This is a genomic window from Kitasatospora sp. NPDC054768 (genome assembly GCF_053612025.1).
Map to the genome: position 1 here is coordinate 1 of NZ_JBSHBN010000069.1, position 43,774 is coordinate 43,774.

Annotated in this window: 25 protein-coding genes; 6 read left to right on the top strand and 19 right to left on the bottom strand. The window is 74.7% G+C overall.

Going from position 1 to position 43,774, the window contains the following annotated elements:
* From ACWGKU_RS21345 to ACWGKU_RS21360, 4 genes are all read left to right on the top strand, one after another.
* A partial coding sequence (locus tag ACWGKU_RS21345) for an AAA family ATPase (protein WP_452191516.1) occupies positions 1 to 751 on the top strand: 751 nt, incomplete at its 5' end.
* Positions 751 to 3,033, top strand: a complete 2,283-nt coding sequence (locus ACWGKU_RS21350) for a DUF5682 family protein (RefSeq protein WP_401047412.1) — start codon at positions 751 to 753, stop codon at positions 3,031 to 3,033. The genes ACWGKU_RS21345 and ACWGKU_RS21350, both read left to right, overlap by 1 nt.
* Positions 3,030 to 4,172: a VWA domain-containing protein gene (locus tag ACWGKU_RS21355; RefSeq protein ID WP_401047415.1), complete on the top strand. Its 1,143-nt coding sequence runs from the start codon at positions 3,030 to 3,032 to the stop codon at positions 4,170 to 4,172. The genes ACWGKU_RS21350 and ACWGKU_RS21355 overlap by 4 nt, the downstream gene beginning before the upstream one ends.
* On the top strand, positions 4,169 to 6,169 hold the full coding sequence (locus ACWGKU_RS21360; RefSeq protein WP_401047417.1) for a hypothetical protein: 2,001 nt from the start codon (positions 4,169 to 4,171) through the stop codon (positions 6,167 to 6,169). Before ACWGKU_RS21355 ends, ACWGKU_RS21360 begins: the two co-directional genes overlap by 4 nt.
* 147 nt (positions 6,170 to 6,316) lie before the next feature.
* On the opposite strand, the gene ACWGKU_RS21365 is transcribed toward ACWGKU_RS21360, so the two are convergent.
* From ACWGKU_RS21365 to ACWGKU_RS21430, 14 genes are all read right to left on the bottom strand, one after another.
* Positions 6,317 to 7,582: an ATP-binding protein gene (locus ACWGKU_RS21365; RefSeq protein ID WP_401047419.1), complete on the bottom strand. Its 1,266-nt coding sequence runs from the start codon at positions 7,580 to 7,582 to the stop codon at positions 6,317 to 6,319.
* Positions 7,583 to 8,074: 492 nt separating this feature from the next.
* The gene (locus ACWGKU_RS21370) at positions 8,075 to 9,196 is read right to left on the bottom strand and encodes an NADAR family protein (protein WP_401047422.1); all 1,122 of its coding nucleotides are present in this window, start codon (positions 9,194 to 9,196) and stop codon (positions 8,075 to 8,077) included.
* A 518-nt stretch (positions 9,197 to 9,714) separates the two neighbouring features.
* Positions 9,715 to 10,908, bottom strand: a complete 1,194-nt coding sequence (locus ACWGKU_RS21375; RefSeq protein WP_401053952.1) for a nucleotide disphospho-sugar-binding domain-containing protein — start codon at positions 10,906 to 10,908, stop codon at positions 9,715 to 9,717.
* A 53-nt stretch (positions 10,909 to 10,961) separates the two neighbouring features.
* A complete protein-coding gene (locus tag ACWGKU_RS21380) occupies positions 10,962 to 12,317 on the bottom strand; it encodes an ATP-grasp domain-containing protein (RefSeq protein WP_401053954.1) in 1,356 nt (451 codons plus the stop codon).
* 160 nt (positions 12,318 to 12,477) lie between these two features.
* Positions 12,478 to 14,628: a PEP/pyruvate-binding domain-containing protein gene (locus ACWGKU_RS21385; RefSeq protein WP_452179887.1), complete on the bottom strand. Its 2,151-nt coding sequence runs from the start codon at positions 14,626 to 14,628 to the stop codon at positions 12,478 to 12,480.
* Between the two features lie 406 nt (positions 14,629 to 15,034).
* Complete coding sequence (locus ACWGKU_RS21390) at positions 15,035 to 16,873, bottom strand: glycoside hydrolase family 15 protein (protein WP_401049728.1); 1,839 nt, start codon at positions 16,871 to 16,873, stop codon at positions 15,035 to 15,037.
* Between the two features lie 174 nt (positions 16,874 to 17,047).
* A complete protein-coding gene (locus ACWGKU_RS21395) occupies positions 17,048 to 20,314 on the bottom strand; it encodes a hypothetical protein (protein WP_401049729.1) in 3,267 nt (1,088 codons plus the stop codon).
* Between the two features lie 160 nt (positions 20,315 to 20,474).
* Positions 20,475 to 26,780: a beta-ketoacyl synthase N-terminal-like domain-containing protein gene (locus tag ACWGKU_RS21400; protein WP_452179888.1), complete on the bottom strand. Its 6,306-nt coding sequence runs from the start codon at positions 26,778 to 26,780 to the stop codon at positions 20,475 to 20,477.
* Positions 26,781 to 26,957: 177 nt separating this feature from the next.
* Positions 26,958 to 30,254 carry a tetratricopeptide repeat protein gene (locus ACWGKU_RS21405; protein WP_452191517.1) on the bottom strand — a complete coding sequence of 1,099 codons (3,297 nt, stop codon included), beginning with the start codon at positions 30,252 to 30,254 and terminating at the stop codon, positions 26,958 to 26,960.
* 27 nt (positions 30,255 to 30,281) lie between these two features.
* Positions 30,282 to 30,596, bottom strand: a complete 315-nt coding sequence (locus tag ACWGKU_RS21410) for a trypco2 family protein (RefSeq protein ID WP_401048788.1) — start codon at positions 30,594 to 30,596, stop codon at positions 30,282 to 30,284.
* A 267-nt stretch (positions 30,597 to 30,863) separates the two neighbouring features.
* Complete coding sequence (locus ACWGKU_RS21415; protein WP_452191518.1) at positions 30,864 to 31,496, bottom strand: hypothetical protein; 633 nt, start codon at positions 31,494 to 31,496, stop codon at positions 30,864 to 30,866.
* A gap of 192 nt (positions 31,497 to 31,688) precedes the next feature.
* A complete protein-coding gene (locus ACWGKU_RS21420; RefSeq protein ID WP_452180155.1) occupies positions 31,689 to 33,440 on the bottom strand; it encodes a SulP family inorganic anion transporter in 1,752 nt (583 codons plus the stop codon).
* A gap of 28 nt (positions 33,441 to 33,468) precedes the next feature.
* Positions 33,469 to 36,234: a cation-translocating P-type ATPase gene (locus ACWGKU_RS21425; RefSeq protein WP_452180154.1), complete on the bottom strand. Its 2,766-nt coding sequence runs from the start codon at positions 36,232 to 36,234 to the stop codon at positions 33,469 to 33,471.
* 86 nt (positions 36,235 to 36,320) lie between these two features.
* Entirely contained in the window at positions 36,321 to 37,238 is a 918-nt protein-coding gene (locus ACWGKU_RS21430; RefSeq protein WP_401050697.1) for a polyphosphate kinase 2 family protein, read from the bottom strand.
* Between the two features lie 305 nt (positions 37,239 to 37,543).
* On the opposite strand from ACWGKU_RS21430, the gene ACWGKU_RS21435 reads away from it, so the two are divergent.
* A complete protein-coding gene (locus ACWGKU_RS21435; protein WP_401050699.1) occupies positions 37,544 to 38,035 on the top strand; it encodes a DUF1269 domain-containing protein in 492 nt (163 codons plus the stop codon).
* Positions 38,036 to 38,145: 110 nt separating this feature from the next.
* Here the strand turns inward: ACWGKU_RS21435 and ACWGKU_RS21440 are convergent, their stop codons facing one another.
* From ACWGKU_RS21440 to ACWGKU_RS21460, 5 genes are all read right to left on the bottom strand, one after another.
* A complete protein-coding gene (locus ACWGKU_RS21440) occupies positions 38,146 to 38,895 on the bottom strand; it encodes a nicotinamide mononucleotide transporter family protein (protein ID WP_401056258.1) in 750 nt (249 codons plus the stop codon).
* A 244-nt stretch (positions 38,896 to 39,139) separates the two neighbouring features.
* Positions 39,140 to 39,565, bottom strand: coding sequence for a riboflavin kinase (locus ACWGKU_RS21445; RefSeq protein ID WP_359898440.1), 426 nt, complete (start codon positions 39,563 to 39,565; stop codon positions 39,140 to 39,142).
* Positions 39,558 to 40,133 (bottom strand): flavin reductase family protein, encoded by a 576-nt coding sequence (locus ACWGKU_RS21450; protein WP_359898439.1) that lies wholly within the window; start codon positions 40,131 to 40,133, stop codon positions 39,558 to 39,560. Before ACWGKU_RS21450 ends, ACWGKU_RS21445 begins: the two co-directional genes overlap by 8 nt.
* 31 nt (positions 40,134 to 40,164) lie before the next feature.
* Positions 40,165 to 41,511, bottom strand: coding sequence for an NtaA/DmoA family FMN-dependent monooxygenase (locus ACWGKU_RS21455; protein ID WP_359898438.1), 1,347 nt, complete (start codon positions 41,509 to 41,511; stop codon positions 40,165 to 40,167).
* A gap of 100 nt (positions 41,512 to 41,611) precedes the next feature.
* Positions 41,612 to 42,550, bottom strand: coding sequence for a ribokinase (locus ACWGKU_RS21460; RefSeq protein WP_452180153.1), 939 nt, complete (start codon positions 42,548 to 42,550; stop codon positions 41,612 to 41,614).
* A gap of 124 nt (positions 42,551 to 42,674) precedes the next feature.
* Here ACWGKU_RS21460 and ACWGKU_RS21465 point away from each other — a divergent pair, with 124 nt between their 5' ends.
* A complete protein-coding gene (locus ACWGKU_RS21465; protein WP_452180152.1) occupies positions 42,675 to 43,667 on the top strand; it encodes a LacI family DNA-binding transcriptional regulator in 993 nt (330 codons plus the stop codon).
* The last annotated feature ends 107 nt before the right edge of the window (positions 43,668 to 43,774 follow it).

Sequence of the window (43,774 nt, forward strand, 5' to 3'; positions counted from 1 at the left end):
CGGCGCGGCGACCACCGAGGACCAGATCAAGTACTCGTGGAACTACGCCCTGCTGGTATCCGAGGGCCCCTCCACCCGCTCGCTGGTGCCCGCGCCGATGCTGCGCGGCATGGCCGACGGCCGGCTGGTCCGGTTCGAGGAGATCACCCGCTGCCCGCTGGAGGTGCAGGACTCGCTGCTGTCCCTGCTCTCCGAGCGCGTGGTGGCGATCCCCGAACTGGACGGGCCGGAGGGGATGGTCTTCGCCAAGCAGGGCTTCAACGTGATCGCCACCGCCAACACCCGCGACCGCGGGGTGAACGAGATGAGCGCGGCGCTCAAGCGCCGGTTCAACTTCGAGACGGTCTTCCCGATCCCCGACCTGGACACCGAACTCGCCCTGGTGGAGGCCGAGTCCGCGCACCTGCTGCGCCGCTCCGGGGTGGCCGCCGCGCCCGACCGGGACCTGCTGGAGGTCCTCGTCACCACGTTCCGCGAGCTGCGGGCCGGTGAGGGCGGTGACCGCCTGTCCGCGGTGATGAGCACCGCGGAGGCGGTCTCGGTCGCCCACGCGGTCGGGCTGCGCGGCTGGTACCTGCGCGGCGAGGCCGGCAACGCGGCCGACCTGGTCGCCAGCCTGGCCGGCACCGCCGCCAAGGACAGTCCGGAGGACCTGGCCCGGCTGCGCCGCTACCTGGAGCAGCGGGTCCCGCGGCGGCGCGGCCCGCACTGGCACGCCGTGCACGAAGCCCGCCACCTGCTGGCCGGCTGATGCCCGCGGTCTTCCTCGGGGTCCGCCACCACTCCCCCGCCTGCGCCCGTCTGGTGGCGGACACCGTCCGACGGCTGCGGCCCGCGTACGTGCTCGTCGAAGGGCCGGCCGACCTCAACGGCCGCCTGGACGAGCTGGCCCTCGGCCACGAACTGCCGATCGCCGTGTTCAGCCACTACCGCGACGCCGAGCGCACCGCCACCACCTGGACGCCGCTGTGCGACTACTCGCCCGAGTGGGTGGCGCTGCGGGAGGGCCGGGCGGCCGGCGCGGAGGTGCTCTTCGTCGACCTGCCGTCCTGGCACCCGGCGTTCGAGCTGCGCGCCAACCGGTACGCCGACGCGGAGGCCCGGTACGCCGAGGCCACCGCCCGGCTGTGCTCGCGCTTCGGCACCGGCTCGGTGGACGCCCTGTGGGACGGCCTGTTCGAGGTGGCACCGGCGGACGGGCTCGCCGGGCGTCTGGACGCCTACTTCGACCTGGTCCGCGGGGACGCCGAGGCGGACGAGGGCGACCGGGCCCGCGAGGCGTACATGGCGGCCTGGATCCGCGCTGTCCTGGCCGAGGCGGGAACAGCGACCGTGCTGGTGGTCACCGGCGGCTTCCACACCCCCGCGCTCCGCACCCTCGCCGAGCGGCCCGCGGAGGTGCCCGGCCGGCCCGCGCTGCCGGCGCCGCGACCCGGCGCGGTGTCCGGCAGTTACCTGGTGCCCTACTCGTTCCGGCAGCTGGACGCCTTCGCCGGCTACCAGTCGGGCATGCCCTCGCCCGCCTACTACCAGCGGCTGTGGGAGGACGGCCCCGAGGCCGCCGCCGACCATCTGCGGCAGTCCGTGGTGTCGCGGCTGCGCGGGCGCCGCCACCCCGTCTCCACGGCCGACCTGGTCGCCGCCGCCGCGCTCACCGGCGGCCTGGCCGCGCTGCGCGGCCACCCGGTGCCGGCCCGTACCGACGTGCTCGACGGCCTGGCCGGCGCGCTGGTCAAGGACGACCTGACCCAGCCGCTGCCCTGGTCGGAGCGCACCCCGTTGGCGCCCGGCAGCCACCCGGTGGTGGTCGAGATGGTCGCCGCGTGCAGCGGCTCCCGCACCGGGCGGCTGCACCCCGGCACCCCGGCCCCGCCGCTGGTCCACGACACCGCCGCCCGGCTCGCCGCGATCGGGGCCACCGGCACCCGCCCGCTGACCTGCGAGCTCACCACCGAGGACGGTCTGACGGCCAGCCGGACCCTGCATCGGCTGCGCGTCCTCGGCGTGCCCGGCCGCCACCGCACCGCCGGACCCGCCCACGGCGCCGACCCGGTCACCACCGAACGCTGGGAAGCCGGGCCGGACACCGGCCGCGACGCCGCCCTGATCGAGGCGGGCGCGTACGGCGCCACCCTCGACGAGGCCGCCGCGACCGTCCTCGCCGAGCGGGCCCGTAGCACCGGGCCCACGGACACCGAACTCGCCGCCCTGCTCCTCGACACCGTGCTGTGCGGCGCCACCGCCCTCACCGACCGCCTCCTGACCGCGCTCACCGCCGTCCTCGCCCGCCACCCCGACCCGGGTGCCCTCGGCGCCGTCCTCGCCACCGCGCTCGGCCTGTGGCGGCACGACCGGGTGTACGGCACCGCCCGCAGCCCGCTGCTGGCCGCCGTCATCGACGGCGCGGTCGCCCGCGTCCTGTGGCTGGTCGAGGGCGCGCACGGCCGCTCCGGCACCGACCCGGCGCGCCTCGCGGCCCTCGCCGCCGTCCGCGACGCGCTGTGCCACGCCCCCGACCTGCTCACGGTCACCCCCGAGGACGCCGCCGCCCTCGCCCTCCGCATCGCCCGCGACCCGCACGCCCCCGCCGACCTGCGCGGCGGCGCCCACGGCCTCCACCTCGCCCTCACCCCCACGGCCGATCCCGACCTCGCCTCCGCCGCCCTGCACGCCGCGGGCGACCCCGGCGCGCTCGGCGACTGGCTGGCCGGCCTGTTCGCACTCGCCCGGGAGGAGGTCACCGCCGACGCGGGCGACGGCTCCCTGCTGGCCGCCGTGGACTCCGTCCTCGCCGAGCTCACCGACGCCGAGTTCCTCATCGCCCTCCCCGCCCTGCGCCAGGCCTTCGCCTGGTTCCCGCCGCGCGAGCGCGAGCGGATCGCCCGCCGTCTGATCGAGCGTCGCGGCCTGCGCGGCTCCGCCCGCGCCCTGCTCCGCACCACCGCCGACCCCGTGCACCTGGCCGCCGCCCGCGCCCTGGAGGAGAACGTGACCGCCCTGCTCGACCGCCACGGCCTGCGGAGTGCCCGGTGACCGCGCCCGAGCCGGCCCCCGCAACGGCACCCGACCCCGCCCTGGAGCGCTGGCGCCTGGTCCTCGGTTCCCCCGCCGAGCCCTGGACCGGCAGCCCGGGCGCCGACGGCGCCGCCCGCGACGCCGCCCTGGAGTGGCTGTACGGCCGCGACGAGGACCTCGACCGCCGCGGCATCCGCGCCGCCGGCGCGGAACCGTCCCGGGTCACCGCGGTCGACTGGCTGGACGACATCCACCGGCTCTTCCCGCGCGAGACGATCGAACGCCTGGAGCGCGACGCCGTCGAGCACTACGGCATCGACGAGATCGTCACCGACCCGACCGTCCTGGAACGGGTCGAGCCGAGCGCCGCCCTGCTGCGCGCCGTGCTCCGCACCAAGCACCTGATGAACGAGCAGCTGCTCGGCCAGGCCCGCCGCATCGTGGCCGCGGTGGTCCGGCAGCTGATGGAACGCCTCACCCCGGAGCTGCGCCAGGCGTTCACCGGCGCCCGGTCCGCCCGCCCGAGCCGCCGCCCGCTCGCCCGCGACTTCGACTTCCGCCGCACCGTCCGGGCCAATCTCGGCCGCTACCGTCCCGCCGAGCGGCGGATCCTGATCGAACGCCCGCACTTCCACTCCCGCACCCGCCGGCACCTGGAGCAGTGGCAGCTGATCCTGCTCGTCGACCAGTCCGGTTCCATGGTCGGCTCAGTGATCCACTCCGCGGTCACCGCGGCCTGCCTGTGGAGCCTTCCCGGCCTGAAGACCCATCTGGTCGCCTTCGACACCCAGGTGGTGGACCTCACCTCCGACGTCACCGACCCGGTGGAACTGCTGATGCGGGTCCAGCTCGGCGGCGGCACCGACATCGCCCGTGCCGTCGACTACGCGGCCGGTCTGGTGGAGAACCCGCGGCGCACCGTCCTCGCGGTGGTCAGCGACTTCTACGAGGGCGGCGACCGGTACCGGCTGCTGCGCACCGTCCGCTCGCTGACCGGGCAGGGCGCCACCGTGCTCGGACTCGCCGCACTGGACGAGGAGGCCGCCCCCGCGTACGACCGCGAGCTGGCCGGGCAGCTCGCGGACGCCGGCGCGCACGTGGGCGCGATGACGCCGGGGATGCTCGCCGAGTTCGTCGCCGAGCGGCTCGGCCGATGACCGCCGCGACGCGGGCCGATCTGCTCGCCCTGGACACCGACACGCTCGCCGCACTCGCCAATCGCGGCCTGGTGAAGCGCGCCGCCCGCGAAGTCGCCGCGGGCGACGGGCCGGTGCCCGACCTCGACCCGAACGGCACGCTTCGCGGCACCTGCCCGGACGGCAACTCCGTCGTCCTGCCGCCCGGCACCGGGCTGGACGGTGGCAGCTGCACCTGCGGCGCCCCGGGCGTGTGCCGCCACCGGATCGCCCTGGTCCTCGCCCACCAGTACGCCGCCGCCGACGCCCCCGCACCACCGGGTCCTCACCCCGGCCCCGCCACCCCCGCGCCCGCCCCCGCGTGGTCCCCCGGCGCGTTGGACGACGAGGCGCTGACCGCCGCCGTCGGCGCCCGCGCCGTGGCCGCCGCCCGCCGGACGCTGGAGCGCGGTTATGCCGCGCGGCTGCACCACGCGCGCCCGGACGATCCGCAGCCGGTCGCCGAACTGGCCGCCTGCACCGTCCGGTTCCCCGTCCCCGGCGAGCTGGGCTTCGCGGTGACCGACGCCGCGCAGGACCGCCGCGGCGAGATGATCGCCCTCGCGGTCTGGGCCTTCCGGGCCGCCGACGGCCGCCCGGCCGTCACGCTCGGCGGCCGTCCCGAGCCCGATGCGGGCATCCCGCCGGTCCTGGACGCCGCCCTCGGTCTCGCCCGCGAACTGCTGCTCGACGGCGCCGTGCACGCCGGGCCGGTCCTCACCGCCGACCTCCACCGGGTGCGCGAGGAACTCGCCGACCGTTCCCTGCACTGGCCGGCCGGCCTGGTCGCCGACCTGATCGGCCAGCTCGACGCGTACGCCGCCCGGTCCGCCGACCACCGGCCCGAGGAGCTGGCCCTGCTCCTGGCCGAGCTTCACGCCCGTCACCGCGCCGCCGCCCGCCCCGGCGCGTCCCGGTCGGAGGTCCTCGGTGTCCGGGAGACGGCCGAGACCCCGCTGCGCCGGATCCGCCTGACCGCGCTGGGCTGCCGGATCCGCGGCACCGCAACGACCCGGTCCGCCGAGGTCTACCTCGCCCACCCCGCCGCCGGCACCGTCCTGGTGCTCCGCCGCAGCTGGGACGTCCCGGCCGACGGCCGTCCGCCGACCGGGCACGCGCTGGCCGCCCGCCGGATCGCCGGCCACCGCCTCGACGCCCTCGCCGCCGGCAACGTGGTCAGCGAAAGCGCCGTCCGCAGCGCCGCCCGTGAACTCCGCCTCGGCCGCGGTCGGACCGCCGCCACCACCGTCACCCCGGTCGGCGGCTCCTGGACCGACCTGCCCGCCCCGCTGCTGCTCACCGACCTCGACGCCCACCTGCGCACCCTGGAGGGCCGGCCGCCGCGGCTGATCCGGCCCCGCATCGCCGCCGAGTCCCTGCACGTGGTGCGGCTCTCCGCCGTCGACGGGGTCCGGTACGACGCCGCCGAGCAGCGCCTGGAGGCCGCGGTCCGCGACGCCGCCGGCAACCCGGCCACCCTCGCCGCCACCTACGACCCGGCCTGCCCCGGCTCCCTCGACGCGCTCGCCGCGGCGCTCGGGTCCGGCGCCGTCACCCACGTCAGCGCCACCCTCCGACGGGCGGCGGGCCGCACCGTCCTGGAGCCCGCCGCACTCCTCGCGGGCGACACCGTCGTCGTCCCCGACCTCGCTCCCGGCACCGCGTCCACGGCCTTCGGCCCCGCCGCGCCACCGTCGGCCGACCCCGTCGCCGCCGACCTCGCCGAGGCGCTCGCCGCCCTCGCCGACACCGCCCACCGGGGCCTGCGCCACCCGGACGGCCCCACCCTCACCCGCCTGGACCGCACCGCCGCCCGGCTGAACCGCGGCGGCCTGGCCACCACCGCCGAGCTCCTGCGCGCCCTCGCCCACGCCCTGCGGGCGGGCGACCCGGACGCCGCCGCCCGCACCTGGTCGGACGCGGCCGTCCGGCTCGCCGTCACCGTCGAGGCACACCGGGAGACCACCGGCCGCCCCTGAGCACCTTCGCCGAGGGCGCCCCCGGGGTCCGCACCGGACTTCGCACTACCCCTGGGCCCTCCACAGCCTGCGAGTCGAATCGACCAGCCTCTCCCATGAGCGGAGAGGGCCGGCCACCGAAGGCCTGTGCGCTGTGCGGGCCCGGGGTCAGAGCCTGGCGTGGGTGCCGATGTCGGTGTGGAAGGCCTCGACCATGGCGGCCGTCACCGTCGGGCGGCTCGCGCCGATCGCGGCGAGGTGGTCCGCGGTGGTCGCCCCCGGTACGGCGTCGTCGCGCTCGAACGCGGTCTGCGCCGCCAGGCGTGCGGCGTGCTCGATGTCGGCGGGGGAGAAGTGCTCGCTCGCGGCCACCAGTGCGGGAACGTCCACGTCGAGGCGGTCGGTGCCGAGCGCGTAGCGCGACCAGATCGCGGCGCGGGCGTCCGGGTCGGGGGTGCCGATCGGGATGACGTAGTCGAACCGGCCGGTGCGCAGGAACGCCGGGTCGAGCGAGCGGACGGAGTTGGTCGCGCAGACCAGCAGTCGGCCGTCACGCCCGCGGAAACCGGGGATCAGCTTGAGCAGTTCGTTGGTCACGCCGTGCATCGTCCCCGTCCGGCCGGCCTCGCCGCGTACGGGGGCGATCTCCTCCACCTCGTCGATGAAGACCAGCACCCGCTCCAGCTCGCCGATCCGGGCGAAGGCGCTGCGCAGCGCGGCGGCGAGGTTGCCCTCGTCGGCGAGCCGGGAGGGCAGCAGTTCGACGAACGGCCAGCCCAGGCGGGAGGCGATGGCCCGGGCGAAGGTCGTCTTGCCGGTGCCGGGCGGCCCGAACAGGGTGATCGCGCGTGGCGGCCGGACCCCGTGCCGGGCCGCCCGCTCGGGCTCCGCGAGCGGCAGCACGACCCTGCGCTCGATCAGCTCCTTCTCGGCGGCCATTCCGGCCACCCGGTCCCACAGGTCGCCGCCCAGCACCCGCCCGCCGAGCTCGTCCAGCGTGCCGGCCGCGGAGCCCGCGGCGGGCTCGGTCTTCTCGAAGTACGCGGCGGCGGGCCGCCGTTCGTAGCCGGCGTTGTGCAGTCCCTCGCCGAGCAGTTCCTCCTCCGGCAGCACATAGGCGATCCGCCGCACGCGTGCCTCGACCAGCCGTCGCTCCAGTTCCCGCAGGAGCGCGCTGGCCAGGCCCCGCCCGCGCCAGGCCGGGGCGATCGCCACCCGCATCACCCACGCCCGCTCCCCCGCCACCTGCGCGAGCGCGGCACCGATCGGCGTACCGTCGTGCACCGCGACGACGGCGGGCTGGCGCGCGGTCAGCGCGGCGATGCACTCGGCGAGCGAGAACACGGACTCCTGCCCGAGCCCGGCGGTGCTGTCGATCAGGTGGACGACGGCAGCCAGGTCGTCCTCCCGATAGTCGTGGATCAGCCAGTTCACGTGCGTCGCTCCCTCGGGTCTCCGGTCGTGCGGGTCGCGGAGAACGTAGGCGCGCCGGGCCCGGCCCGTCGTGCGCCGCTCGGGACAACGCGGCGTGGACGAACCGTACGCGGCAGCGGGTTGCGCGCCGGGGCTCCGCGGCCCGTCGGTACTCGCACCCCGGCCGCTCGGGCCCGGGGACGCTCAGGATCCGCCGCTCCCCCGGCGGCACGCGACGCCCGACCCGGCCCCCTCCCCGTCCTACGCCGTGCGGCGCTCGACGCCGTCGAGCAGCAGGCCGAGCCCCAGCCGCGGACCCCGCGCCTTCCGGCGGCCTGACGATTCGTCAGACTTGCTTGAAGGGGCCTTGATTCAGCTCTTCGTGATCACCGGATCACGGACCGGGGAGGCCGTTTCCACCATCGGTGGAGGCGGCCTCTCCGGCCTCCCGGGCTCCCGGCCTCCCGGGCTCCCGGCCTCCCGGGCTCCCGGGGAGCCGCTCGCCCGCCCCGCTCACAGCCCCGGGATTCCGGCCCGCCGCACATGCAGTTCGGAACGGACGAGTTCGAGGAGCCGGCCCGTCCAGTTGCGGCCCCGGCCGGCGTTGTCGCCCCAGAAGTCCGAGGCCATGTCGTCGTAGATCACGGTGGCGTCGTCCGTCGCCAGCAGGATCTCGGCCAGCTCGGGATGCTGGTCGTACTTGGCGCGCAGCAGCCGCGTCATGACGGCGGTCCGGGCATGCTCCCAGCCCTCGCGACGAGGCGCCTCGGTCGCGAGCTTGCGCGCTGCGGCGGCGGTTTCCGCCGTCGCGATCGCGCTCCGGGCCTCGGGCTGGGCCGCCGACAGGGCCCAGTAGGCATGGGCGACGGAGGGGTAGGTCACGTCCGCCACGGTGATCGGGGCGGGGTAGTCGTTGCGCAGGCCGCGCTTGCCGGGGTCGGCCGGCGGCTCGTTCAGATGCCACTGGTAGAGCCGGACCGCCGGGGCGTGCGGGGCCGCCGGCCCGTCCGCCGGGACACGGGTGGGCCGCTCGGCCTGCCAGCGGGCCCGCTCCTCGAAGTACGCGAGGGCGCCGTCGTAGTCCTCCTGCGTGACCGTTCCGTCGAACGACAGGTAGGTCCGGCCGCCGGGTCCGGCCACCAGGATCCGCAGCGGCCGGTCCTTGCTGTCCATGTCGCCCAGGGCGTAGCGGCGCTGCGACTCCGGGACGGCCAGGAACGCGGCGCGGGCCGCGGCCCGGTTCTCCTCGGTCCGGTCGGCGAGGAAGGTGTCGACGGCGGCGAGGCAGCGGCCGGTCGAGTCGGGGCGCCCGTTCAACTGGTCGATGGTGTCGCGGATTTCGGCGACCAGCAGCTCGGGTGTCAGCCAGCTCTCCGGCTCGCCGAACTTCCAGTCCGCCAGGTCGTGCGCGGAGGCCTCCCCGCCCTCCGGGAGGGTGGTGGCCACCCAGCCGGTGCGCAGCTTCTCCTCGAACTCCTCGACCGTGACGAGTTCCCAGCAGTCGATGAGCCCGTCGGCGTAGATGAAGAGGTCGGTGAGGAAGTAGTGGCCGCCGTTGTGGATGAAGGCGTGCCGCCAGGTTCCGGGTATGCGGACGCCGTCCGCGGTGCGATGGGTGATCCGCTTGCCGATCATCCCGTGATTGTGTCGCGGTGGACGCCGAACGGCTCCCGGTTTTCCTCCGGGCCGGGTGGAGGCCGGGTCGGCGACCGCAGCCCCGCGCGGGCGACGCGGGTCGGCGTCGGGCTGGCGGGTCGGCGTCGGGCCGGGGCCGCGACGGCCGCGGGCCGGTCGTCGTCGCCGTGCCAGGTGGGCCGGCCGAGCAGGCGGGGGCGCTCGATGACCCAGGCGCGGGTGTCGGTGCCGATCTCGGCGGTGATCAGGTCCTCCAGCAGGGTGCTGTAGCGGGCGACCAGTTCGCGGTGGGCCGGGTCGGCGGCGAGGTTGCACGTCTCGGTGGGGTCCTCGGCGCGGTGAGTTCCCCCCTCCCTCCGGACGGGACCGACGGCGAGGAGGGGATCCCCGGGACGGCCCGACCGGCGAAGGAGCCCCGCCGGGGAATCCGGCGGGGCTCCTTCCTTTCCACGGTGGTCCCGTGCGGCCCAGTGGTCCTTTCCGGTCCCCGGGGGGGTGCGCGACGGCCGGCGGCTGCCTCAGCCCGCGGTGCCGACGAGGCCCGCGGTGCCGGTGAGACTTGCCGTGCCGGTGAGGCCCGCGGTTCCGGCGAGGCCGGTGAGGCGTTCCGCGACTGCCGGCGGGCTCGGCATGGCCGCGATCTCGGCGCTGACCTCTCGCGCGGCCCGGCTGAGCCCGGTGTCGGTGAGCAGCCGGGTGAGCAGGGCCGGGCCGATGTCCTCGGCGGCGGCGCGGAGGCCGGCGCCCCGGTCCCGTACCGCGTCCGCGTTGATGAAGCGGTCGGACCCGTCGGGGAGGACGAGCTGCGGGATGCCCGCGTCCAGTGCGCCGAGGGCGGTGCTGCTGCCGCCGTGGTGGATGGCGGCCGCGCAGGTCTCCAGCAGCGCCCGCCACGGGACCCAGCCGTAGGCGCGGACGTTGTCCGGCAGGGTGTCGAGCGTGCTGAGGTCGAGGTCCCCGGTCGCCAGCACGAACTCCGCGTCGATGTCGGCGGCCGCCTCGATCACCCGCTCGATCCTGGTCAGGCCGTCCGTCTTGGGCGGAACGGTGCCCAGCGTCACCGCCACGCGCGGGCGGTGGGCGGGCACGGCCAGGTCGGCGGGGAGGTCGCCTTCGCCGTTGTAGGCGACGGGCCGCATCGAGCAGCCGTACCGCTCGTCCCCGGCCATGCTCGGTGGCGCGAGGTCGATGACCTCCGCCGGCTCGGGCAGCCGGTCGATTCCGTGCCGGGCGAAGGTGTCCGCCATCTCCGCGAGCATCAGCGCGCGCAGCTTCGGGGTGCGGACGAACCCGAGGTCGTGCTGGACCGCGGGCACGCCGAGGCGGGTCGCCGCGAGCAGGGCCACCGGGAACTGGTAGTCGTACACCACCAGGTCCGGCCGCCACCGCGCGGCGAGCTCGACCACGTCGTCGGCCACCCGGTTGTTGACGAGGGCGGCCAGCGGGACGAACGCCTCGCGATCGGCCGAATTGCTCTCGACCACCCGCTGCATCAGGTCGGGCCGCTGGGTGCGGCCGGCCTCCCTGATCACCTTGCGCCAGTCGAGCCCCGGCGCGATGGGCAGGTACGGCAGACCGGCCCCGGCGACGTCTTCGCCACCGTCCATCGAGGCCATCGCGACCTCGTGGCCGAGCTCGTGCATCGCCCTGGCCAGCGGGACCAGCGGGAAGAGGTGGCCGATGCCGGGTACGCCGGCGAACAGTACACGCATGGAGGAACCTCGCTCGGAGGGATGGGAGTTGGGGATGAGGGAGGTGGCGGGGTTCAGGAGGCGGCCCGGTGCAGGGCGGCTTCCATGCCGTTCAGCACGGCGTTGCAGTCGCGCTGCAGGGTGGCGGCGTCGACGGCGCTCAGCAGGTAGACCCCGAGCCAGTTGCGCGACCCCGCGGACGGGTCGAAGGCGGGGACCGTCCGGCCCGCGGGCATCGCGAAGGCGGGTACGGCCTCGATGGTGCTGCCCGGGGAGAGCAGGCTCTGCCAGTCCACGGCCTGCGGGTTCCAGACCGGGCTGCTCCGCCAGGGCGCTCCCGACGCGTCGGCCGGGACGACGGCCAGCGACGCGGCGGCCCTGACCCCGTCGGTGAGCATGGCCGCCGGGTAGTCCACCCGCTCGCCGAGCAGCTGCCGGACCAGCATGCCGATCGGGTCGAGCCCGAAGACCTCGTGGACCTGCCTGGTCGTCAGCAGGCCGCCGAACCTGGCCGCGGTCTCGATGACCACCAGCTCGCCGTCCTTCATCAGCTTCAGCTCGGTGTGGGTGCCGCAGTTCTCCAGCCCGAGCGCGTCGACGGCCTGCCGCGACACCTCCTCGATCCGGCGTTGCAGCGGCACCGGCAGGACGGAGGGCGAGGTGCTGGCCACCTCGACGAAGGACGGCACGGTCGGCAGCTTGGCGGTCATGGCCAGCGGACGGTAGACGCCGTCCGCGACGATCCCCTCCACGCTCACGTAGTCGCCGTAGCCGGGCTCCTGGTACCAGCCCTCGGTGGAGCCCTGGGCGATCGTCTCGACCAGGCGGTCCCGGTCGGTGTCCTCGGCGTACAGCTCGTTCATGCCGACCTGGCTGCCCGCCCGCAGTCCGCTCTCGATCCCGGCCCATGCCGGGGCGGCCTCCTCGACCGAGTCCAGCACGATCTGGGCGACCGACCCGGCACCCCAGGCCGGCTTGAGCAGCAGCGGGGCTTCGAGTTCGGCCAGTGCGGAGGTCAGGTCCCCGAGGCTGTCGACCCGGCGGAACGCGGGTATCGGCACCCCGGCGGCGGCCCAGGCCTCCCGCATCAGCCGCTTGTCCCTGGCACGGACGATCCCCTCCCCCGGACCGGCCAGGTGGAGCCGGCTCGCGGCGTGCGCGACGGCCAGGACCGCGAACTCCGAGAGGGTCAGCAGCGCGTCGGCTCCGATGGCCTTCGCGTACTCCACGATCAGCTCGACCAGTTCGTCGCCGCGCGGCGCCTCGGGCACCAGCTCGATGCTGGTACAGCTGGGCCGCCACACGTCCTCCCCGGACGTGGGCAGCGGCGCGAGTGCGAGGACGTGCAGCTCGCCGCAGGCGGCGATCCGCGGGAAGGCGTACTCCAGCGGGGCGCCGCCCTTGACGTAGACGTACAGGATCTTGTTCAACGTACTTACTCCTGAAGGAAGTTCAATCGTTGGCGGGCGTGCCGGAGCCACGCCGCACCGGCCCGCGGCAGGTCGGCCCGCGGCGCGTCGGCTCATGACACGCCGGGCCGCGGCACGCCGGGCCTTGGCCGGTGCGGCGCGGTGCGGCGCTCCGGCAGCGTCAGCCGGCGGTGCGGAAGGGGCGCAGCTGCAGCAGGCTGACCCGGTCGCCCTCGATCGCCCACTCGATGTCGACCGGGGCCCCGTACGTCTCGTCGGGCGAGAAGTGCGACTGCAACAGCCTGCTGATCAGGGCCAGTCGGCGCACGAGGTCCTTGGTCGCGGCATCCAGGTCGGTGGCGGCGGTGCCCAGCGAGACCGTCCGGCTTCCGCCCTCCATGGTGTTGCACAGGTACTGGAGCGGGGCGCCCCGACCGGTCACCACGTCGGCCACCGAGCGCGGCGAGATGTTGAGGTAGACGTCGCGGAAGTCCTGCGGGCTGAGCGGGTTGCAGGTGACCAGGACGCCGCCGACGGTGGATCCGACCTGCTCCTGGACGACCACGCCCATCCGGCAGTGGTCCAGGGCGATGCCCGCCTGGCGCCGCAGCAGCACCGCGCGCGGCGAGAACAGCGAGGCCCAGACCTCCCGGACGGCGTCGAGGACCGCGCCCGTGCCGCTGACGTGCGCCACCGATTCGTAGAGTCCGGCGGCGGAGAAGCCGGACAGGTCCTCGGCGTTGGAAGAGCTGCGGACGACCTGGACGGTGGCGCCGTACAGGTGGCGGTCGATCGCCCGGTCGACCTCGGCGCGGATCGGGTCGGGCAGCGGGGTGCCGCGGATCAGCCGCTGCACGTCGAGGCAGAGTTCCTCGATCCGCGACGTCTCCGCGTGGAGCGACGTCCGGCGCGAAGTCCCCTCCCGGGGTGACGTCCCGCCCTGGCGCGAAGTCCCCTCCTGGGGTGAAGTTCCCTCCTGGAGAAGGGAGTCCAGCCGGTCGACGGCGTCCCGGAGCTCCGCCGAGGAGTCGAGGAAGCGCTGCTGGAGGGAGAACGGCAGCACGATCCCGCGCGGCACCTCGGCGTACTCCTTCACCAGGAGCTGCGCGGCGGCGTTCAGCTCGGCCCCGTCCGCGTCCTCCGGGAGGCCGAGTTGCCGGGCCAGGTAGCGCAGCAGGTCGGCCCGGGGCGGCCGGGGCACCTGGTAGAAGCCGAGCCAGCGGGGAGAGCCGTGCTGCAGCAGGTGGGTGAGTTCACCGAGGTTGGCGGCCTTGGTGCCGAACCGGACGTGGTCCCCCGCGCGCAGGTCGGACAGCGGGGTGATCGGCGTGGGCGTGAGGTCGGGCCGGTCGACGACGATGTGATCGGCCGGCGGAGTCGGCCGGACTCCCCCGTGGCCCTCGTGGCCCTCATGGCCCCCGTCGCCGTCGTGGTCCCCCGGCCGGGCGGCCTCCAGGAGGAGGTCCCCGCCCTCGGCCTCGACCCGGTAGCGCACCCACCGGCCGTCCAGCCCGTCGCGGTCGATCCGTTCGACGGCGCCGATGCCGACGGCGTTGGGGATCCGCCACCCGGCGGCCATCACGTTGATGTGGGAGAGCGGCGTGGTGTGCTCGGTGTGGATGATGCCGGACACCCGGGGGATGTCCTCCGGCACCCGGGGCATCACCACGATGTCGTGCCACTCCAGCGGTTCGGCCTCGGCCCGGTACTCCTCCTCCGAGCGGAACACCCGCAGCCGCCCGTGGGCCTCCCCGGGGTTCAGCGGCACGAACGAGGCCACGGAATAGAGCTCATGGGACAGGACGCGCGGAATCTCGTTCTCCGGAATTCCGGCGAGGTAGCCCTCCTGCTGGTGGCCGGCCGGCTTCAGGACCAGCCGCAGCGAAGGATCGACGTGCTCGCGCACCCGGTGATAGAAGAAGCGCAGCATGTCCTGGGACATGGTGTCGACGTCGACCGTTTCCAGGGACAGGAAATCCTCGGCCTCGTGGCCGCTTTCCGTGGACCGGCCGGCGCGGCCGGTATGGCGGGCGAGCGTGCCGAGATAGAAGCGGCGGTCGGGATTCCGGTAGACGTCGTCGTTGAACGAATCGAGCCTGCCGGCGAGTTCGTCGATCGACATGCCGAGGATCTCGCACGCGATGTAGCGGACATGGAGAGTGCCGTCGGCACTGTCGATGAAGTGAAGCACCGACTCGTCGCAGTCGAGCACGATCTTCACATAGGGATAGCCGCCGACCTGGCCGGCGAGCTCGGAGAACTCCTCAAGGGTGAGCTTTTCGTCTAAGAAGCGGGGCCGCGTGGTCGCGTCGTTGCGATCCGAACGGGTCATGCGCACAGAGTTCAGCCATTCGTCATCGTGTACACGATCCGTGCACACCTGTTGCAGAAGGGTCGGGTACGACCACGCCCACACTGCCATTCGGTATGAACGTTTGACGAATGATCATGCGACATCTGGCCATCATGCATCGATCCGGCCATAAGAATCCGTCAAGGAAGCCACGGCTCCGCATAAAGCTGTGGCAAAGGTCACAGCACGGGACGGCGGGCACGTGACGGGCAATCGGGGATTTCCGGAAGTGTTGATTCCTGAACGACTGTACGACCTCGGAGGGCTGCGCACTCGCCCACCTCACCCGTCGGCAATGCCGACAAGTGGATCGAATCATTCCTCCGAATTCCGGGCTTCCCCACCGCGCCGAATGTCCGCCGTTCCGGACGGGACGCCGCATTCGTCAACCGAGCGTGCGGTCCAGGTTGAACGCGGCGCTGATCAGCGCGAGATGGGTGAAGGCCTGCGGGAAGTTGCCGAGCTGCTCACCGGTCGGCCCGATCTCCTCGGCGTACAGGCCGAGGTGGTTGGCATAGGTGAGCATCTTCTCGAAGGCCAGCCGGGCCTCCTCCACGCGTCCGGCGCGGGCGAGGGCCTCGACGTACCAGAACGAGCAGATCGAGAAGGTGCCCTCGGCCCCGCGCAGACCGTCCGGGCTGGCCTCCGGGTCGTAGCGGTAGACCAGCGAGTCGGAGACGAGTTCCGCACTCAGCGCGTCCAGGGTCGCCAGCCACTTGGGGTCGCTCGGCGAGATGAACTTGGCCAGCGGCATCATCAGCACGGAGGCGTCGAGGACGTCGCCGCCCAGGCTCTGGGCGAACGCCCTGCGGTCGGCCGACCAGCCGCGTCGCATGATCTGCCGGTAGATCGCGTCCCGGCTCCGCTGCCAGCGCGGGAGGTCCGCCGGCAGCCCGCGCCGGTTCGCCAACCGGATGGCCCGCTCGATCGCCACCCAGCACATCAGCCGTGAGTAGAGGAAGTCCTTCCGGCCGCCCCGGGTCTCCCAGACGCCTTCGTCGGGCTGGTCCCAGTGGTCGCAGAGCCAGTCCACCACGGCACCGACCTCGTCCCAGTGATCGCTGCTGATCGGCTGCCCCCACTTGTCGTACAGGTAGACGGAGTCGATCAGCGCTCCGTAGATGTCCAGCTGGAGCTGGCCGGTGGCCGCGTTCCCCACCCGCACCGGGGCGGAGCCCAGGTGTCCCTCCAGGTGGGACAGCTCGCGCTCGGGCAGGTCGCTGCGCCCGTCGATCCCGTACATGATCTGCAGCGGTCCCGTGGCGCCGGCGCCGCCCCGCAGGATGCCCCGGTCGGAGAGGAAGCCCATGAAGGCCTCGGCCTCCGCGGTGAAGCCCAGCCGGAGCATGGCGTAGACGCAGAAGGCCGCGTCCCGGACCCACACGTACCGGTAGTCCCAGTTGCGCTCGCCGCCGATCCGCTCGGGCAGGCTCGTCGTCGGCGCGGCCACGATCGCACCGGTCGGCGCGTAGGTGAGCAGTTTCAGCACCAGCGCGGAGCGGTGCACCATCTCACGCCACCGCCCGTGGTAGCGGGACCCGGCCAGCCAGCGGCGCCAGAACCGCACCGTCGCCTCGAACTGCTCCTCCGCCTCCGCCCGGGGACACGCCCGCGGGGCCAGGTCGCCGCCGACCCGGTCGAGGGCGAACACCGCCGACTCGCCTTCGAGGAGCTTGAAGTGCGACCACACGTCCACGCCCTCGCGTTCGAGCGGCACGGTGGCCGTCAGCGCGAGCGCCATCGAGGGGGACTCGAAGACGGCCTCGTGGGCCCGGACACTCACGGTGTGCGGTTCGGATCCGTAGTCGAAGCGGGGAGCCACCCGCGCCCGGAACGGAAGCGTTCCCCGGGCACAGACCACCCGCCGGATCAGCCGGTGCCGACCGGCCTCGCGCGACTCGTCCACGACCGGCATGAAGTCCTGGATCTCCGCCACCCCGTCGGTGGCGAAGAACCGGGTGATCAGGACGTTGGTGTCGGGGAAGTAGAACTGCCGGGTGCGCGTCGGCACATCGGCGGCCAGCTCGAACGACCCGCCCCGGTCGGCATCGAGGATGGACGCGAAGACGCTGGGGGCGTCGAAACGCGGGCAGCAGTACCAGTCGATCGTGCCGTCGGTCCCCACCAGCGCGGCGGACCGGAGATCGCCGATCAGGCCGTGCTCGGCGATCGGCAGATAACGCGAGCCGTCCGCCGGCCCGAATCCGGTGCCCTGCAGTGCCATACCGGCCTCCCTACCGCCGCGGCGTGGACGCCGGGCAGAGCCGTGCCCGTTGCCCGTGGAACACCGTCGTCGCGGACCTTGTTCCGGCTCACCCTGCGTATCGGGGGCAGGAACGGCCACGGGCCGACCCGCAGGGTGCCCCGAACGCAGGGGTCCGCTCACGCAGGGGTCCGCTCACGCAGGGTCGGTGAACACCGCGAGGGCGGCGTCCCGGACGTCCGGCCGCGGGTGGCGGCGCAGCGCGTGCAGCACCTCCCGCCACTCGGCGGGCCAGCCGAGCTGCGCCCCCGTGTTCGTCAGTGCGACGGCGAACAGGCCGGGCGCGAGTCCGTCGTCGGCGGCCAGTCGGCGGGCGGCCGCCAGCGCGTGCTCCGGTGCCTCCCGTCGTCCGTTGCCCTGGCGGTTCAGTGCGTCGGCGGCGGCCACCGCCAGCACCGGACGGTCGGCGACCAGGACGGCCAGCTCGGCGACGCGCTCGCCCAGGTCCGGTGCGTCGAGGTCGAGCGCCTCGACCAGTCGGCGGGTGGCCTCGGGCAGCAGCGCGGGTTCGGTGAGCAGAATCGCGGCGACCTCCCGCCGGGTGGCGCGGACGGCCCGCGCCGTGGCGTTCGGGCTCCACATCCAGCCGGTGAGCGCGTCGATCCGCCGCCGGGCCGGCTGGTCGCGGCCGGGAAGCGCCGGTTCCCCGGCACGCAGGGTCTCGATCAGGGCGGTCAGGACGTCCGCCAGGACGCTGCCCGGCGCGCAGCCGCCGAGCGGGTGCGGGGCGTCCGACAGTGCCATTCCGGTCAGCGCGCGGGCCGCTCCCTGGCAGCGGTCCTGCTCGGCGAGGTCGGTCACCAGCGGGACGAGCGCCCGCACCGCCTCCGGCGCGTACCGGCCCCAGGAGACGAGCTGCCCTTGCGCGGGTGAGGCGGTGAGGAGGTCGGCGTCGACCGCCAGCCGGGCCATCAGACCGGCGAACGCCGGTCGGTGCTCCGCGGCTGTCCGTTCCCCGCTCAGGTGCAGGACCAGTGCGTTCCGCAGTCCGTCCGGCCCGTCGGCCGCGTCGGTGAGCACGTCCCACAGCGGCAGGTCGGCGATCCGGTCACCGACCGTCGCCAGCACCGCGGCGCGGACGTCGTGGTGCTGCCCCGGCGCGGTGTACACCTCGCGCAGCAGGGCGGCCGCCTCGTCCAGGACCAGGTGCGCGGCGGCGAGCCGGACGGCCTGCTTGCGGCTGGTCACCTTCGCCGCCGGATCGAGCGCGATCCGCCGCAGCGCGGGGCCCAGTTCGGAGCTCCCCGCGAACCGGGCGGCGCGGCCGGCCGCGTGGAGGGCGACCCGGGCGCGGTCGTCGGCGGCGTGGGAGAGCAGTTCGGGCAGCGCCCCGGCGGGGCGCTCGGTCCAGGGCAGCGCGGCGAGCGCGGCCTCGGCGAGGACGGTCTCGGCGGAGTCCGCGTACCGGCGCAGCAGGGCCTCGCCGTGGACGGGGATCCGGGCCGCGGCGCGCAGGGCGGCGGCGCGCTCGGCCAGGGCCCGGGTGGGGTCGCCGACCGTACGGGCGAGCCGTTCGGCGGCCGCGTGCTGCTGTGCGGGGAGCCAGCGGTCCGCGTCGACCAGGTCGGTCGCGGTCAAGGGGGTGTCGAGCAGGGGCCCGAGCAGATCGGTGCGGATCCGGGTCAGGACGGCCCGCACCGGGGCCAGGGTGACGGCCGACGGCCTGAGCGCGAGCAGCCGGGCCGCGCGTTCGCCGCCGGTGGCGGGGTCGCGCAGCAGCGGTGCGGCGGCCCGTTCGACGGCACGGTCGCCGCCCGAGTGCAGGACGCGCTCCAGCAGTTCGGCGAGGGCGGGAGCACGTCGCGCCCGGTCGCCGAGCGTCCCGGCCAGCGCGAGCAGCAGTGCGGCGTCGCGGGATCGGGCCGAGCGTTCCAGCGCGGCCCACAGCGCGTCGACCACCGCCGCCTCGCGCCGGGGCGGGACGGTGAGGCCGGCGCCGTCGGTCCGTTCGAGGGTGCGGACGGCCCAGGCGAGCAGTTCGCGGGCCGGCCCGCCCACGTGCTCGCCGAGGACGGCGCCGGCGAGGCGGCCGAGTGCGGTGCGCGTGCGCGCCGAACAGTCCCGGGCGGCCAGGGCGTCGTCGGTGAGCCGCTCCAGCGGGCCGGCGGTGGCGTCGTCGAAGAGCCGCGGCGGCACTGCCGCGACCTCCTCCAGCGCCGTGCCGCGGACCGGGTCCTGCTCGTTGCGCAGTCGGGTGAGCAGTTCGAGCGCCTCGGGCAGGGCGCCCGGTTCGCCGGAGAGTGCGGCCTGCCGGACCAGTTGTGCCCAGGCCCAGCCCCGGTCCCAGGCGTCGGCCACGCGGGTCTCGGCCAGCAGCCTCGGCCGGGCCTCGGCGACCGGCAGCAGGACGAGCGGGACGACGTCCTCGCTGTCCGCCGCCAGCTGGGCCCGCGCCCGCACGTGCCGCTCCTTCGCGGGCAGCACGGCGAGGACGTCGACGGAGTACCAGGAGCGGTACGGGCCGGGCTGCGCCGCCACCTCGTCGTAGAAGGCGGCCCGCCGGGCCGGGGGCAGCTGCCGCAGCAGCGCGAGGTGGCTCTCGTGGTGGCGGTGCGCGAGCGCGGCGAGTCCGTCCGGCCGGGCCGCGGCCAGCCGACGGGCCACGCCGGCGCGCAGCGGCGGCTCGTGGCGGTGCCGGTCGATCGCGAGCAGCAGGCGGACGGTCCGCCCGGCGGAGACGGCGGCGAGGCCAGCGAGCCGGTCGCGCAGCGGGCCGGGCAGGCCGGCCTCGGGGTGGCGCTCCAGCAGCTCCAGCATCCGGGCCGGTTCGCGGCCGGCGGCGGCGGCCAGGCCGAGGGCGTGCCGCTGCCAGAAGGTGCGCCTCAAGCCGTACGGCAGGTCGGCGAGTTGACGCTCGGCCTCGTCCAGCACCGCGCCCGGGTGGCGGTGTCCGAGCGAGGTGGAGAAGGCGATCGCGTGGGCCAGCGCGGGCAGTTCGGCGGCGACGGCCTCGGCCGAGCAGACCGGCAGCAGCCGGGCCGCCTCGGCGGCGCCCCAGCGCTCGCGGACGACCGGCACCAGCCGCTCGGCCACCGCTGTGCGCCCGGCCCGCAGGACGGCGCGGGCCAGCTCGTCGCGGACCGCCTTCGGGGCGCTGAGCATCGCGGCCTCAAGGTCGCCGTCCGGGAACGGCAGCTCCCCGATCGCCCGGTGCGCGTAGCGCCGCACGACGGGGTCGGGGTCGTCGATCCGGTCGATCAGATGGCGCGCCCGCCGTCCGGCGAGGGCGGCCAGCGCGGCGAGTCGGCGTTCGTACGGGCCACGGCCGTCCAGCTCGGCGAGCAGGGCCGTCAGGTCGGAGGGGGCGAGGGCGGCGGCGGTACGGGCCACCTCGCGCAGCCGGAGCGGGTGGGGCAGTGGTTCGACGGCGGCGAGCAGCCGGTCGGCAGTCAGGTGAGGCATCGGCGCCGATTGTGCCCGACGGGCGCGGCCCGGGCATCCGGTTTTTCACGGCGGTGCGCCGGCCGGCGGCCCGGGCCGGGCCGGGTTCAGGCCGGCCCGGGTCCGGGTCGGTTCGGCGGGGTTCGGCTCGGTCCGGGGCTGCATGCCGACGGGCGTCCGGTCATTCCGGCTCGGTCGGCAGGGTCCGGGCGAGCCACTCCCGGACGGCCTTCGCCGTCGTGCTCACGTGTTCGTCGAGGATGGAGTAGTGGTCGCCCGGTACGTCGCCGGCGCGCAGGTGCAGGGTCGGGACGGCCGGCTCCGGCTCCTGGCGGTCGAGGAAGATGCGGGCGTAGGCGCCCATGGCGGCGAGGGCGGGCTCGTCGAGCCTGGTGGCGCTGCGGACGGCCAGTTCGGCGAGTCGGCCCTCGTCGCGGACGGGGAGGGTGTCGAGCAGGACCACCGCCTCGGCGCCGACGCGTTCCGCGACGGCTTGGGCGACCAGCCCGCCGGTGGAGCGGCCCAGGAGCACGACCGGGCGGTCGAGTCGCCCGATCGAGGCGGCGTGGGTCCGGACGAGGCTCTCCACGTCCTCGGGGACGGGACCGCCGTCGTACCCCGGGTGCGGGAGCAGCCACAGGCCGGGCAGGTGCCGGGCGAGGAGGGCGTACTCCCCGGGGGGAGAGGTGAGGGCGGGGAAGCAGACGACGGCCGGGCCTTCGCCGGCGCTGAGCCGCTGCGGGGCGACGGACGGGAGGGTCGCCGCCGACGGCAGCGCCCAGGAGGCGGAGACGAGCAGGTGCATGGCCTCCCGGGGCCGGCCCAGCTCGCACAGTTTGCGGTACAGGAAGGTGAGCGTCCCCGGGGCCGGCGGTGGGCGCAGCTGCTCGGCGAGGGCCCTCGGCGTGGCGGCGTCGAACACCACCGTGGCGGGGAGGCGCAGGCCGGTCCGTTCCTCCAGTCGGTTGCGCAGTTCGATGGAGGTCAGCGAGTCGAAGCCGAGGTCGGGGATCGGGGTGTCCGGGTCCACGTCCGGGTAGCTGAGGACGGCGGCGACCTCGGCGCGCACCATCTCCAGCGTGCTGGCCGGCGGGGTCGGTTCCGGTGTGCTCCGCGGTTCCGGACGGTGCGGGTGGTGGGGCTGGTTGGGGTAGGTGGGCTCGGTCGGACCGTTCGGGTGGTCGAAGGCGATCGGTACCAGGACGGGTTCGTCGGTGCCCAGTGCCGCCTCCAGGAGTGCCAGGCCCTCGGCTGGCGCGAGGGGCAGCAGGCCGGCGGCGGCCGTCCGGTCGGCCATCATGCCGATCGTCCAGGGTCCCCAGGCCAGGGAGAGCGCGGGGAGTCCCAACCGCCGCCGGTGGCGGGCGAGTTCGTCGAGAGAGCTGTTGGCCGCCGCGTAGTTGGCCTGCCCGGCGTGGCCGAGCACACCGGCCGCCGAGGAGAACAGCACGAAGGCGTCCAGGTCCCGCTGTGCGGTCAACTCGTGCAGCTGCCAGGCGGCTTCGGCCTTGGGGCGCCACACCGTCGCCAGGCGGGCCGGGGTCATCGACGTCAGGATGCCGTCGTCGAGCACTCCGGCGGTGTGCACGACGGCCCGCAGGTCCTCGATGGAGTCGACCAGTGCGGTCAGCGCCGCCCGGTCGGTGACGTCCAGGCGTGTCTCGCCACTGCGGCCGGCGACGACGACGCGCACTCCCCTGCCCCTCAGGTGCTCGGCGACCGCCCGGCCCAGTGCGCCGCCCCCGGTGACCAGGACGGTGCCGCGCCAGGTGAAGGTGCCGCCCGGCACGGGGACCAGGTTCGCGCGTTCGGCCACCATGTCGGTCTGCCCGTCGCCGATTTCGGCCAGGGTGAACCGGCCCGGGTGCTCCGTCTGCGCGACCCGCACCAGGCCGGCCACCGCCGCGCCCGCCGGATCTCCCGGCCGTACCAGGACGGTGAGGTGCTCGTGGTCGGCCTGCAGTTCCCGCAGTGCGAGCGCCAGGGCGGCGGGGGCGTCGCCGGGCCGCACCTCGTGGACCCGACCGCGCGGCCGGCCCGGGGTCCGCTGCCACTCCGGGCGGAACAGCGCGCCCCGGCCGGACCCCGGCACGAGGTGGCCGGTCGAGCGGGTACCGATCGGACGGGTGTCGGCCGGACCGGTTCCGGAGGGACGGGTGTCGGCCGGACCGGTTCCGGAGGGACGGGTGTCGGCCGGACCGGTTCCGGAGGGACGGGTGTCGGCCGAAGGGGTACTCGTCGAACGGGGTCCGAGCGCGCGCACGGTGAGTGATTCGACGCAGGCCACCGGCCGGCCCTCCTGGTCGGCGACGGCGATCCGCCCGTCGCGGATGCGGACCCGCAGCCCCGTGGCCCCCCGCGCCAGCAGGTGCACCCCGCGCAGGGCGAACGGCACTCCCCCGCCGAGCAGCCGCGCCGGGTGCAGCGCCGCGTCGAGCAGGGCGGGGTGGAGCGCGAAGCGCCCCGCGTCCGGGAAGTCCCCGCGCACCTCGCCGAAGAGCTCGTCACCGCGGCGCCACACCCTGGACAGCCCGCGGAACGCCGGTCCGTACTCGGCGTGGTCGACGTCGAGCTCCTCGGCGTCCGGCGGGGGCCACGGGCCGATGTCCACCGGCGGCGCGGGGCGGGAGTCCAGCCGGCCGCTGGCACAGAGGACGCCGTTCGCGTGCACCTCGAACGGCCGTACGCCGTCGGTCCCGGGACGTACGACGATCTCGGCGCGCCGAGTCTCCGGCAGGCGCATCACCGTGTGCAGGACCAGGTCGTCGACGGTGCCGCAGCCGGCCCGCTCCCCCGCGTACAGCACCAGTTCCAGGATCGCCGTGGCGGGCACGACCGCCGTTCCGTCGACGACGTGGTCGAGCAGCCACCCGGGGGTGAGGTCGGCGGTGCACACCACCTCCCCGGAACCGGGCACGACGACGGTCGACTCGATCAGGGGGTGCTCGGCGGCGCGGTCGAGCCAGTAGCGCCGGCGCTGGAAGGCGCGGGTGCCCCGCAGCCGGGCCGCCGTCCGCTCGGGGTCGGTGGTGGGGATGACGCCCTCGATGCCCTCGATGCCCTCGGCGCCCTCCCTGTCCCCGACGCCCGGGCCCAGGTCGACGAGGGTGACGCCGTCGACCGCGGCCACCTGCTCGGCGAGGCCGACCGTCTCGTGCCGGCGCCGCACCCAGTGCTCCGGATCGTCCGGGCGGGCGCCGATGACCGGAACGAGCGGCGGGCGGTACGTCAGGCTGCGTGCCGTCTCCGCGAACTCCTCCGGCCCACGGGCGGCGAGCAGCCTCGCCGCGTCGGGCAGGGACAGGACGCCGGCCACGTGAGCCGCCGCGATCTGCCCGGCGCCGTGCCCGATCAGCGCGTCCGGGCGGTACCCCCAGGACTCCAACAGGCGGAACAGCGCCACCTCGTGGGCGAACAGGGCCGCCCCGGCGAGGTCCGTCCGGTGCGCCGGGTCCGGTGTCGTGTTCAGCACCGGATCCAGCTGGGCGCGCACCTCCTCGAACGCGGCGGCGAACACCGGGTACTCGGCCGCCAGGTCCCGGGTCGTCCCGCGCCGCCGCGCCCCCTGCCCGGGGAACAGGAACGCCACGCGCAGCTGCTCGTACTCCTCGACGATCACATGCGCGTTGGTCCCCGAGATCCCGAAGGCCGACACCGCGGCCCGGCGCGGACGGTTCTGCGTCGGCCGGGACGCCGACCGGGACGCCGATCGGCCCACCGAGCGGGACGCCGGCCGGCCCGTCGGCCAGGGCGTCGGCTCGGTGACCAGCCGGACGGCCCCGGCGGACCAGTCGACGTGCGGGCTGGGCTCGTCGACGTGCAGCGTGGCGGGCACGGTGCGGTGCCGCATCGCCATCACGGTCTTGATCACGCCGGCGACCCCGGCCGCCGCCTGGGTGTGCCCGAGGTTGGACTTGACCGTACCGACCAGGAGCGGCGCCGACCGGTCCCGGTCCTGGCCGTAGGTGGCGAGCAGCGCGGCCGCCTCGATCGGGTCGCCCAGGGCGGTGCCGGTTCCGTGGGCCTCGACCACGTCCACGTCGGCGCCGGTCAGCCCGGCATCGGCCAGCGCCTGCTGGATCACGGCCGCCTGCGCGGGGCCGCTGGGCGCCGTGAGGCCGTTCGACGCCCCGTCCTGGTTGACCGCGGAGCCGCGCAGCAGGGCCAGGATCGGGTGACCGTTGCGCAGCGCGTCGGACACCCGCTCCAGGACCAGCAGTCCCACCCCCTCCGACCAGGCGGTGCCGTCGGCGGCGGCGGAGAACGGCTTGACCCGTCCGTCCGGGGCCAGGCCGCGCTGCCGGCTGAACACGACGAAGCTGTCCGGCGTGGCCATGACGGTCGCGCCGCCCGCCAGGGCCAGGTCGCACCGGCCGTCGCGCAGGGAGTCCGCCGCGAGGTGCATGGCGACCAGCGAGGAGGAGCAGGCGGTGTCCAGGGTGAGCGCCGGGCCGTGCAGGCCCAGGTTGTAGGCGATCCGCCCCGAGGCCACGCTGCCCGCGGCGCCCAGGGCGAGCTGGGCCTGGAGCTGGTGGGCGCTGCCCCGGAAGCGGCCGGCGTAGTCGTTGTACATCAGGCCGACGAAGACGCCGGTGTTGCTGCCGCGCAGCGATTCGGGCGCGATGCCCGTCCGTTCGAACGCCTCCCAGGCCGTCTCCAGCAGCAGTCGCTGCTGCGGGTCGGTGGCCAGGGCCTCGCGCGGCGACATGCGGAAGAACGCCGCGTCGAAGTCGGCCGCGTCCTTGAGGAAGCCGCCGCGGGTGACGTAGCTGGTGCCGATGTGGTCGGGGTCGGGGTGGAACAGGTCGTCCAGGGGCCAGCCCCGGTCGGTGGGGAACTCCGTGATCGTGTCCCGGCCGGCGGCGACCACGCGCCAGAGGTCCTCGGGGCTGCTGATCCCGCCGGGGTAGCGGCAGGCCATGCCCACGATCGCGACCGGCTCGGTGGCCGTGGCCCTGCGGGCGGGCGGTGGCGGGCCGGCGGCCGCGCCCGTGAGGTAGTCGGCCACCGCGCGGGGCGTGGGGTGGTCGAACACCAGGGACGGCGGCAGGGCGACGCCCAGGTCCGCACCCAGCCGGTCCCGCAGTCGTACGGTGCCGAGCGAGTCCAGACCGGCTTCGGCGAACGGCTGGTCCGCCCCGGGTGGCCGGCCGGTGATCCCCGCGGTCTCCCGTCGGACCACGTCGAGCAGGTACTGGTGGCGGAGCCGCCGCCGCGCCGGTTTGCCCGAGGAGGTCTGCGGGATCCGGCTGACGGCGCGGATCTCCTGCGGCACCCGGTGCGGTGGCAGCAGGCCGCGGCAGAAGGCCAGGAGCGCCGCCGGATCGGCGTCACCCACCACGTAGGCGACCGGCACCTCGCCGAGCACCGCGTCGGGCTCTCCCGCCACGGCCACGTCCCGGACGCCGGGGCAGCGGGCCACGATCTGCTCGATCTCGGCCGGGTGGACGTTCTCGCCGCCCCGGATGATCACGTCGCTCGCCCGCCCGGTCACCACCAGCCGGCCGTCCTCCTCGTGGCCGAGGTCCCCGGTCGCGTGCCACCCGTCGGCGCCGGGCATCCGCAACCGGAGCTCACCGTCGACGAACCGGGTGTCGATTCCGGGCAGCACGACGCCGTCGACGGCGATCTTTCCGGACGCCTCGGTGCTGCCGTAGCCGTCGTGCAGCTCACGCCCGAACGTCCGGCGGAACCGGGCCCGCAGCTCCTCCGGCAGCGGGGCGCCGGCGGACAGGCAGCGCGGCGGCAGCGGCGCCCCGGCGTCCAGGAGCTGGGTGAAGACCGTCGGGACGCCGCCCAGGGCCGTGAACGGCGTCCGGCGCAGCAGGGCGGCCGCCCGGTCCGCGGTGAAACGGTCCATCACGTAGGCGCTCGCGCCCAGGGCCAGCACGCCCACCACGCACATCGAGTGCCCGAACGCGTGGAACAGCGGCAGCGGCCAGAGCAGGTGGTCGTCGCCGGACATGCCCAGCAGTCCCCGGTAGGCGAGATCGGCCGACCGCAGCCAGGGCCCCTGCGCCGACAGCACGCCCTTCGGGTCCCCGCCGGTCCCCGACGTGTAGTGCAGCCAGGCGGGCTCGTCCGCTCCGAGGTCGTCCCGTGGCGGCGTACGGGTGGCCCCGAGCAGCTCGTCGACGGTCACCACCCGGGCTCCGGCCACCCGCCGGACCCGCGCCAGGTGCTCGCGGTCGGTGACCACCACCTCGGCGCCGCTGTCCTCCACCCGGAACCGGAGGTCGTCCTCGCCGCTTCGCGGGTCGAGCAGGACGCCGACGGCGGCCGCGCGGGCGACGCCGAGGGTGGCCGCGACGGCGGGCACCCCGCCGGACAGGCACAGCGCCACCCGGCCGCCGCGACCGACCCGCAGGTTGCCGGCCACCCGGGCGGTGCGGCGGGCGAGTTCGCCGTAGTCCACCGTGCCGTCGGCATCGGCGAAGGCGGCCCTGGCCCCGCGCTCCGCTGCGTGACGGAGGATCAGTTCATGCACCTTGCACCCCTGCGGTCGGTCACGTGGCCACTCCGTCACGCGGTAACCCGGTGACGCGCCAACGGTGTTCACCGTAGCGAATTCGGAGCCCCGGTCACTGCGCACACCGAGCCCGTGTCTCCCGGCGACCACCACGACGAGTTGCGGGACGGCGAAGCCGCCGGGCCCGCTGCCCGATCAGGCCCGCAGGCCGGCGAGTTCGGCCGCGACCGACGGCGCCTCCCGGGCGCCGAGGCTCTCGTACACCGCCAAGGCCTCGCGCAGGCGTCTCTCGGCCGCGTCGACCCGACCCAGGTCGCGCTCGCACCGGCCGGCGCCGAGCAGGGCCGCGCCCGTCTGGCGCGGGTTTCCCAGTTCGCGGGCCAGTGCCAGGGCCGACTCGTGGTCGGCCAGCGCGGACGCGGGGTGCGACGGACGCCGCAGTCCGCCCCGGGCGTTGAGGGTCTGCGCCTCGCCGTGCCGGTCGCCGATGGCCCGCGCCAGGTCGAGCGCGTCGTCGAGGTCGCGGGCCGCGAGTTCGCGCTCGCCCGAGGCCAGTCGGACCTCGGCCCGGGTCCGGAGGGTGTTCCCCTGCCCTCGCCGGTCGCCCAGTTCCTCCGCGATGAGCAGGGAGCCCTCCGCCGCGGTGCCGGCCGGGAAGAGTTCGCCCTGGAGCCGGTGGGCCGCGCTGAGGTGGCGCAGCGCGTGCGACTGGGCCCGCCGGTCGCCCAGTTCCCGGGCGAGGTCCAAGGCCTCCTGGTGCGCCCGGGCGGCGGCGGCCGGATTGCCCATGGACCGGTGCACCGCCCCCAGGTAGTTGAGGCTGTAGACCTGGCCGCGGCGGTCGCCCAGCTCGCGCGCGATCTGCAGTGCCTCGTTCTGCAGGTCGAGCGCCTCGTCGGCCCGGCCGGTCAACGACCGCAGCACGCCGAGGGCGTGGATGATGTAGGTGCTGCCGCGGCGGTCGCGGATCCCGCGGGAGAGCGCGAGGGCCTGTTCGACGAGGCGGGTCCCGGAGTCGTAGCGGCCGGTCTGGCGGTGAACGATCCCGAGGTTGGCGAGGGCCACGGCCTCGCCCCGCCGGTCGCCGAGGTCGTGGAAGAGTTCGGCGGAGCGGGCGAGTTCCGCCGTGGCCTCGTCGTAGCGGCCGACCAGGCGGTGGGCCACGCCGAGGTAGTTGAGGGCGCTGGCCTCGCCCGCGCGGTCCCCGTTCTCGCGGAAGATCGGCACGGCCTCGTCGTGGGCGGCGATGGTGGCCGGGTAGTCGCCGGTCTGACCGTGGACCGCGCCGAGGTCGTTCAGCACCCGCGCTTCGAGCCGGCCGTCGCCCACGACCAGGGCGACCCCCCTCCCGGCGCCCAGATCCTCCGCCGCGCCCCGGTAGTCGCCGCCCAGCCGCCGCACCAGGGCGAGGTTGGTGAGGGCCTCGATCTGGAGGGTCGGCTGTGCCGACTGCCGGGCGCACTCGGCCGCCGCCGAGTGCAGGGCGACGGCCTGGTCCCAGGGACCGACGAACCGCAGGAACCCGCTGAGCGCCCGGGCCAGGACGACGACGCGCTCGGGGTGGCCGTGGTCGGCGCAGTACCGGGCGCAGGCCAGCAGGTTCGCGATCTCGGTGTCCAGCCAGTCCCGGGCCGCCTGGGCCTCGCGGACCGCGTCCGCGCCCCCGGGCGCCGCTCCGGGCGCGATGGCGGCGCCGGCGGCCACGGCGCGTTCCTCCAGGAACGCGAACAGCCGCTCCCGTGCCGCGTCCCGGTCGGCCGGGTCGTCCTCGTCGGTGAGCAGGCCCGCGTACTCCCGGACGAGGTCGTGCATCCGGTAGCGGCCGGGCGCGGACTCGATGAGCATGTGGTCGTCGTACAGGTACTCCAGTTCGTCGGCCGCGTCGTCGGGGTCGCTGCCGTGCAGTGCGGCGGCGATCTCGGCGTCGCACTCGGTGCCCGGGTTCAGGCTGAGCCGGCGGAAGAGTGTCTGGCGGTCCTCGGGCAGTTCCCGGTAGGAGAGTTCGAACGCCGCCGCGACGGCCACGTTGCCGGCGCGCAGCCGGGAGAGCCGCCGTCTGGCCCTGCCCAGGTCGGCGGCGAGGTGGGCGAAGGACCAGCTGGGGTGGTTGCGCAGGCGGCCGGCGACCAGGCCGACCGCCAGCGGCAGCCGGCCGCAATGTTCGACGACAGCCGCCGCGGCGGCGGCCTCCGCCCCCTCCGCCGTCCGTCCCGAGCGCCCACAGAGCATCTCGACGGCCGTCGACTCGTCCAGGATGTCGAGGGACAGCACCACCGTGTCCGGCAGCGCCGCGAGCCGGCGCCGGCTGGTGATCAGCACCAGGGACTCGGCCGCGTTGGGCAGCAGCGGCTCGACCTGACGGTGGTCGACCGCGTCGTCGAGGACGAGCAGGACGCGCTTCGAGGCCATCCTGTCCCGCCACAGGACGGCCCGGGCGTCGATTGTGGACTGGCGGTCGGGGCCGCCGGGGATCAGCTCGGGCGACACGCCGCTGGCCGACAGCAGGGCGACCAGCCCATCGGCCGGATCCACCGGGGACTGTCCGGGGGTGTGCCCGTGCAGGGGCAGGAACAGCTGTCCGTCCGGGAAGCGGTCGGCCAGCCGGTGGCCGAGGTGGACGGCGAGCGCGGTCTTGCCGACGCCCGGCATGCCGCCGATGGCGTGGATGTCGATGACCCTCCCGGCGCCGCTCGCCCCGATGACCGCGTTGCTCAGCCGGGCGAGTTCGCGGTCCCGGCCGACGAAGGCGGAGAGGTCTCGGGGAAGGGTTCGCATGGCTGCCGCCAGTGTCGATCGGATGGCTGACGAATGGTCAGTACCCGAATACGATGACACGTTGATGTCGGCCAGGCCATGTCGGCGAAGGATTTCGGCCACGGCGGCGTCCGCCAGAACGGCGTCGACCGGAACAGCGGCCAGCCGGTCCGAGTAGCGCAGCGGGTCCACCACGACCACGGCGAGCAGGGCCGACGGGGCGCCGTCGCGGGCCACGGTGCAGACCGGCCCGCCCGAGATGCCCGCCCAGCCCGACCGTCCGTCCCTCGTCTGGATCGGCGCGGACGCCACGGTGAGCTGGAGCCGTCCGGAGCGGGCCCCGCTGAGCGGGTTCACCGTCGCGAGCACCTGGTCCACGTCCCGCCGGCGGCCCGCCATCGCGTCGGGGAAACCGCCGACCTGCACCCGGTGGCCGGGCTCGACGTCCGCGATCCGTGCCCACACGACCGGAACCGGCGCCGACGGCGGCACCCACCGCGGGTCGACGATCTCCAGCAGCGCCGCGTCGACGCCCTCCTCCGGCCCGTCGTAGCGGATCCACCGCGTCCGGGCCCGTACCGGCCGTTCGCCGTCCAGGGCCTGCACCCGGGGCTCGGCGGTGAAGACCTCACCCGACCTCAGGACGTGGGCGGCGGTCAGCACCAGCCGGTCGGCGACCAGATAGCCGCTCCCCCTGGACTGTTCGGACAGCACCTCGACGACCCGGCAGCGATCCATTCAGCAAGCCCCCGACTCTCCGGCGCGTCACCCGAGTTCGGGGTCGGTCCAGCGGGAGGCGACCTCCGCTGCCCGGCCGGTCGCGGTGTCGGTCGGCTGGAGCACGAGCTTGATCCGCTGACCCGAACCGTGGGCCAGCTCCCCCTTCGCCCCGGCCGACACGATGCCCCAGCGCAGGCCCCCGTCCGCCGACCCGGTCCGCTTGAGCTCCACCTGGAACTCCAGCTCGATCTGGCCCAGTTCGAACCGGAGCCGCTTCCCCTCGCCCTCGGCTGTCGCCGCATCCAGTTCGGCGCGCAACTGCTGGATCGCTTCGGCAAGACCGGTCCACGCCGCGTCCACGTTCCTCCCCCGATGCAGAACGTTCCTCCGGCCGGCCTTCACCGCCCGGTCGAGTGATACCCGTCACCGTCCGGTCGCAACACACAACTGCCGTACTGTACGGAGTTTTTGACATCGGTTCACGCCACCGCGCGCTCCCGCCCCCGGCGCGCGACGGGGGCGGGGCGGCCAGGCCCCCCGGAGTTCGACGTCGCCGACGTCACGGGGCAGGTGAGGGGCGGCCGACGGCTGACGGCCGGGGTGCGCCGGCGCTGGGAGCGGGCCCGGTCAGCCGTTCCAGGAGCCTGCCGTGGTGGTCGTCCGGGCGGGGGCGGTCGTCCCGCTCGTCCCGCTCGTCCCGCTCGTGCCGGTGACCCGGCTGCCCGGAGCGGCGGCGGGCCGCAGGAAGTCCGACCCGGCGCCCGAGGTGGTCGCCCGCACGCCCGGCGACGAGCTGCCCGAGCTGCCCGAGCTGCCGCTCGTCGTCCCGGCCGAGGTACGCGGCGCCGGGGCCGGGACCGCCGGAGCGAGGTGCGCCGCGCCGGTCCGGCGCGCGGCCGGGGCGGCGGGGGCGATCGACGGGTCGTCGCCGGCCGGCGCGACCCGCTCGATCCGCAGCACCAGGTTGCGGTCCTGTCGGTCGCCGGCCAGGTCGCGGTTGCGGCTGTGCACGACCTGCGTCAGCACGCCCCGGATCTCCTGCCACCGGCCCTGCACCGCACGGATGTTGGGGCACCACTCGCCCTGGTCCCGGTGCTCCAGGTCGAGCTGCCAGCGCTCCGCCTCGACGTGGTGGACGGCTCCGACCTCGCCCGGGATCTCCACCGGAGCGGCGCCCCGGACGGTCACCACCGCCCGCTGCGGAAGCCGTCCCTCCACCGCCGTCACCGTGATCCGGCTCGACCCCTGGTACCAGGCCATCGCTGTCCTCCCTCGTCCGTGCTCCGGGCCGGCTGCCGACCGTCCCCAGCCGATAGCACGGACAGCGCACCCTCCGGGGTTCGATCCGCCCGCGTCCGGTCTGAACCCGGCGGCCCGCGCCTTCCGTTCAGCGGGACGGATCCCGGCCGGCAGACCGCGGCGGACGGCGCCGGTCGCCCGGGGAGCAGCGCCTCACGCGGGCGGTGCGCCGTCCGGTGCACCGTCCGAGGGGCCCTCACCCCCCGCCCAGGAGCGGTAGGCGGCCACCGCCGTGGGCAGGGTGGGGAAGATCCGGTCGGCGCCGACGGACTCGCTCAGGCCGTAGGCGTCGAGTTCGTCGCGCAGGTCCTGCTTGACCCGGGCCAGGGCGAACACGATGCCGCGGGCTTCGAGTTCGAGGCGCAGGGCGTCCAGCGAGTCCAGCGCGGTGATGTCCACCTCGACGTTCGCCTCGGTGTTGAGGACGAACCACCGTACCGGCTCCGGCTGTTCGGCCAGGGCGGCGAGCGCCCGGCGCCGCAGGTTCTCCGCGTTGGCGAAGAACAGCGGGGAGTCGTAGCGGTAGACGAGCAGTCCGGGGACGGTCCGCGCCTCGGGGTAGTCGTCGACGTCGTGCATCCCGGCCACGCCCGGCACCAGGCCGAGCACCGCGTCGTGCGGCCGCGCGACCCGGCTGAGCAGCTCGATCACCGACAGTCCCACCGCGACCAGGACGCCGTAGAGGATGTCCAGGGTCAGCACGCCGACCATGCATCCGAGCGCCAGCAGCAGTTCACGGCTCCGGAAGGAGGCCAGCCGGCGGAAACCGGCGAGGTCGATCATCCGGAGTGCGGCGAACACGACCAGGGCCCCGAGCACGGCGTCCGGGGTGTCGTGCAGCAACGGGCTGAGGAACAGCAGCACGGCGACCACACCGAGGCCGGCCGTGAGCGCGTACAGCTGGGTACGTCCTCCGGCCGACTCGGCGAGCGCGGTACGGCTGGCGCTACTGCTCACCGGGAAGCCCTGGAAGAAGCCCGCGCCGAGGTTGACCGCGCCGAGGCCCAGCAGTTCCTGGTTGGCGTCCAGCCGCCGTTCCTCCCCCGATCCCTCGAAGGCGCGCGCGGTGAGGATGAAGTCGGTGTAGCCGACCAGGAGGATCCCCAGCGCCGGCAGCAGCAGCCGGTTCAGCTCGGTGAGGTCCGGCAGCACGGGACGGGGCAGCCCGGCCGGGATCTCGCCGATCACCGCGAGGCCGTGGTCCTTGAGCGAGAACGCGGCCGAGATCGCGGTGCCGAGCACGACGGCCAGCAGCGGGCCGGGCAGGCGCGGGAGGAAGCGGGCCGCCAGGAGGAGGAAGAGCAGGGTGGCGGCGCTGAAGGCGACCGTCGGCAGGTGGGCCTCGGTGAGGTTCGACGCGAACGACGTCAGCTGCGGGAAGAACCCCTCCCCCCGCACGTCGATCCCGGTGAGCTTGGACAGCTGGTCCACGATCATGATCAGTGCCACGCCGGCGAGGTAGCCGATCAGCACCGGTCGGGAGAGCAGGTCGGCGACGAAGCCGAGCCTGGCCAGCCAGGCCAGCACGCACAGCAGGCCGACCACCACGGCCAGGCTCGCGGCCAGGACGGCGTAGCGGGCGGTGTCGCCGCCGGCCAGCGGCCCGATCACGGTGGCGGTCATCAGCGCCGTGGTCGACTCGGGCCCGACCGAGAGCAGCCGGGACGAGCCGACCAGGGCGTACAGCACGATCGCGGGCAGGATGGCCCACAGCCCGGTGACCGGCGGCAGCCCCGCCACGCTCCCGTACGCCATGACCTGGGGCACCAGGTAGGCCACCACCGTGGCACCGGCCACCAGGTCGCCCCGCAGCCAGTCGCGCCGGTAGGAGCGGAGCACCGTCAGTCCCGGCAGGGCGGGCACGAAGCGGTGCCGTCGTCGGTCGGGGGGAGCACCGGCGGCCATGGATCTCCTCAAGGGCTCCGCAACGCCGTCACGGACGGGGGCCGGCCGTCGCGGCGCCGCGGCCGGCCGCCGCCCCGCCGCCGGCGCCGGACACTCTGCGGGCGACGAACTTGCCCAGTTCCCACAGCAGCAGGAGCGCGACGGCGGCCAGCAGGGCCCAGCCGAACTGCCGGGCGGTGAGGTCGGTGGTCCCGAGGAGGCGGTGGAAGGCGTCCATCTGGGTGACCAGCACCGCCAGGGCGAACTCGCCGAGGGCCGCCAGGTTCATCTGCTTGCTGTCGAAGGTGCGGACGGTCAGCGCGGAGCCGCGCTCGCTGCGGCACTCGTAGGCCGCCACGATCAGGCAGAGGGCGAAGGCGGTGAACGCGATCGAGTTGCCGAGGGGCGCGCTGTGGTAGTGCGCCTCGCCCAGCTTGGTCAGCCCGAGCAGGGCGACCGTGACGGCCAGCCCGGCGAGCCCGACGGTGATCATCACGGGCCCGGTCAGCACCGTCTCGCCGCGCGGGCGCGGGGTGCGCCGCATCAGGCCGGGGCTCTCCTGGTCGAAGCCCAGGGCGAAGCCGAAGGGGGCGTTGACCACGAAGTGGACCCACAGGACCTGCGCCGGGGTGAACGGCTCGCCGGCGGCGATGTTCAGGAGCGCGGCGCCGAGGAAGGTCAGCACGAACGTCACCAGCAGCACCAGGACGAACCGGATGTACTTGGTGAGGTTGTCGTAGAGCTTCCGGCCCTCCTCGACGGCGTACACGATGGTGGCGAAGTTGTCGTCGGCGAGGACCATGCGGCTCGCGTTCTTCGCCGCGTCGGTGCCGCTGCCCATGGCGATGCCGATGTCGGCGGCCTTGATCGCCGGCGCGTCGTTGACGCCGTCGCCGGTCATGGCGACCACGTCGCCCTTCCGCTTGAGCGTGGCGGCGAGCAGCACCTTGTGCTCGGGCGCGACCCGGCCGAGGACTCCGATGCCGTCGATCCGGGCCAGCCGCTCGTGCTCCGGCAGGGCGGCGAAGTCGGCGCCGAGGACGGCCTCCCCCTCGATGCCGAGTTGACGGGCGATGGCCGCTCCGGTGGTGACGTCGTCGCCCGTCACCATGCGGACCCGGATGTGGGCGGCCTGCGCGCTGGCGATCGCGGCCCGTGACTCCTCGCGCGGCGGGTCGACCATGGCCACCAGGCTGGTCATCCGCAGGTCCTCGACGAACGCCAGCAGGTCGCCGTCCGGGTCGAAGTCCGCCGGGTCCAGGTCGCGGACGGCCCCGGCCATCACCCGCAGCCCTTCGCCGCCCATCCGCTCGGTCTGCGCCTGGGCGCGTCCGCCGAGTTCCGCGTCCCAGGGGACGACCACGCCGTTCGAGTCGGCCGAGGAGGCCCGGGCCATGACCGCGGGGGCCGCGCCCTTGACGAAGCACCGCACCACCGCCCGGCCGTCCGCGTCCTTCGCCTCGTTGAAGCTGGCCATCAGCTTGTAGGTGGGGTCGAACGGCAGCGTGGCGAGCCGGGGGAGGCGCTCCCGGGTGGCCTCGATGTCCAGCCCGGCCTTGTGGCAGAGGACGAGCAACGCGCCCTCGGTCGGGTCGCCGACGACCTCGCCGTCGACCAGTTTCGCGTCGTTGGCCACCAGGTGGGGCAGGACGGCGTCCTCGATGCCCGGGGCGGAGCCCGCGGCGTGGTGGATCCGCCCGTCGAGGCGGTAGCCGGTGCCGGAGACGGTGTAGCGGTCGGCGGGGGTGAGCACCTCGACGACCGTCATCTGGTTCATCGTCAGGGTGCCGGTCTTGTCGGAGTTGATGGCCGAGGTGAACCCGAGGGTCTCGACGGACGGCAGTTCCTTGACGATCGCGTGCCGCTTGGCCAGGTTGAGGCTGCCGACGGAGAGGATGACCTGGCTGACCGTCGGCAGCGCCTCCGGGATGGCCGCGATGGCCAGCGAGACCGCGCTGACGAAGAGGGCGTCCCACGCCTGGTCGCGGCTGCGGCCGAGCGCGAACATCACGACCATGGTCAGGCCGGCCGCCGCCGCGATCCACAGCGTCAGCGTGTTCAGCTCCCTGGTGAGCGGCGACTGCTCCTTCTCGGTCGCCGACAGCATCCCGGAGATCTTGCCCAGTTCGGTGCCGGAGCCCGTCGCGGTGATGACGAGCAGTCCGCTGCCGTGGGTGACCGGGGTGTCCATGAACGCCATGTTGGTCTGGTCGCCCGGGCCCAGCGCCCCGGCCGGCAGGGGGCCGGTGTCCTTGGCGGCGGGGACGCTCTCGCCGGTCAGCGCCGACTCGTCGATCTGCAGCGCGCTGGCCTCGACGATCCGTCCGTCCGCCGGGACCTCGTCGCCCGCCCGGACGAGCACCACGTCGCCCACGACCAGCTGTTCGGCCGGGATCTGCGCCTCCGTCCCGTCCCGCCGCACCCGCGCGGTGGCCTTCATCATCGACCTCAGCGCGTTCATCGCGCTCTCGGCCTTGCCCTCCTGCCGCAGGCCGACCACCGCGTTGAGCAGCGTCAGGACGATCAGCAGGATCCCGGTGGTCCACTCCTTGATCGCCAGGGAGACCACCGCCGCCGCCAGCAGGATGATCTGCATGTAGCTGCGGTACTGGTCGAGGAAGCGCAGCCAGTCGGGCCTCGCCTTCTCCTCGGGCAACGCGTTCGGCCCGTTCGCGGCGAGCAGTTCGGCCGCCCGGGCGGCGCTGAGCCCGGTCGCCGGGTCCACCCCGAGCGAGGACGCGACCTCGCGGGGAGGTCGCGCGTACCACGGGTCCGGGGACTCCTGCGGGCCGGACGGCCCAGCCTGCTCCGCCATTCTTCACTCCTCGGGATCCGGGAACGTCCCCCCTTGGACGTCGGTCGGTCCGACGCGTCACCACGGACGGATCACGTGCGGACGGATCACGTGCGGACGCCCCGTGGGGCCTCCGTCTCCAGCAGGCGCTTGGCCGCGCGCAGGTCCTTGCGGATCCGCTCGTCGACCGTGGGGAACTGCGGATCGATCTCGATGAGCGTGTGCGCGAGCACCGCCGCCGCGCAGATGCGCGCGAACCACTTGCGGTCGGCCGGCACGACGTACCAGGGTGCCCACGGCGTGCTCGTGGCCGACAGCATGTCGGAGAACGCCTCCTGGTAGTCGTCCCAGCGCTCGCGCTCGCGGATGTCGGCCTCGGAGAACTTCCAGTTCTTCTCGGGCAGGTCGATCCGCGCCAGGAAGCGCTTGCGCTGCTCCTCCTTGGAGAGGTTCAGGAAGATCTTCACCACCTTGAACCCGTTGTCGGTGAGGTAGCGCTCCCAGTCGTTGATCTCCCGGTACCGGCGGTGCCAGACTCCGGGGCCCTTCGCCTCCTCCGGCAGCTTCTGCCGGTCGAGGTTCTCCGGGTGGACGCGCACCACGAGGACCTCCTCGTAGTGCGAACGGTTGAAGATCCCGATGTCCCCGCGCGCCGGGAGCCGCTGCGCGTACCGCCACAGGAAGTCGTGGTCGAGCTCCTCCGTGGAGGGCACCTTGAAGCTGCTCACGTGGACGCCCTGCGGGTTCACCCCGCTCATGACGTGACGGATCGTTCCGTCCTTGCCGCCGGCGTCGAGCGCCTGGAGGCAGAGCAGCACGCCGTAGGTGTCCTGGGCCGCCAGCCGGGCCTGGTACTCCGAGAGCAGCGACACGCCGGTGCGCAGCAGCTCGACGCCCTCGCGCTTCTTCATGCCCGCCTTGTACCGGGGGTCGAAGTCCTCCGCGAGGTCCACCCGCGACCCCGGTTTCACCCGCAGCGGCTTGATGAACTTCGCAATGCGTTTGGCCGTCCGTCCGTCCGACATCGCCTGTACCAGCTCCTCTCGGGTCCGGCGGGCATCGGGAGGCCTGCCGAGCGCCCCGTCCGCACAGGCGTCCTCGACGCGGCGGAAACCGGGACCGACCAGCACGGAAGAGTGCTACCTGCCACGCTGTGGCCGCCGGTCGGCCGTGTCAATCCGACGGTGTCCTTCCGGAGCGGGCCCACCCGCGCCGCCCGGCCGGGGCGCTCGCGGCCGGTTCGCCCGTCCGGCGTCCGCGTGTGGCAGCGCCCGCGGCCCGTGCCGACGATGGGGCTGCCGGTGCAGTACCCCCGCGATCGGAGGCCGTGATGGCGACCCTGACGGTATGGCGCTTTCCCACCGCGAACGGAGCCGACGAGGCGCTCGCCACCCTGAAGAGGCTGGGGCGCCAGGAGCTGATCAAGGTCCAGGACGGAGCGGTGGTCACCTGGCCGGAAGGGGCCAGGAAGCCGAGGACCCGCCATCTGAGCGACATGACCGGCATGGGTGCCGTGGGCGGCGCCTTCTGGGGCTTCCTCCTCGGAATGATCTTCTTCGTGCCCGTGCTCGGCGCGGCCCTGGGCGCGGCCGGCGGCGCGCTGGGGGGCCACCTCGCCCACGTCGGCATCGACGAGGACTTCGTCAAGCGACTGCGGGAGAAGGTCACTCCCGGCACCTCCGCCCTGTTCGTGCTCAGCTCCGACGCCGTGCTCGACCCGGTGAGGTCGGCGTTCGAGGGCCTGCACGCCGAGCTCCTGGAGACGAACCTCTCGGCCGACGAGGAGGCCCGGCTGCGCGAGACGTTCACCGAGGGCGAGTGAGGCGACCGCCGACGCGGGCCGGACCCGGGGTGGGGCCGGCCCGCGGACGGGGTGGAGTGCGGACGGGGTGGAGTGCGGACGGGGTGGAGTGCGGTGCGGTGGCCCGACGGTCAGTCGGCGGCCCCGACCCGCGGGGCGGAGCCGCCCGGGCGGACGTCGTCCCTGTCCTCGTCCCGGCCCTCGTCCCGGCCCTCGACCAGGACGGCGGGCTCCAGCGGCGAGGCGATCTCCTGCGGCTTGCTGCGGGACGCCCAGTCGCGGATGCCGAGCAGCACCATCACGAAGAAGATCCCGTAGACGATGCCGGAGAAGTACAGCTCGGAGTGGACGGCGAGCGGCACGCCCACCAGGTCGACGGCCAGCCAGACGAACCAGAACTCCACGTAGCGGCGGGCCTGGCTGTACATGGCGAGGATCGAGCCGACGAAGATCCAGGCGTCCGCGAGGACCATCCACCACGGCGCTCCGGGGTAGAACGAGGCGTCCGTCCCCTTCAGCACCGCGCCGAACGCGGCCGTCCCCGCCACCATCGCGGCGATCAGCACGGCGCGCTCCCGCCCCGACGCCCAGCGGACGTTGATGGCGCCTTCCTGCTCGCGGCTGCGCTTCCAGGTCGCCCAGCCCCAGGACGCCGAGACGATGATCACGATCTGTCGGGCGGCGTTGCCGCCGAGGTGCACGTTCAGGCTGGCGATCAGCAGCAGCACCGAGCCGAGGATCTGCACCGGCCAGGCCACCAGGGACCGCCGCAGGGCCAGCCAGACGGTGGCGAGCGCCAGGATGTTGCCCAGGAAGTCGGACCAGTAGACGGGGAGACCGAAGAAGTCGAACTGCTCGTTCAACCAGTGGAACGCGCTCATGACTCACACCTTTGTTCGTGCGGAGCGAGGTGGGGGAAGGGACGGTCGGCCCCGCCGAAGCGGGGGGTGCGGGGCCGACCGGGCTCGGGGCGCAGGGCGCGCGGCCGCGTGGGGAGCGGGTGTGCGCGCCGGCAGGTGAAGGCGGTGCCGGTGGATCAGGAGTGGGGAACGGCGGTGCCGGTGGATCACAGCGGGGAAGCGTGATGCCGGTGGATCGGGAGGGGGGAACGGCCGTGCCGGTGGGTCAGGACAGGGCGGCCAGGACGTGCCGTCCGTGCGCGGAGTCCAGCAGGGCCTCGGAGCGGCGGACGTCCTCCCGGGCGGCGAGCAGCAGCTCGTCGACGGAGGCGAACCTCTCGGTGTCCCGGATGCGGGCGACGAACCACAGGTCGACGCGCTCGCCGTACAGGTCGCCCGGGGCGTCGTGGCAGTACACCTCGGTGTGGATCTCGGAGGTGTCGCAGAAGGTGGGGTTGGTGCCGATGCTGATCGTCGCGCGGTGCACGGTGCCGGTCGCGCGGCGGGCCAGCCAGCCGCTGTAGATCGCGGGCGGAGGGACGGGTGTGCCGGGCTCGGCGGCGATGTTGGCGGTGGGGAAGCCCAGCCCCCGCCCCCGGCCGGCACCGTGCACCACGGTGCCGGACAGGGGGGTCGTCGGGGCGTCAGCCATGGGGGGTGAGCTCACGGAACTGGCTGGTGTGGAAGACCAGCGGCTCCACTCCGGGGAACAGCTCGACGGTGAGCAGCTCCATCAGGACGATCTCGTGGTCGCCGCCGTCGTACACCGCGCTCACCCGGGCGGTCAGCCACAGCGCCGCGTCGTGGATCAGCACCGCGCCCTCCGGCGTGGCCTGCCATCCGGTGCCGTCGAAGCGGTCGCCCTCGCGGGAGGCGAGCCGCCGGCAGAGCGCGCCCTGACCGTGGCTGAGCACGCTCAGCCCGAGCTCCGGTGCCTGTGTCAGCCTGGGCCAGGTGGTCGAGGTGCGGGCCACGCTGACCGCGACCATCGGCGGCTCCAGCGAGATCGACACGAAGGAGCTCACCGCGAGCCCGACCGGTTCGCCGTCGCGCAGCGCGCCGAGCGCGACCACTCCGGTCGGGTAGGCCCCGAACGCCTGGCGCAGCGCCGCGGCGTTGGGCTCCGCCCCGGTCGGCTGCTCCGTGTGCGGCCGCCCCGCGGTCGGGGGCTGCGCGGACGCGGCGGCGGGCGGGTTCGGGTGGTGGGCGGGAGTGACCATGGTCGTCGCCGTCCTCTCGTCGCGAGTGGGTTCAGTGCCGGTACTGCGCGGCCGGGTGGCTGGCCGGCAGGGCCCGGTCGGACGCACCGGTGAGCCGCTCGCGCAGCGACTCGCCGTCCGCGTACGCGCCGCGGAAGACGCCGCGGGCGCGCAGGATCGGCAGCACCGACTCGACGAACTCCGTGGTGGAGGCCGGCTGGACGGTCGGCGAGAGCAGGAAGCCGTCCAGGTCGGCGCCCTGTGCCAGGGCGCAGATCTCGTCGGCGATCTCCTCGGCGGTGCCGACCACCGGGCGGGCGCCGACACCGTGGGTGTGCCAGTCGGCGAGCACGTCGCCGACGGTCCGGCCGGCGAACCGGGCGACCTGGGTCTGCGACATCTCGGTGGACAGCTCCGACATCGGGGTGTCCGGCGCGTACGAGGACAGGTCGAGGCCGGTGAACATGGCGTAGCTGGCGACGGTGACCTCCGGGCGCTGGGCGTCCAGGACGCGCTGCCAGCGGCGCTCGGCGTCCGCGGTGGTGGCGCCGACCACGCAGGAGAACGCCGACATCACCTTGACCTCGTCGGCGCGGCGGCCCGCCCGCACGGCCTCCTCGCGGATCGCCGCGGTGTGCCCGGCGAGCTGCCGCACCGAGCCGCTGCCGACGAACATGCACTCGCCGTGCCGCCCGCCGACCCGCCGCCCGGCCGGCGAGGCGCCGGCCTGGAACAGCACCGGGGTGCCCTGCGGGGAGCGGGCGGTGTTGCCGTAGCCGTGCGAGCGGAAGTACGGGCCCTCGTGCTCGACCGGGTGCACCTTGGCCGGGTCGGCGAAGCGGCCGCCCTTGTCCTTCTCCAGGGCGTCCGGCTCCCAGGCGCCCTCCCAGTACTTGTAGACCAGGTCGAGGAAGTCCTCGGCCATCTTGTACCGGTCGTCGTGCGCCACCATGTCCATGCCGAAGGCCTTGACCGCGGTGTCGGCGGTGCCCGTGGTCACGATGTTCCAGCCGAGCCGGCCGCCGGACAGCTGGTCCAGGGTGGCCAGCCGGCGGGCGAAGGCGTACGGCGGCTCCACCAGCACCGAGCCGGTCACCACCAGTCCCAGGTCGGTGGTGCTCGCCAGCAGCGCCGAGGCGATCACGAACGGGTCCAGGCGCGGCAGGTCCAGGGTCTCCTCGGTGGCGATCGGCGGGCGCACCCCGTCGATCTCCGACCAGCCCCAGGCGTCGGCCAGGAACAGGAAGTCGAGCTTGGCGTCCTCGCAGACCTGCGCGATCTCGCGCCAGTACCCGAGGGTGTCGAACAGGTGCCGGCGGCTGTCGGGGTGGCGCCAGGTGGCGGTGCCGCTCGCGTTGGTCTGGGCGTTCTCGAACAGACCGAGCTTGAGGTTGCGCATGGGGTGTTCTCCGTTGAACGGGTGATGCGGGGGGTGGGGGGACCTGGGGTCCGTCACAGCACGGGGAAACGCGGGGGGAACAGGGGGACGGCGGGGTCCGTCAGGATGCCGCGGGGACGGTGGGGGCGTCGAGGACCGCGGCGTCCGCGTCGAGCTGCGCCGCGGACGGCATGGAGGACTGGGCGCCGAGTCCGGTCACGGCCAATGAGGCCGCGCGGACGGCGCGTCGGGCGGCGGCGAGCAGGTCGGCGCCCCGGGCGAGGGAGTCGGCGAGGGCCCCGCAGAAGGTGTCGCCGGCGCCGACGGTGTCGACGGCGTCCACGACGGGGGCCGGCAGGTGCACGGCCGGGCGGCCGGGCTGTTTGACCAGCGCCCCGTCCGCGCCGAGCGTCACCACGACCGCCCGGCAGGGCAGCGCGGCCCGTTCCAGCAGCTCGCGCGCGCCGTCCGGGCCGGCCGGCGGCTCCGCGCCGAGCAGGGCGGCGAGTTCACCGAGGTTGGGCACCAGGACGTCGACGGCGGACAGCACCTCCGGGGCGACCGGCCGGGCCGGCGCCGGGTTGAGGACGACCGTGCCGCCCTGTTCCCGGGCCCGCAGCACGGCGGCGGCGACCACCTCGGCGGCGATCTCGTGCTGCACCAGGACCACCTCGTCGGCCGAACGGGCCAGCCGCCGCGGCAGGTCCGCGACCGTCAGCGCGGCGTTGGCGCCCGGGTTGACCACGATGGTGTTCTCGCCGGCCCCGTCGACCACCACGGAGGCGATCCCGGTGGTGCTCTCCGGTGCCGGGCGCACCGCCCCGACGTCCACCCCTTCGGCGGCGAGCGCCCGCAGGATGGGGGCGGCGTCCGTACCGACCCGGGCGACCAGACGCACCCGCGAGCCGAGCCGGGCGGCCGCGACGGCCTGGTTGGCGCCCTTGCCGCCGACGCCCTCCACGAAGCCCCGCGCGAGCACGGTCTCGCCGGGTCGCGGCAGGTCCCCGACGGTCAGGACGAGGTCGCGGTTGATCGAACCGACGACGGTGATGAGCGGCATCCGCACTCCTTGGGAGATCGATCTCCCACACTGTGGACCAGCCCCCGGAAACCGTCAAGTACCCTCGTGCTGCGCATTGCGCCAGCTCAGCCCAGCCCTCTCCGACCGCGAAGGACCGCCCCACGTGACTGCGCCCCGACTCCTCGACGTGGCCGCGGCCGCGGGCGTCTCCCGCGCGACCGCCTCACGCGTCCTGGCCGGCACCCCGCGCAACGTCGACCCCGAACTCGCCCGCCGCGTCGAGGAGGCCGCCCAGCGCCTCGGCTACCGCATCAACCACTCCGCGCGGGCGCTGCGCACCGGCACCACGGGCACCATCGGCGTGGTCGTCCCCTCGCTCGCCAACCCCTACTTCGTCCAGCTCGCCGACGCGCTCGCCCAGCAAGTCCGCGCCGCCGGAGGGCAGTTGGTGGTCTCCGACGCCGCCAACGACACCGCCGTCGAGGCCGAGCAGATCGAGACCCTGCTCGGCGGCCGGGTCGACGGACTGCTCGTCGTCCCCGTCTCCGCCGGCGCCTCCGGCCCCGCCGTCCGGGCCGCCGCCGAACGCACCCCCGTCGTCCTCTTCGACCGCTGGGCCACCGGCTCCGGCACGGTGGCCGTCACCCTCGACAACACCGCCGCGATGCGACTGCTCCTCGACCACCTCGAAGGCCTCGGCCGCCACCGGATCGCCCTGGTCGCCGCCGACCAGGCCTCCTCCTCCGGCGCGGAACGCCTCGCCGCCTTCACCGAGGCCCGCGGCGCCGACGCCACCACCGTCCTGCTGCCCAGCTTCACCACCGACGCCGGCCGCACCGCGGGCCGGCGCATCGCCGAGCGGCACACCGGGATCGACGCCGTCGTCTGCGGCGCGGACGTCCTCGCGGTCGGCCTCGTCAGCACGCTGCAGCGCTCGTCGGTCCCCGTCCCCGGGCGGATCGCCGTCACCGGCTTCGACGACACCGAGATGCTCGAACTCCTCGACCCGCCCATCACCTCCATCCGCCACCCGCTCACCGCCATGGCCGAGCGCGCCCTGACCCTCCTTCAGGCCCCCGCCCGCGAACGGACGGAGCGCGTGGAGCGCTTCGCCCCGCAGCTGGTGGTGCGCTCCTCCACCGACGCCGACGCCTGACACCGACGCCTGTTCCCTGACACCCAACACACCCGGCGCCCGGCCCCTGATGCCCGGCCCCGGGGAGCCGGGAACGGCCGACGGCCGGCCCCGGGCGGACTCAGGTC

Coding starts and splice junctions, on each gene's coding strand:
- ACWGKU_RS21435 (WP_401050699.1), top strand. CDS start 37,544: ATGGCGACCCTGACGGTATGGCGCTTTCCCACCGCGAACGGAGCCGAC.
- ACWGKU_RS21405 (WP_452191517.1), bottom strand. CDS start 30,254: ATGGATCGCTGCCGGGTCGTCGAGGTGCTGTCCGAACAGTCCAGGGGG.
- ACWGKU_RS21395 (WP_401049729.1), bottom strand. CDS start 20,314: ATGCCTCACCTGACTGCCGACCGGCTGCTCGCCGCCGTCGAACCACTG.
- ACWGKU_RS21390 (WP_401049728.1), bottom strand. CDS start 16,873: ATGGCACTGCAGGGCACCGGATTCGGGCCGGCGGACGGCTCGCGTTAT.
- ACWGKU_RS21430 (WP_401050697.1), bottom strand. CDS start 37,238: ATGTCGGACGGACGGACGGCCAAACGCATTGCGAAGTTCATCAAGCCG.
- ACWGKU_RS21440 (WP_401056258.1), bottom strand. CDS start 38,895: ATGAGCGCGTTCCACTGGTTGAACGAGCAGTTCGACTTCTTCGGTCTC.
- ACWGKU_RS21350 (WP_401047412.1), top strand. CDS start 751: ATGCCCGCGGTCTTCCTCGGGGTCCGCCACCACTCCCCCGCCTGCGCC.
- ACWGKU_RS21450 (WP_359898439.1), bottom strand. CDS start 40,133: ATGGTCACTCCCGCCCACCACCCGAACCCGCCCGCCGCCGCGTCCGCG.
- ACWGKU_RS21385 (WP_452179887.1), bottom strand. CDS start 14,628: ATGACCCGTTCGGATCGCAACGACGCGACCACGCGGCCCCGCTTCTTA.
- ACWGKU_RS21375 (WP_401053952.1), bottom strand. CDS start 10,908: ATGCGTGTACTGTTCGCCGGCGTACCCGGCATCGGCCACCTCTTCCCG.
- ACWGKU_RS21420 (WP_452180155.1), bottom strand. CDS start 33,440: ATGGCCGCCGGTGCTCCCCCCGACCGACGACGGCACCGCTTCGTGCCC.
- ACWGKU_RS21415 (WP_452191518.1), bottom strand. CDS start 31,496: ATGGCCTGGTACCAGGGGTCGAGCCGGATCACGGTGACGGCGGTGGAG.
- ACWGKU_RS21360 (WP_401047417.1), top strand. CDS start 4,169: ATGACCGCCGCGACGCGGGCCGATCTGCTCGCCCTGGACACCGACACG.
- ACWGKU_RS21370 (WP_401047422.1), bottom strand. CDS start 9,196: ATGATCGGCAAGCGGATCACCCATCGCACCGCGGACGGCGTCCGCATA.
- ACWGKU_RS21455 (WP_359898438.1), bottom strand. CDS start 41,511: ATGCGCAACCTCAAGCTCGGTCTGTTCGAGAACGCCCAGACCAACGCG.
- ACWGKU_RS21460 (WP_452180153.1), bottom strand. CDS start 42,550: ATGCCGCTCATCACCGTCGTCGGTTCGATCAACCGCGACCTCGTCCTG.
- ACWGKU_RS21445 (WP_359898440.1), bottom strand. CDS start 39,565: ATGGCTGACGCCCCGACGACCCCCCTGTCCGGCACCGTGGTGCACGGT.
- ACWGKU_RS21425 (WP_452180154.1), bottom strand. CDS start 36,234: ATGGCGGAGCAGGCTGGGCCGTCCGGCCCGCAGGAGTCCCCGGACCCG.